At 66.5% G+C, this 56,860-nt stretch carries 57 protein-coding genes and 1 pseudogene (2 of these 58 running past the window's edge); 20 read left to right on the top strand and 38 right to left on the bottom strand.

Annotated elements, in window-relative coordinates; all coding sequences use genetic code 11:
• The 3 genes in view from MPARV_RS0115455 to MPARV_RS0115445 are tightly spaced (at most 48 nt apart) and all read right to left on the bottom strand, a layout consistent with a single transcriptional unit that may run on beyond the window.
• Positions 1–366, bottom strand: the 5' portion of a protein-coding gene (locus MPARV_RS0115455; protein WP_157789667.1) for a [protein-PII] uridylyltransferase. It extends 2,010 nt beyond the left edge of the window; 366 of the gene's 2,376 nt are visible here — the first part of the coding sequence; it begins with the start codon at positions 364–366; its stop codon lies beyond the left edge, outside the window.
• Positions 356–694 carry a P-II family nitrogen regulator gene (locus MPARV_RS0115450; protein ID WP_012224972.1) on the bottom strand — a complete coding sequence of 113 codons (339 nt, stop codon included), beginning with the start codon at positions 692–694 and terminating at the stop codon, positions 356–358. The genes MPARV_RS0115455 and MPARV_RS0115450 overlap by 11 nt, the downstream gene beginning before the upstream one ends.
• A 48-nt stretch (positions 695–742) precedes the next feature.
• Positions 743–2,002 (bottom strand): ammonium transporter, encoded by a 1,260-nt coding sequence (locus tag MPARV_RS0115445; RefSeq protein WP_020378923.1) that lies wholly within the window; start codon positions 2,000–2,002, stop codon positions 743–745.
• 286 nt (positions 2,003–2,288) lie between these two features.
• Between MPARV_RS0115445 and MPARV_RS21545 the strand changes: the two genes are divergently transcribed.
• Entirely contained in the window at positions 2,289–3,671 is a 1,383-nt protein-coding gene (locus MPARV_RS21545; RefSeq protein ID WP_012224967.1) for an ABC transporter substrate-binding protein, read from the top strand.
• 155 nt (positions 3,672–3,826) lie between these two features.
• Here the strand turns inward: MPARV_RS21545 and MPARV_RS0115435 are convergent, their stop codons facing one another.
• From MPARV_RS0115435 to MPARV_RS0115415, 5 genes are all read right to left on the bottom strand, one after another.
• Positions 3,827–4,726 (bottom strand): ABC transporter ATP-binding protein, encoded by a 900-nt coding sequence (locus tag MPARV_RS0115435; RefSeq protein ID WP_012224965.1) that lies wholly within the window; start codon positions 4,724–4,726, stop codon positions 3,827–3,829.
• Positions 4,726–5,775 carry an ABC transporter ATP-binding protein gene (locus tag MPARV_RS21540; RefSeq protein WP_012224963.1) on the bottom strand — a complete coding sequence of 350 codons (1,050 nt, stop codon included), beginning with the start codon at positions 5,773–5,775 and terminating at the stop codon, positions 4,726–4,728. The genes MPARV_RS0115435 and MPARV_RS21540 overlap by 1 nt, the downstream gene beginning before the upstream one ends.
• Positions 5,765–6,760, bottom strand: coding sequence for a branched-chain amino acid ABC transporter permease (locus MPARV_RS0115425; RefSeq protein WP_012224961.1), 996 nt, complete (start codon positions 6,758–6,760; stop codon positions 5,765–5,767). Before MPARV_RS0115425 ends, MPARV_RS21540 begins: the two co-directional genes overlap by 11 nt.
• On the bottom strand, positions 6,760–8,082 hold the full coding sequence (locus tag MPARV_RS0115420; protein WP_157789666.1) for a branched-chain amino acid ABC transporter permease: 1,323 nt from the start codon (positions 8,080–8,082) through the stop codon (positions 6,760–6,762). Before MPARV_RS0115420 ends, MPARV_RS0115425 begins: the two co-directional genes overlap by 1 nt.
• A 121-nt stretch (positions 8,083–8,203) precedes the next feature.
• Positions 8,204–8,887, bottom strand: coding sequence for a chlorite dismutase family protein (locus MPARV_RS0115415; protein ID WP_012224957.1), 684 nt, complete (start codon positions 8,885–8,887; stop codon positions 8,204–8,206).
• 52 nt (positions 8,888–8,939) lie between these two features.
• Between MPARV_RS0115415 and MPARV_RS0115410 the strand changes: the two genes are divergently transcribed.
• Positions 8,940–11,366, top strand: a complete 2,427-nt coding sequence (locus tag MPARV_RS0115410; RefSeq protein ID WP_031278815.1) for a flippase-like domain-containing protein — start codon at positions 8,940–8,942, stop codon at positions 11,364–11,366.
• Positions 11,367–11,438: 72 nt separating this feature from the next.
• Here the strand turns inward: MPARV_RS0115410 and groL are convergent, their stop codons facing one another.
• Positions 11,439–13,028, bottom strand: a complete 1,590-nt coding sequence (gene groL, locus MPARV_RS0115405; protein WP_012224954.1) for a chaperonin GroEL — start codon at positions 13,026–13,028, stop codon at positions 11,439–11,441.
• A gap of 82 nt (positions 13,029–13,110) precedes the next feature.
• Positions 13,111–13,386, bottom strand: coding sequence for a ubiquitin-like small modifier protein 1 (locus MPARV_RS0115400; protein WP_012224946.1), 276 nt, complete (start codon positions 13,384–13,386; stop codon positions 13,111–13,113).
• Positions 13,387–13,661: 275 nt separating this feature from the next.
• Here MPARV_RS0115400 and MPARV_RS0115395 point away from each other — a divergent pair, with 275 nt between their 5' ends.
• Positions 13,662–14,621 carry a glucosyl-3-phosphoglycerate synthase gene (locus tag MPARV_RS0115395; protein ID WP_081582340.1) on the top strand — a complete coding sequence of 320 codons (960 nt, stop codon included), beginning with the start codon at positions 13,662–13,664 and terminating at the stop codon, positions 14,619–14,621.
• Here the strand turns inward: MPARV_RS0115395 and MPARV_RS0115390 are convergent.
• The 4 genes from MPARV_RS0115390 to ispF form a co-directional block, all read right to left on the bottom strand.
• On the bottom strand, positions 14,584–15,627 hold the full coding sequence (locus MPARV_RS0115390) for a glycerate kinase family protein (protein WP_012224935.1): 1,044 nt from the start codon (positions 15,625–15,627) through the stop codon (positions 14,584–14,586). The two genes, MPARV_RS0115395 and MPARV_RS0115390, sit on opposite strands and share 38 nt — an antisense overlap.
• Before the next feature lie 28 nt (positions 15,628–15,655).
• Complete coding sequence (locus MPARV_RS0115385) at positions 15,656–16,240, bottom strand: LytR C-terminal domain-containing protein (protein WP_020378918.1); 585 nt, start codon at positions 16,238–16,240, stop codon at positions 15,656–15,658.
• Between the two features lie 113 nt (positions 16,241–16,353).
• Positions 16,354–17,130, bottom strand: a complete 777-nt coding sequence (gene rlmB, locus MPARV_RS0115380; protein ID WP_012224932.1) for a 23S rRNA (guanosine(2251)-2'-O)-methyltransferase RlmB — start codon at positions 17,128–17,130, stop codon at positions 16,354–16,356.
• 305 nt (positions 17,131–17,435) lie between these two features.
• Positions 17,436–18,737, bottom strand: coding sequence for a 2-C-methyl-D-erythritol 2,4-cyclodiphosphate synthase (ispF, locus tag MPARV_RS0115375; RefSeq protein ID WP_081582338.1), 1,302 nt, complete (start codon positions 18,735–18,737; stop codon positions 17,436–17,438).
• Between the two features lie 114 nt (positions 18,738–18,851).
• On the opposite strand from ispF, the gene MPARV_RS0115370 reads away from it, so the two are divergent.
• Both MPARV_RS0115370 and MPARV_RS0115365 read left to right on the top strand, forming a co-directional pair.
• Complete coding sequence (locus tag MPARV_RS0115370; RefSeq protein ID WP_012224916.1) at positions 18,852–19,508, top strand: Crp/Fnr family transcriptional regulator; 657 nt, start codon at positions 18,852–18,854, stop codon at positions 19,506–19,508.
• A 15-nt stretch (positions 19,509–19,523) separates the two neighbouring features.
• A complete protein-coding gene (locus tag MPARV_RS0115365) occupies positions 19,524–19,769 on the top strand; it encodes a hypothetical protein (RefSeq protein ID WP_020378916.1) in 246 nt (81 codons plus the stop codon).
• Here MPARV_RS0115365 and MPARV_RS26155 read toward each other — a convergent pair.
• The 11 genes and pseudogenes from MPARV_RS26155 to MPARV_RS0115315 form a co-directional block, all read right to left on the bottom strand.
• Positions 19,758–20,474: a nitrobindin family protein gene (locus tag MPARV_RS26155; protein ID WP_420886281.1), complete on the bottom strand. Its 717-nt coding sequence runs from the start codon at positions 20,472–20,474 to the stop codon at positions 19,758–19,760. The genes MPARV_RS0115365 and MPARV_RS26155 overlap by 12 nt on opposite strands.
• 6 nt (positions 20,475–20,480) lie before the next feature.
• Positions 20,481–20,834: pseudogene (locus tag MPARV_RS26150) on the bottom strand (DUF480 domain-containing protein); the annotation flags it as partial.
• A 109-nt stretch (positions 20,835–20,943) separates the two neighbouring features.
• The gene (locus MPARV_RS0115355) at positions 20,944–21,627 is read right to left on the bottom strand and encodes a dienelactone hydrolase family protein (RefSeq protein WP_020378914.1); all 684 of its coding nucleotides are present in this window, start codon (positions 21,625–21,627) and stop codon (positions 20,944–20,946) included.
• A 10-nt stretch (positions 21,628–21,637) separates the two neighbouring features.
• Complete coding sequence (gene disA, locus MPARV_RS0115350; protein WP_202948849.1) at positions 21,638–22,711, bottom strand: DNA integrity scanning diadenylate cyclase DisA; 1,074 nt, start codon at positions 22,709–22,711, stop codon at positions 21,638–21,640.
• 289 nt (positions 22,712–23,000) lie between these two features.
• Complete coding sequence (locus tag MPARV_RS0115345; protein WP_012224904.1) at positions 23,001–23,870, bottom strand: alpha/beta hydrolase; 870 nt, start codon at positions 23,868–23,870, stop codon at positions 23,001–23,003.
• Between the two features lie 374 nt (positions 23,871–24,244).
• A complete protein-coding gene (gene radA / locus MPARV_RS0115340; RefSeq protein ID WP_020378912.1) occupies positions 24,245–25,657 on the bottom strand; it encodes a DNA repair protein RadA in 1,413 nt (470 codons plus the stop codon).
• A 147-nt stretch (positions 25,658–25,804) separates the two neighbouring features.
• Positions 25,805–26,185, bottom strand: a complete 381-nt coding sequence (locus MPARV_RS0115335) for a RidA family protein (RefSeq protein ID WP_012224892.1) — start codon at positions 26,183–26,185, stop codon at positions 25,805–25,807.
• Between the two features lie 47 nt (positions 26,186–26,232).
• A complete protein-coding gene (locus MPARV_RS0115330) occupies positions 26,233–27,114 on the bottom strand; it encodes a hypothetical protein (protein ID WP_020378911.1) in 882 nt (293 codons plus the stop codon).
• Between the two features lie 56 nt (positions 27,115–27,170).
• On the bottom strand, positions 27,171–27,962 hold the full coding sequence (locus MPARV_RS0115325; RefSeq protein WP_012224889.1) for a hypothetical protein: 792 nt from the start codon (positions 27,960–27,962) through the stop codon (positions 27,171–27,173).
• A 129-nt stretch (positions 27,963–28,091) separates the two neighbouring features.
• Complete coding sequence (locus MPARV_RS0115320; protein ID WP_012224888.1) at positions 28,092–30,650, bottom strand: ATP-dependent Clp protease ATP-binding subunit; 2,559 nt, start codon at positions 30,648–30,650, stop codon at positions 28,092–28,094.
• 108 nt (positions 30,651–30,758) lie between these two features.
• Complete coding sequence (locus MPARV_RS0115315) at positions 30,759–31,280, bottom strand: hypothetical protein (protein WP_012224884.1); 522 nt, start codon at positions 31,278–31,280, stop codon at positions 30,759–30,761.
• A gap of 102 nt (positions 31,281–31,382) precedes the next feature.
• Here MPARV_RS0115315 and MPARV_RS0115310 point away from each other — a divergent pair, with 102 nt between their 5' ends.
• Both MPARV_RS0115310 and MPARV_RS22950 read left to right on the top strand, forming a co-directional pair.
• The gene (locus tag MPARV_RS0115310; RefSeq protein ID WP_012224883.1) at positions 31,383–32,321 is read left to right on the top strand and encodes a pseudouridine-5'-phosphate glycosidase; all 939 of its coding nucleotides are present in this window, start codon (positions 31,383–31,385) and stop codon (positions 32,319–32,321) included.
• Complete coding sequence (locus MPARV_RS22950; RefSeq protein WP_051012015.1) at positions 32,318–33,487, top strand: sensor histidine kinase; 1,170 nt, start codon at positions 32,318–32,320, stop codon at positions 33,485–33,487. Before MPARV_RS0115310 ends, MPARV_RS22950 begins: the two co-directional genes overlap by 4 nt.
• Before the next feature lie 53 nt (positions 33,488–33,540).
• Here the strand turns inward: MPARV_RS22950 and MPARV_RS0115300 are convergent, their stop codons facing one another.
• Genes MPARV_RS0115300 through MPARV_RS0115290 form a run of 3 tightly spaced genes read right to left on the bottom strand, consistent with a single transcriptional unit; the run spans position 33,541 to position 35,332 of the window.
• The gene (locus MPARV_RS0115300; RefSeq protein ID WP_020378910.1) at positions 33,541–34,257 is read right to left on the bottom strand and encodes an ABC transporter ATP-binding protein; all 717 of its coding nucleotides are present in this window, start codon (positions 34,255–34,257) and stop codon (positions 33,541–33,543) included.
• Positions 34,254–35,030 carry an ABC transporter ATP-binding protein gene (locus tag MPARV_RS0115295; protein WP_012224878.1) on the bottom strand — a complete coding sequence of 259 codons (777 nt, stop codon included), beginning with the start codon at positions 35,028–35,030 and terminating at the stop codon, positions 34,254–34,256. Before MPARV_RS0115295 ends, MPARV_RS0115300 begins: the two co-directional genes overlap by 4 nt.
• Positions 35,027–35,332: a hypothetical protein gene (locus MPARV_RS0115290; protein ID WP_020378909.1), complete on the bottom strand. Its 306-nt coding sequence runs from the start codon at positions 35,330–35,332 to the stop codon at positions 35,027–35,029. The genes MPARV_RS0115295 and MPARV_RS0115290 overlap by 4 nt, the downstream gene beginning before the upstream one ends.
• Positions 35,333–35,469: 137 nt before the next feature.
• On the opposite strand from MPARV_RS0115290, the gene MPARV_RS0115285 reads away from it, so the two are divergent.
• The 3 genes from MPARV_RS0115285 to MPARV_RS0115275 all read left to right on the top strand — a co-directional run bounded on the left by MPARV_RS0115285 (position 35,470) and on the right by MPARV_RS0115275 (position 39,134).
• A complete protein-coding gene (locus MPARV_RS0115285; protein WP_012224876.1) occupies positions 35,470–37,449 on the top strand; it encodes a protein meaA in 1,980 nt (659 codons plus the stop codon).
• A gap of 175 nt (positions 37,450–37,624) precedes the next feature.
• Positions 37,625–38,083: a diguanylate cyclase domain-containing protein gene (locus MPARV_RS0115280; RefSeq protein WP_157789665.1), complete on the top strand. Its 459-nt coding sequence runs from the start codon at positions 37,625–37,627 to the stop codon at positions 38,081–38,083.
• Positions 38,084–38,171: 88 nt separating this feature from the next.
• The gene (locus MPARV_RS0115275; protein ID WP_020378907.1) at positions 38,172–39,134 is read left to right on the top strand and encodes a hypothetical protein; all 963 of its coding nucleotides are present in this window, start codon (positions 38,172–38,174) and stop codon (positions 39,132–39,134) included.
• Here MPARV_RS0115275 and MPARV_RS0115270 read toward each other — a convergent pair.
• From MPARV_RS0115270 to MPARV_RS0115255, 4 genes are read right to left on the bottom strand one after another with little or no spacing between them, the layout of a single operon-like run.
• Positions 39,128–40,309, bottom strand: coding sequence for a CaiB/BaiF CoA transferase family protein (locus tag MPARV_RS0115270; protein WP_012224869.1), 1,182 nt, complete (start codon positions 40,307–40,309; stop codon positions 39,128–39,130). The genes MPARV_RS0115275 and MPARV_RS0115270 overlap by 7 nt on opposite strands.
• A complete protein-coding gene (locus MPARV_RS0115265; RefSeq protein WP_012224867.1) occupies positions 40,296–41,294 on the bottom strand; it encodes a metallophosphoesterase family protein in 999 nt (332 codons plus the stop codon). Before MPARV_RS0115265 ends, MPARV_RS0115270 begins: the two co-directional genes overlap by 14 nt.
• A 25-nt stretch (positions 41,295–41,319) precedes the next feature.
• Entirely contained in the window at positions 41,320–41,520 is a 201-nt protein-coding gene (locus tag MPARV_RS24920; protein WP_012224864.1) for a hypothetical protein, read from the bottom strand.
• A gap of 11 nt (positions 41,521–41,531) precedes the next feature.
• Complete coding sequence (locus tag MPARV_RS0115255; RefSeq protein ID WP_100221347.1) at positions 41,532–43,073, bottom strand: acyl-CoA carboxylase subunit beta; 1,542 nt, start codon at positions 43,071–43,073, stop codon at positions 41,532–41,534.
• A 154-nt stretch (positions 43,074–43,227) separates the two neighbouring features.
• Here MPARV_RS0115255 and MPARV_RS0115250 point away from each other — a divergent pair, with 154 nt between their 5' ends.
• Complete coding sequence (locus tag MPARV_RS0115250) at positions 43,228–44,337, top strand: ATP-dependent DNA ligase (protein WP_020378906.1); 1,110 nt, start codon at positions 43,228–43,230, stop codon at positions 44,335–44,337.
• 108 nt (positions 44,338–44,445) lie between these two features.
• Here MPARV_RS0115250 and MPARV_RS0115245 read toward each other — a convergent pair whose 3' ends face one another.
• The 3 genes from MPARV_RS0115245 to gpmA are packed head-to-tail and all read right to left on the bottom strand — an operon-like array spanning position 44,446 to position 46,918.
• Entirely contained in the window at positions 44,446–45,045 is a 600-nt protein-coding gene (locus tag MPARV_RS0115245) for a lysophospholipid acyltransferase family protein (protein ID WP_012224858.1), read from the bottom strand.
• A 57-nt stretch (positions 45,046–45,102) separates the two neighbouring features.
• Positions 45,103–46,125, bottom strand: coding sequence for a PHP domain-containing protein (locus MPARV_RS0115240; RefSeq protein WP_020378905.1), 1,023 nt, complete (start codon positions 46,123–46,125; stop codon positions 45,103–45,105).
• A 40-nt stretch (positions 46,126–46,165) separates the two neighbouring features.
• Positions 46,166–46,918, bottom strand: a complete 753-nt coding sequence (gene gpmA / locus MPARV_RS0115235; RefSeq protein WP_012224855.1) for a 2,3-diphosphoglycerate-dependent phosphoglycerate mutase — start codon at positions 46,916–46,918, stop codon at positions 46,166–46,168.
• A 225-nt stretch (positions 46,919–47,143) separates the two neighbouring features.
• On the opposite strand from gpmA, the gene dnaK reads away from it, so the two are divergent.
• From dnaK to MPARV_RS0115185, 8 genes are all read left to right on the top strand, one after another.
• Entirely contained in the window at positions 47,144–48,973 is a 1,830-nt protein-coding gene (gene dnaK / locus MPARV_RS0115230; RefSeq protein ID WP_012224851.1) for a molecular chaperone DnaK, read from the top strand.
• Positions 48,970–49,611 carry a nucleotide exchange factor GrpE gene (locus tag MPARV_RS0115225; RefSeq protein WP_012224850.1) on the top strand — a complete coding sequence of 214 codons (642 nt, stop codon included), beginning with the start codon at positions 48,970–48,972 and terminating at the stop codon, positions 49,609–49,611. Before dnaK ends, MPARV_RS0115225 begins: the two co-directional genes overlap by 4 nt.
• 50 nt (positions 49,612–49,661) lie before the next feature.
• Positions 49,662–50,789 carry a molecular chaperone DnaJ gene (dnaJ, locus tag MPARV_RS0115220; RefSeq protein ID WP_020378903.1) on the top strand — a complete coding sequence of 376 codons (1,128 nt, stop codon included), beginning with the start codon at positions 49,662–49,664 and terminating at the stop codon, positions 50,787–50,789.
• A 23-nt stretch (positions 50,790–50,812) separates the two neighbouring features.
• Positions 50,813–51,220, top strand: coding sequence for a heat shock protein transcriptional repressor HspR (locus MPARV_RS0115215; protein WP_012224844.1), 408 nt, complete (start codon positions 50,813–50,815; stop codon positions 51,218–51,220).
• Between the two features lie 421 nt (positions 51,221–51,641).
• The gene (locus MPARV_RS24915; protein ID WP_012224842.1) at positions 51,642–51,956 is read left to right on the top strand and encodes a hypothetical protein; all 315 of its coding nucleotides are present in this window, start codon (positions 51,642–51,644) and stop codon (positions 51,954–51,956) included.
• Positions 51,957–52,159: 203 nt separating this feature from the next.
• A complete protein-coding gene (locus MPARV_RS0115195; protein ID WP_031278791.1) occupies positions 52,160–52,372 on the top strand; it encodes a hypothetical protein in 213 nt (70 codons plus the stop codon).
• Between the two features lie 24 nt (positions 52,373–52,396).
• Positions 52,397–53,671 carry a glycosyltransferase gene (locus tag MPARV_RS0115190; protein ID WP_020378900.1) on the top strand — a complete coding sequence of 425 codons (1,275 nt, stop codon included), beginning with the start codon at positions 52,397–52,399 and terminating at the stop codon, positions 53,669–53,671.
• A gap of 342 nt (positions 53,672–54,013) precedes the next feature.
• Positions 54,014–54,277 carry a hypothetical protein gene (locus tag MPARV_RS0115185; RefSeq protein ID WP_020378899.1) on the top strand — a complete coding sequence of 88 codons (264 nt, stop codon included), beginning with the start codon at positions 54,014–54,016 and terminating at the stop codon, positions 54,275–54,277.
• Positions 54,278–54,289: 12 nt separating this feature from the next.
• On the opposite strand, the gene MPARV_RS0115180 is transcribed toward MPARV_RS0115185, so the two are convergent.
• From MPARV_RS0115180 to ccrA, 3 genes are all read right to left on the bottom strand, one after another.
• The gene (locus MPARV_RS0115180) at positions 54,290–54,679 is read right to left on the bottom strand and encodes a hypothetical protein (RefSeq protein WP_012224831.1); all 390 of its coding nucleotides are present in this window, start codon (positions 54,677–54,679) and stop codon (positions 54,290–54,292) included.
• Positions 54,680–54,752: 73 nt separating this feature from the next.
• Positions 54,753–55,154: a methylmalonyl-CoA epimerase gene (mce, locus tag MPARV_RS0115175; RefSeq protein WP_012224830.1), complete on the bottom strand. Its 402-nt coding sequence runs from the start codon at positions 55,152–55,154 to the stop codon at positions 54,753–54,755.
• Between the two features lie 47 nt (positions 55,155–55,201).
• Entirely contained in the window at positions 55,202–56,551 is a 1,350-nt protein-coding gene (gene ccrA / locus MPARV_RS0115170) for a crotonyl-CoA carboxylase/reductase (RefSeq protein ID WP_012224829.1), read from the bottom strand.
• A 142-nt stretch (positions 56,552–56,693) separates the two neighbouring features.
• Between ccrA and MPARV_RS0115165 the strand changes: the two genes are divergently transcribed.
• Positions 56,694–56,860, top strand: the 5' portion of a protein-coding gene (locus tag MPARV_RS0115165) for a CBS domain-containing protein (protein ID WP_012224827.1). It continues 307 nt past the right edge of the window; only the first 167 of its 474 coding nucleotides appear in the window; its start codon is at positions 56,694–56,696; its stop codon lies beyond the right edge, outside the window.

Raw genomic sequence — 56,860 nt, 5'->3', positions numbered from 1 at the left:
GATGCCCGAGTCCCAGATGGTGTACCAAAGAGCTTCGAGCATCTCAGCCGGGGGGGCACAGGTCGCCTCGGCGTCGAACACGACCACCAGGTCGAGGTCGCTGCCGGGCGCCCGGTCACCCCGGCCGGTGCCGCCGACACCAACCAACGAGACACCGCGGTGCCCATCGGGGCCGCCATCGTCGCCCCGCCCGCCAGGAAGCAGCCGGGCGGCGTCAGCCCAGAGCGCGCGCAGCCATCCGACCGTGGCGTCGTCCAAGGAACGCCGCAGGGCCGCCCCCGTCAGGTCGGTCCTGCCGCTGACCCAGTCCAGGGATCGAGCAGCACCCGGCCGGGCATTCCTGCTGGACGGCGAGCTAGACAGCATCAGCTCCTCGCTCACCCGTGCGGATGCGGACCAGGTCCTCCACCGGGCTGACCCACACCTTCCCGTCACCGATCTTGCCGGTGGCCGCAGCGTTGACGACGGCGTCGACGACGGAAGGTGCCACCGCGTCGTCGACGATCACGTCGATACGCAGCTTGGGCACGAAATCCACCTGGTATTCGGCGCCCCGGTAGGTCTCGGTGTGCCCACCCTGGCGTCCCACCCCCTGGACCTCGGTGACGGTCAGCCCCGAGATGCCGACCTCCTTCAGGGCGTTTCGTACGTCCTCCAATTTGAACGGTTTGATGATGGCGGTAATCGCTTTCATGGGTGTTCCCTTCTGTAATCAGCGGTGGGGTGGTTGAACGGTTTCAGCTCAGGTCCGGGAGCCGAGGGCAAGCCCGGCCTGGTGGTAGGCCGTCTCGCCGTGATCGGTCGCGTCGAGGCCCACGGCCTCGGTGTCCTCATCGACGCGCAGGCCGATCGTGACCGAGATCAAGTACAGGATGGCGGCCGTCATCAGGCCGGAAAAGACAATGGTGACCACGTTGGCCAGCACCTGCTCGCCCAGCAGCCCGGGTCCCCCGCCAAACAACAGGCCGGGTTCGGCCAGCCCCGGGCCTCGGCCCGGTTTCCAACCGGTGGCACCCGGGTTGGAGAGAAAGCCGATCAGGAGCGAGCCGATGAGGCCACCCACAAAGTGCACGCCGACCACATCGAGGGAGTCGTCGAAACCAAACCGACGCTTGAGTGACACCGCCTGTGAGCAGACGACACCGGCGATCAGCCCGATGGCGATCGCGCCCATCGGATCGACGTAGGCACAGGCCGGGGTAATGGCCACCAGCCCTGCGACAACGCCCGAGGCGGCGCCAAGCGTGGTGAACGCCCCATCCCGAAATCGTTCGGTGAGCACCCAACCAAGCCCTCCGGCAGACGAGGCCATGAAGGTGGCCATCAGCGCCGCCAGAGCGTGGCCATCGGCCGCGCCGGCCGAACCGGCATTGAAACCGAACCAGCCCAGCCACAGAATGCCGGTGCCAATGAGCACCAACGGCATCGAGTGGGGCAGGAACCCTTCCGACGGCCAACCACGTCGCCTCCCAAGCATCACAGCCGCCACCAGCGCGGCGATTCCGGCGTTGACGTGAATGGAGGTACCTCCCGCGAAGTCCAGCGAACCTCGCACCTTCAGCCAACCCTCGGGGTTGGCCACCCAATAGGTCACCGGCACATAGACCAGCAGCGACCAGATGGGCACGAAGATCGCCCAGGCCGAGAATTTCATGCGGTCGGCCACCGCACCGGAGATGAGGGCCGGGGTGATTGCGGCAAAAGTTCCGAGGAAGGCCACGAATGCCAGTTCGGGGACTCCGACATCCTCAAATGCGGAGATGCCCTTGAGCCCAAATGCGCTGAGGTCGCCGAGCAGGGGGCCTGAGCTGCGAAACGCCAGCGAATAGCCCACGACGGCCCACAGCAGCGGCACGACGAGAACACACCACAGGCTCATCATCATCATGTTGAGCGTGCTCTTGGTGCGTGTGAGCCCGCCGTAAAACAATGCCAGGCCAGGGGTCATGAACAGCACCAGCGCCGTACACACCATGATCCACGTGAGCGATCCCGAATCCACAGGACTCCTTTCGGTTACCGATCGCGCGACGGGTGCCCGCCGAGACGTCGAAATGGGAGGACGTGGATGAACGTAAACAGCCACTGTTTCCAAACTGTTTCGAGCGGATGAACGGAACCGAACGACACCCGAACATCCTCACGACAGGCGATCGCCCTTGTGACCGGCGTTACCCGTCATGTGACCAGCGTTACAGGCTAGGGTTGCGTTCAGTGCCGGGGGGAAACTTCCTCGCGGTTGACGGGGCCTTTGGTCCCGACGAGGGACAACCACAGGAGGGTAAAGCATGTTCAAACAGCGAAAGTACGGTCGCCTTGCGGCCGGAGTTTTGGCGATGAGCCTGGTCGTAGCCGCATGCGGCGACGACGGCGACAGCGCCAGCGACACCACCGCCAAAACGGATTCGGAGGGCGCCGCGGACGCCAACAGCCTGATCGGCATGAGGGGCACCACCCCCATGGTCGACCTGGGCGACGAGTTCAAGGCCCGCCTGATGGAAATCGATCCCAAGCTGGTCGACTTCAACTATGCGGGTGAAAGCTACGACGCCGCCATCATCATCGGCCTTGCCGTGACCCAGGCCAAGACCGACGGCAGCGCCTTCGCCGAAAAGATCAACGGCATCACTCGGGGCGGCGAGAAGTGCACCACCTTCGAAGCGTGCAAGAAGATCATCGATGCCGGTGGCGATCCCGACTACGACGGACAGTCCGGCCCGCTGGAGTTCTCCGGCAATGGTGAGCCGACCGAGGCGTCTTACGGCGTGCTCGAGTTCGGCACCAACTGCGACAAGCTCAACGCAACTCGCAAGAAGGAAGACCAGGCTGCGCTCAAGGAGTGCATCGACGACGACACCACCGAGTTTGTGAAGGCTTCGGCGCCCAAGGATGCCGACGTGGCCGAGGTTCCCGTTGTTGGTGACCGCAAGGGCAACGGACAGCTCGAGATCGGGTCGCTGCTGCCCAAGACGGGTTCGCTCGCCTTCCTCGGCCCACCGGAGTTCGCCGGTGTCGACCTGGCCGTGCAGGAGATGAACGAAGCCGGCGGAGTGCTCGGCAAGGACGTCATCCACATTGAGGGTGACTCCGGCGACACCGAGAACGGTGTTGCGCCCAAGACGGTCAGCACCCTGCTCGCCAAGGACGTCGACGCCATTATCGGCGCCGCCTCGTCATCGGTGAGCCTCTCGGTGATCGACACCATCGTCAACGCCGGAGTGGTCATGTTCTCCCCGGCCAACACGTCCAAGAAGTTCTCGGACTACAACGACAAGGGCCTCTACTTCCGAAACGCCCCGTCCGACATCCTTCAGGGCAGCGTCCTCGCCGACACGATTCTTGCGGACAACCACAAGAACGTGTTCATCCTGGCGCTGAACGACGACTATGGCACCGGCCTGGCAGACGACCTCACCAAGTCGCTTGAGGCAGCCGGCGGAAAGGTGGTCGGCAAGGAGATCTACGACCCCAAGGCGACCGACTTCGCCGACGTCGTGGGCTCCGCCAAGAATGCCGACCCGGACGCCATTGCTTTGATCGGCTTTGACGAGAGTTCCAAGGTGCTCTCGACGATGATCGAGCAGGGCATCGGCCCGGCCAACGTGCCGGTCTACGGAGTGGACGGCAACATGGGTAACGCACTGGCCGAGAACTTCGAGGCCGGCAAGTAGTACCCACCTCGGGTCGCTGAGGCGGCACTGAACTCGGAGGGCCCGGTCCGGAAGGACCGGGCCCTTGCGCGTCCGGCGTCGGGCGCTAGCCGCCAAGAGCTCAGCGCTGCCCGAGTGGTATCCCCGACCGGCTCATCCGGCCACCGCCTGGAACTTCAGTCCAGGTTGCGGTTCTTGGCCAGAGTGCCGAGGTAGAGCTCGATCACCTTCGGGTCATGCAGCAACTCGGAGCCGGTGCCGGCAATGGCGTTCTTGCCCTGGTCCAGCACAAAGGCCCGGTCGCACACCTGCAGACAGCGGCGCGCGTTCTGTTCCACCATGAGGATTGACACGCCGGTGGCGTTGATCCGACGGCAGTTGATGAACACCTCATCCTGAAAGGCGGGCGACAAACCTGCGGAAGGCTCATCGAGCAGCAGAACCGATGGCTCCATCATGAGCGCTCGACCCATCGCAACCATCTGGCGCTCACCGCCCGACAATGAGCCGGCCTGCTGCGACGCTCGCTCACCCAAGCGGGGGAAGAGGTCGGCCACGTGCTCGAAGCGCTCCTTGACCACCGATGGCCTCAGGAACGCACCCATCTCCATGTTCTCGCGAACCGTCAGCGCAGCGAACACGTTTTCGGTTTGGGGGACGAACCCGACACCGCGACTCACCAGCTGGTGGGCCTTCATCGAGGTGATGTTCTCGCCACGCAGGCTGACAACGCCGGAGGTGATGTTGATCAGGCCGAACATCGCTTTGAGCAGTGTCGACTTGCCGGCGCCGTTCGGGCCGATGATGCCTACCATTTCGCCGCGCTTGAGCACGGCCGAGCATCCGTTCAGGATGTTGACTCCCGGCACGTAACCGGCGATGAGATCGTCGGCCACCAAGATGGGTTCGCCGGGTTGAGGATCGGTCGACAGGTGAACGGGAGCCTGATGGTCGGCCGCCGCACCACTGCCCTTCTCCGCGTCGGTGATTGCCTCATCGGCCAATTCCCGGGCCGCACTCTGACCGCCAAGAACCTCCGTGGGGGACACGTCATTCACTTCGTCGGGTCCGTCCATCAGGGCGCCTCCTCGACTCCGGCCGCAGGATCGGGCCCCGTTGCCGGGCTGCCTTCGGGGTTTGTCAGCATGTCGGGCCGCAGGTCCAGATCGTGATGACTGCCGAGGTACGCATCGATCACAGCGTCGTTGGCGCTGATGTCCGAAGGTGTCCCCTCAGCAATCAGGCGGCCTTCGGCCATGACGGTCACCCAGTCGGAGATCTCCTGCACCATGTCCATGTCGTGTTCCACGAAGATCACGGTGCGACCCTCGTCACGAAGCGACAGGATGTGACCCAGCAACGACTGCTTCAATGCCGGGTTCACCCCGGCCATCGGCTCGTCCAGCATGATCAGATCGGGCTCTGCCATGAGGGCACGGGCCATCTCCAGCAGCTTGCGCTGGCCACCCGATAACGATCCGGCGAACTCCTCGCGCATGTGGGCCAGTCGGAATCGTTCCAGCAGCGCGTCGGCCCGCTCGGTGATCTCCTGTTCCTGGGCCCTCCACAACGGCGGGAAGACCGCAGCCAGAAAGCTCTCGCCGCGTTGGTTGGTGGCACCCAACATCATGTTCTGGATGACGGTGAGTTTCGAGAGCGATTTGGTGAGCTGGAACGTGCGAATCATGCCCAGCCGCGCCACCTTGTGTGGCGCCATGCCGGTCATGCGACGGTCGTTGTAGGTCCAGGACCCTGCGGTGGCCTTATCGAAATTGGTCAGCAGATTGAAGAAGGTGGTTTTGCCGGCTCCGTTGGGGCCGATGAGTGCCGAGATTGCCCCACGTTGAAACTCAACGTGGTCGACGTTGACGGCGGTGACGCCGCCGAAGCGACGGACCACCCCATCGGCGGTGAGAATGCTGTCCGGCTTGGGAGCACCCGGCTCACGGGGCACGTCCGCCAACTGTTCGGCCTCGAAGGCGCGTTCCCGCTTCACCGCCTCGGGAGACGGGGCGGTGGCTCGGTCGGGGTGAATCGTGCTGCTTTGCCCCAAGTCACCGGGCTCGCTGGATGGAGCGTTGGGTTTGGGTGCGTCGGCGGGCACGGTGGCGTCGTCAGCGGGCATCGACCTCAAGTTCCTTTCGGTCTCCGAAGATCCCTTGCGGTCGGAACACCATCAGCACCATGAGGGCGATACCGAGGAAGATGAACGGTATGACACCGGCTTGCACGTCGGTCATCACCGAGTTGGGAATCACGTTGGCCTTGGCCGCCTGATCGGCGGTGACCGACACGAAGGTGAAGATCGACCAGAACATCATTCCGCCGATGACCGGACCGAGCGTGGTGGCTGCCCCACCAAGAATGAGGGCGGTGTAGGCGATGAAGGTGGCTTTAGTGGCGAAGTCGTCCGGACCGGCGAAGTTCTTGGCCAAGGCCAGGATGATGCCGCCGCAGGCACCCATGACGCCACCCAGGATGAGCGACTGCATTTTGTAGGCGTAGACGTTTTTGCCCAGCGAGCGAACGGCATCCTCGTTCTCGCGCACCGACTTGAGGACACGGCCCCACGGGCTGCGCATCAGCAGGTAGGTCAGCAGCGCAAAGAACGCCACCAAGAGCCAGCCCCACAGCATCACCCACAACTCCTGACCGCGGAACGACAGCGGACCCAACTCATAGCGCCCACTGTTGGAGAAGAAATTGGCGTCATAAAAACCTGTGGCGAACTCGTTGATGCCCGAGTTGCCGCCGGTGACGCTCTCAACCGCTTCCGACCGAATGGTCAGGCGGATGATCTCCGAGGCTGCAATGGTGACGATGGCCAGGTAGTCACCTCGCAGGCGCAGGGTCGGCAGACCAAGCAGTATCCCCAAGACCACCGATGCGAGGATGCCAAACAGCAGCGACGCCCACAGGGGCCATCCCCAGACGGTGTAGCTGATGGCCGTGCCGTACGCACCGGCAGCCATGAACCCGGCCTGGCCGAAGTTCAGCAGCCCCGTGTAGCCGAAGTGGATGTTCAGCCCCTGGGCGCCCAGGATGTAGAACAGCGCCAGCGGCGTAAACAACGCCGTCAAGGTCTGCGAAATGATGAAAGACCAGTCCATCAGCCCACTCGCTCCCGTCGTCCGAAGATGCCCTGCGGAGCAAACATCAACACCACGATCAGCACCGCCAACGCTCCGACGTTTCGCAGTGACGTTGGGATGTACAGCGTGGACATCTGAATCGCCAGGCCCAGCACGAAGCAGCCGGCCGCTGCACCAAAGGAGGTGCCGAGCCCGCCCAGGGTGATACCGGCGAACATCAGCAGCAACAGTTGCTGGCCTTCCATGAAGTTGACCTGGAAGCTGGTGGAGTACAACACGCCTCCCAGCGCGGCCAGGCCTGCGCCCATCACCCACACCATCAACACCACACGATCGACATCGATGCCCGACGAGGAGGCAAGCGGTGGGTTGTCGGCCACTGCCCGCATTGCCTTGCCGAAGCGGGCGGTCCGCAGGAACGCTGCGACCGCGCCCAACACGACCACGGCGATGATGATGGTGATGATGGTGCGAGCCGGGATCACGCGGGAGCCCAACTCCCAACCACCGCCCCCCACCGTGCCGGTGTAGGGCTTGTTGCGTGCACCAAAGACGTACTGAAACACGTTGATCGCCAGGAGCGACAGACCGAAGCTGACGGTCATCAGCCCGAACAGGCTGATCTTTCGGCGCCGCAGCGGACGCCACAAACCGAGTTCGAGACCGGCGCCCGATGCGGCGCCGATGATCACGCCCAGGATCCCTGCGACGGGGAGGGACAGCCCAACGCTCTGGTTGAGGTACCAGGTGACGATGGCCCCAAAGGTCACCATCTCGCCATGGCTGAAGTTGGTCAGCTGGATGGTGCCATAGATGAGGGACAATCCAATGGCACACATGGCGAGAATCAGGCCCAACTGAACCCCATCGACAAGCTTGCCGGGGATCTCGTCCAGCTTGGTGGCGGCCTGGCGGGTGCTCTCCCCGAAGGAGTACAGCAGCGGGCGGGGCCGGTCGGCCTGAATCGGCACCGTCCGAACGGTGTCGCCCTTGTCGGTCAGGGCCACGCCCTTCGGGAGCGAATCGACCTGCAGGGTGGCCGTGTAGGTACCGGGCTCGTCGAGTGCCAAGGAGAACGTGCCGTCGGCTCCCGAGACGATGGTGTCCACCACCTCGCCGTCCAACGACATCTCGATCTTGGCACCAACGATGGCCGAGCAGTCACCGGCGACCAGCGAACCGAACACGCCCGGAGCCTCGGGCTTCTCAGCCCTCGGTGTCTTGCAGTTCTCCTGGCGTTGCTCCGAGGCACCAGCCGAAGGACCCACGGCCGCAACCCCCAGGGCGACGGATGTTGCCAGCGCAAGCAGTACCCAACGGCGCCACAGTGGTCGACTCACTCGCATCCGTCGGCGTGGATCATGCGCTTCCCCCTCACAGAGCGGCGAGCGTAGCGGACGGAGCGCGGCCAGGGACGAATGTCACACAACCGTAGCGATTTCTCAACGGGTGCAGCCGAGCTCAGGTGAGGCCGACGGCATCCAGGACCGCTGCCGGCTCGTCCAGCATGCCGACCCAGAACTGCCCGAACTCGGCGTAACGGGCCGACGCCTCGTCGAAGCGCATGGTGTACACCACCTCTTTGAGATCGTCGGGGTGTTGCGCAAACAGCGTGACGCCCCACTCGAACTCATCGAGACCCGTCGATCCGGTGATCAACTGGGTCACTCGCCCGGCGAACTTCCTGCCGGAGCCACCGTGCTCATACATCAGGGCCTTGCGCTGCTCGTACGGCAGGGTGAACCAGTTGGAGCCCGGCCCCCGCCGCTTCGACATGGGGTAGAAGCAAAACGCGGGCTTACCCTCGGGTGGCAACGTGGGAAAAAGGCGTTCTTGCAACCGGGACTCGGGCATACCCTTGGCATACTCGGACACCTCGGTCAGCGACACGTAGCTGTCTTCCAGGCGCAGGCCGGCCGCCACCAGGTCGGTCTGCAAAGCCCGCAGGCGCCACTGGTCGGAGGCCAGCGCCATCACGCCCAGATCGGCTTTGTGCCCCAAGAGGGCCGCACAGATCGCCTGGTCGTCGCCATCATTTCCTCGCTTCATGGCCGACTCCACGGCGGCGCGGTCGGCGGTGGCGGGAACGCTGAAGAACAGGTGCACTACGGCCTGCCCCTCTTTGGGCTCAGATGGCGTGGTCATGGCCCGAGCCTACGACCCGGCACGGGGCGGCCGACCAGTAGGGTCCGATGCCATGGCCCAGGCCACCCCCCGTATGATCACCGGAGGCGCCGACGCTCCGGACTGCGAACTGCAGGGCCACGCGTCCCCCGCCACGGTACGGGCCCCCACCTACGTGGCCCGGCTGCTGCTCGGCGCAGCCGCATTGCTGGTCGGCCTGATCATCGCGGTGCTCTACGAGGACGCCATCGCAGGCCTGGCCTACAACCAGCGTCTGTTGTTGGATGCCTTTCCAGACGTTTTGCAGACACTGATCAGCTCGCTGGGCGTCTACGTGCTGGCGGCGGTGGTGCTGATCACCAACGGCAGGCTGATCCGACAACGCAGGCCACGGACGGCCGTCCTGCTCGACCTTGCTGCGGCGGCCGGGGCCGTCGCGAGCTACGGAGCCGGCACGGTGCTCGAACGCCTGTCGTCGTCGAGCACCCTGGACGGTTTCCTCGCCGAACGTCTCAGCGGTCAGTCGATCCCCACCATTTCCACCTCACCCATCCTGGGCGCCACCGTGGCCGCACTCGTGTTGGGGGGCCCCTGGCTGAGCACGCGGTGGCGCAGCGCATGGTGGTGGACCACGGTTGCCTACATCGCAGCGGTCTCCGTGCTGTCCACCTCGGGCTTTCTCGGGGTGTTGGTGGATCTCGGCGTGGGTACCGTCGCCGGCGCGCTGGTGGGCATCGCATTTGCCACGCCCAACCAGGATCCCACGGGACCCGAAGTGGTCGACTCGTTGCGACGGCTCGGTTTGATGCCGGTCAGCCTCACACCCACGACGGCGAGCAGCCCGACCTCGGTGCGATGGCGGAGCCGCCTGGCCGACGGCTCCGATCTGGCCATCAAGGTGCGGGGCCCCAACCGTCATGCGGCCGAGTTGCTGTCACGTCTGTGGCGGCGCCTCCGCCTGAAGGCGCCGCGCGGCGAGCGCAGCCTCGGCACCCTTCGGGGTGAGGCCAACCACGAGGCGCTGGCATCGCTACAAGCTCACAACCTGGGTGTTCGCACACCGCGCGTCCTGGCCTTTGGGGCCACCGGCGCCAACGGCATGATGCTGGCCACTGAGTTCGTGGAGTCAACCGACCTCAGCGAGGTCTCCAACGACCGCCTGGCCAGCCTACTGAACGGCGTTTGGTCGCAGGTGGCCACGCTGCACCGCGCGGGTATCGCTCACCGTCACCTTCGGCTGGACAACCTGATGGTCGACGACAACGACCAGGTGTGGATGGTGGACTTCGCCGGGGCCGAGGTTGTTGCCGACGAGGTTCAACTGACCGACGACGTGATCGAGTTGTTGGCCTCCACAGCCGCCGTCGTGGGCCCGGAGATCGCCGTCGATGCGGCGCTGGGCCAATTGGGCCGCCGGCCGCTGGTGGACGCCTTGTCTCGACTCCAGCCGTTGGCCGTCACCCCATCCACCCGTGAGGAGTTGAGCAAGGACGGTTTCAAGAAGCTGCGGAGCGAGGTCGCCACGCGCACCTCCATCGACGAAGTACCGGACACCGAAGAACTCGCCCGGTTTAACAGCAGGCGGATCCTCACCATCTCAATGCTGGGCGGGGCCGCGTATTTCCTGGTGCCACAGTTGGCGTCCGCCGGCAACCTGTGGTCGGAGACCCAGGCGGCCAACTGGGGCTGGGCGTTGGTTGCCGTCGGGTTCTCGGCCCTGTCCTACGTGGGCTCGGGGCTGGCCCTGGTAGGCGGGGTACCCAACCGGGTGCCGTTCCTTCAGGCCCTGCTGGCCCAGGTGGCCGCTGCGTTCTCCGACACGATCACTCCAGCAAAGGTCGGAGGCATGGCGCTCAACATCCGATTCCTCACGAAGCAGGGCGTCGATGCGGCGGTCTCTGCGGCCGGCGTCGGCATGTCGGTCGTCGCCGGATTTCTGGTTCACATTCTGTTGGTCGCCAGCTTCATCACCGCCGCCGGCCGGTCCCGCGGGACCCAGGGCCTGTCGCTCCCCTCGCTGACCACCGTCCTCGGCATTGGCGCCGCCATCCTGGCCGTATCCGGCGTGGTGATGGTGACCCCCTGGGGCCGTCGGGTCTTTCTCAACAACCTGATCCAGGCGCTCGCCCGTGCCCGCGACGGCGTGGTTGGTATCGCCACCCGACCGGGCAAGGTGGCGGCTCTCTTCGGGGGCTCGGCAATGACCACGCTGTCCTACCTGATGGCACTGTACGTGTCCGTGTTGGCCTTCGGTGGCGGCGCCGGGTTCGTCCAGATCGGCGTCGTGTACCTGACCGGCGCGTTCGTGGAGGCGGCGGCGCCCACCCCTGGGGGGCTGGGCGCCTCCGAAGCCGCCTACATCGCGGGGCTGACCGCAATCGGCCTCAGTTCGGCCGTTGCCGTACCGGCGGTGTTCCTGTTTCGCCTGGCCACCTTCTGGATGCCGGTAGCACCCGGTTGGGCGGCGATCACCTACATGCGCAACCGGGACGACCTGTAGCCACAACGACGACCGGGACGCCCAAGTCGGGGTTCAAACAACATCCCGCCTGCGCCGGGGCGCAGCAACGACTCAGCCCTCGTCAGCCTCGACGGCGTCGGTGATGACCACCTCGGTGGTCAGGAACAGACCTGCGATCGACGACGCGTTCTGCAGCGCCGAGCGGGTCACCTTGGCGGCATCGATGATGCCAGCATCCACCAGGTTCTCATACTCGCCGGTGCGGGCGTTCAGGCCCTCGTGGCCGGTGAGCTCGCGCACCGCCGCGACAACGACACCGCCTTCGAGACCGGCGTTCTCGGCGATCTGGGCCAGCGGGCCCTGCAACGAACGAGCCACGATTTTGGCGCCCACCGCCTCGTCCGCATCCAGCCCATCCACCATGGCCAGCACGGCCTCCTGTGTTCGCAGCAACGTCACGCCGCCACCGGCGACGACGCCTTCCTCGATGGCCGCTTTGGTGGTCGACACGGCGTCCTCGATGCGGTGCTTCTTTTCCTTCAGCTCAACCTCGGTGGCGGCGCCCACCTGAAGCACCGCCACGCCACCGGACAGCTTGGCCAGACGCTCCTGGAGCTTCTCGCGGTCGTAGTCGCTGTCGGTGTTGTCGATTTCCGCCTGGATCTGGGCGATTCGTCCTTGCAGGTCCTCGGCCGAACCGGCTCCACTGACGATGGTGGTTTCGTCCTTGGTCACCACCACCTTCTCGGCCCGACCCAGCAGGCCGAGCTCGACGCTCTCCAGCTTCAGACCGATCTCGTCCGAGATCACCTGACCGCCGGTGAGGATGGCCATGTCGGCCAGCATCGCCTTTCGACGGTCTCCAAAGCCGGGGGCCTTCACGGCCACCGAGTTGAAGGTACCCCGCACCTTGTTGACGACCAGCGCCGCCAACGCCTCCCCGTCAACGTCCTCGGCGATGACCACCAGCGGCTTGGAGGTTTGCATCACCTTTTCGAGCAGCGGCAACAGGTCGGCGACCGCCGAGACTTTGGAGCTGACGAAAAGAATGTAGGGGTCGTCGAGTACCGCCTCCATGCTGTCCGGGTCGGTCACCATGTAGGGCGACACATAGCCCTTGTCGAAGCGCATGCCCTCGGTGAGCTCCATGGTGATGCCGAAGGTGTTGGCCTCCTCCACGGTGATCACGCCGTCTTTGCCCACCTTGTCGATTGCCTCGGCGATCGCCTCACCGATCTCGACGTCGGCGGCGGAGATGCCCGCGACCTGCGCGATCTGCTCCTTCGAGTCGACGTCGATCGCCAACTCGGCGATCCTGGCCACGGCGGCGTCGGTGGCCGCCGCCATGCCACGCTTCACCGACATGGGGTTGGCACCCGCCGCCAGGTTGCGAAGCCCTTCTCGCACCATCGTCCACGCCAGCACCGTGGCGGTGGTCGTGCCGTCACCGGCGACGTCGTCGGTCTTTTTCGCCACCTCCTTCACCAGGTTGGCCCCAATGGCCTCGTTGGGATCCTCCAGGTCGATCTCCCGAGCGATCGAGACACCATCGTTGGTGATGGTCGGGGCACCCCAGGACTTGGCCAGCACGACGTTGCGACCCTTGGGCCCGAGCGTTGCCCGAACGGCGTCGGCCAACTGATTCATGCCGGCTTCCAGAGCGTGGCGTGCCTCGTCGTGGTAGGTGATCTGCTTGGCCATGGTTCCTCCTCGGGCACGCCACCTGGCGGCCCACGAGCGATGTCATTGGAACCCGTGTTTTAGCACTCGACACACACGACTGCTAACCGCCCGCCACCGCCGGGACGATCGCCACCGTCTCACCGTCGGGTACCGGCGTGGACAAGCCGTCAAGGTAGCGCACGTCCTCGTCGCTGACGAACACGTTGACGAAGCGTCGAAGCTCGCCGTCGTCGCCAAAAATTCGCTCTCGGAAACCAGGGTGGGCCTCTTCGAGCGCTGCCAACACCTCACCCACGTTGGTGCCCGCAACCTCGACCGACGAGGTACCGCCAGTCAGGGTGCGGAGGGTGGTGGGAATGCGTACGGTCACGGCCATCGTGGTTGCTCCTTAGGCGGGTTGAGAATCCACTCGCCTTGCGGGAGGGATGAATCCAGGTGGGTGCGATCGTAGTGAACACAGCCACATGGCAGGAACCCGCAGCGACCCCCGATTGTTCCCTTACCGCCCGACGGGTCCTCGATCGACGCCACGCCGTAGGCTCGTTCCGCTCGGAAGGTCATGACCGCAGCCCGGCGGTTCTCCTCCTTTCCACGATTGCCCAATCGTTCCTCCCGTCCCCCTGCTCCCTCACCCCCACCCGAGCACCTCCCATGACCCCGTCCCCCATCACACCGCCCACGCTGCCCCCGCCCTCGGGCCCAGCCGTCGCTCCGCCCTTGGACGGCCCGCTCCGCAGCGTGTGCCATCGCGACTACGACGTCGCCCGGCTTGCCGCTCACCGAACCGACAGGGTCACCGTGGCCCTGCCCGCCCGCAACGAGGAGAACACGGTGGGCGACATCGTCAACGCCCTCCACCATGACCTGGTGATCGGCGGCCTGGTGGACGAGCTGATCGTGATGGACGACCACTCCACCGATGCCACCGCACGAGAGGCAAGAACGGCTGGAGCAACCGTGGTGACGTCGTCGGACCTGCTGGCCGACTTCGGAGCGGGCCACGGCAAGGGCGAGGTGTTGTGGAAGTCGCTGTGCGCGGGCAGTGGCGACGTCATCGTGTGGTGTGACGCCGACATCACCGATTTCTCAAGTCACTTCATCACCGGCCTGCTGGGGCCCCTGCTCAGCGACAACGACGTGCAGTTCACCAAGGGCCACTATCACCGCCCCGGCGAGGACGGCACCGGCGGTGGCCGCGTGACCGAGTTGGTGGCGCGGCCGCTCCTGTCGATGTTCTTTCCACACCTGGCACAGGTGGCCCAGCCCCTTTCGGGCGAGTTCGCAGGTCGACGAACGGTGCTCGAACGGCTCAGCTTTGTGCGGGGCTATGGGGTGGACGTCGGGCTGTTGATCGACGTCGCCGCCATGGTGGGCCTCGGAGCGATCGCCCAGGTGGACTTGGAGCTTCGGGTGCACCGCAACCGGCCACTGTCGCAGTTGGGGCCCCAGGCTGCCGCCGTTGCCGCAGCCATCCTGCGCCGGGTCGATCCGTCGTTGATCACCGAGTCCATGACCCTGGAACGTCCCGACATCCCACCCGTGGACGTCGATTTGGGCGAGTTGCCACCGATGGTCAACGTCGACGAATACGTCCGACGGCACCGTCTCTGAGCTCACGGCCCTCCAGCCACCGGCCCAAGACCGCATCGGTGGCGGCGGTGACCGATACTGCCGCATGACCAAACGACTCCTCAGGACCCACCTCGTCGAGCAGGGAGACCACCGGCAGCCCTTCCGGTAGGGACACCGCCGGGTCCAACTCGCCAACCACCGCCACCACCGGCGTCTCCAACGAGCTCGACAGCTCGGCAACCCCACCAACCACCTTGCCATCGAACGACGCTGTGTCACAGAGCCCCTCGCCGGTGACCACCAGGTCGGCCTCCTCGATGAGTGACTCCAGGCCCAAGTGGTCGGCCACCACTTCAAAGCCCTCACACAGGTTGGCCCCCAAGGCAGCCAACCCGCCCGCCAGGCCACCCGCGGCCCCAGAGCCCACCAGTTCCGAAACGTCCACGCCATAGGTCTCCACGTAGAGCTCCACCAAGGCGTCCAAACGCCTGGACAACAGCTGCACCTGGGCGGGTGACGCCCCCTTCTGGCCTGCGAAACGCGAGGCCGCCTCGACGAAACGGAAACGCACGTCGCAGGCCACCTCCATGCGCACTCCGGCCAGCCGGGGTACCGGGCCCAGGGCCCGCAGCGCACCAAGGCCGCCGTCGGTGGTTGCCGATCCCCCCATCCCGATCGTGATCGACCGCGCCCCCGCATCCAGCGCAGCCCCGATCAACTCGCCCACACCCGTGGTGTCGGCCGACAGCGGATCGTTTGCCTCCGCACCACCTGCGATCTCCAAACCGGCGGCCTCGGCCATTTCCAACACGGCCCGACGGCGGACAAACCGCCACTTGGCCTCAACGGGGTCTCCCAGCGGCCCGGTGACCGTCGTGGTGCGGTTGGGGCCACCCAGCACGTGAAGGAATCCTTCGCCGCCATCACTCATGGGCACGCGCACCGCATCCCAACCCCGACGCTCGACCGCAACCGCCATCGCATCGGCCGCCTGGGCTGCGCTCAACGAGCCGCGGAACTTGTCCGGGGCGAGGACCACGCGCACCAGGTCAGGCTCAGCCGGGCATTTCGACTCAGCCGGCCACCGTGGTTGCGGCCCCGCCTGCGCCGGCACCCGGGTTGTCGGGCGTGAACCCGTCGCCGAGCACCACGATCACCTGTGCGTTCTTCCCTTCATCCTCGATCGCCACTTCCGGGGGACGGGGCTCGACCGTGGTGGCGGGCAGACCGATGACCTTGGCCACCGCCTTGGCATCCGCCTCAAACTTGCCTTCGTAGAACACCTTCGTCGGTTGATTCTTGTCACCGTCGAGCGCCGCCACCTTGGCGTAACCGGCACCCTTCAGCTTTTCGGTGATCGTCCCGGCTGCACCCGGCACCCCGGAGGCATTGGCCACCGTGACCTGCAGGTCTGCGGCTGGAACGGCGGTGGTCGGAGCCGCCGCCGTCGTTGTGGTCGCCGCCTTCTGGCCACCTCCAGCGGCCGCAGTGGTGGTTGTCGCCGAATGCAGGTCGGGCGATGCGGTCACCTGCCCGGTTCCGGGGTTCTTCCAGATCAGCAGCGCGCCGATGATCACCGCGACCGCCACCAAGGTGATGCCCCGGGCAGCATTGGCCTGCGGGGGTCGGGGGGATCGTGATCGTGTTGGTTCGGTCATGGTGTGGTTCCGCAGTCGACCCGAAAAGAACTCTCCGGGTTATTCCGCACACGTTGGTGAGACGGATCGTTGATCAGGACAGTAGCGGCCCTCGCGACCCAAGTTGGTGACCCTTACCCGCCGGCGGTGGAGCCACCCTCCGCGATGGATCGACGTCGGGTGATCTCGTAGACGGCGACCGCCACGGCAGCCCCCACATTCAACGAGTCGAGGCTGCCCCGCAATGGGAGCGACACCACCTCATCGCAGCGACGGGCCACCAGCCTGGAGAGCCCCTTGCCCTCGGCACCGGCAACCAGACAAATCGGCTGGGTGGCGACGGTGAGGTCGTAGATCGAGGTGGGCCCCGCGCCGTCCAGGCCCACCACCCACACTCCCGAAGATCGCAACGACTCGAGCGCGGCGGGCAGGCCACCGACCAACGCCATCGGCAAATGTTCGATGGCACCGGCAGCGGTCTTTGATACCGAAGCGGTGACATGCGCCGCCCGGTGGCGGGGCAGAATCACGCCGTCCACACCTGCGCACTCTGCGGTGCGCAACATCGCGCCCAGGTTGCGCGGGTCGGTCACCGAATCCAACGCCAACAAAAACGGGGTACCGGCGCCGATGCCGGTGGCGCCCCCACGGCCACCCAAGGCCAGCAACTCCTCCAACTCCAACGGTTTCAGCTCGGCAGCCAGGGCCACCACGCCCTGGCTCGACTCGGTGAAGCTGCGCCGATCGAGCGCCTTGCGCCCGAGTTCGGTCACGGTCACCCGCTGTTCCCGAGCGAGCTGTCGGATGTCGTCGATGACCGGCGCCGGATCGAGGTCCTCCGCCAGGAGCACCTCGCGAACCTTCCGGGTACCGGCCAGCAGCAGTTCGCGGACCGCCTGGCGACCCTCCACCTGATCGCCGCCCAGTCCATAACGGGAACCCGCCGAACTGGTGCGACCCCGACGGTCGCTCGGGCCTCCCGGGCCCGCTGATCCTCTCGGCCCGGCCGGCGCCCGACCAGGCGCAGCGCGCCGAGAGGACGGTGCGGCACCGCGGGGCGCCTTACCTCGAGCACCTTTGCCGCGTGAATCCTGACCACCGCGTTCCGGCGGTCCCGAGCCGCGGCCCGACGTCCGGCCGCGCGCTCCGGCACCACCCTTTGGTACGCCCTTCCCGCGGGGCCGGCCGCCGCTGTTGCCCTTGTATCCGCCCCTACTCATCGGCGCGCAACCAGTGCACTCGCCAGGGCCACGATCGCCTCGCCGGAGCCCAACGCCCCGACACCTTCCGCCCGGCGCCCCTTCACCGATACCGGGGCACCCACCACCTCGCTCAGCCGAGCCACCATCTCGTCCCGGTGTGGCGCCAGCTTGGGTCGCTCAGCAATCACCGAACAGTCGACATTGACCGCACTCCAACCTGCATCGGCCAGCTTGCCCACCACCTCGGCCAGCAACACCATCGAGTCTGCATTCGCGTGACTTGGGTCGGTGTCGGGGAAGTGCGAGCCCAGGTCCCCCAACCCGACTGCGCCCAAGAGCGCTTCGGCGACGGCATGGGCAACCGGGTCGCCATCGCTGTGGGCCACCAGGCCGGGCGTGTCGGGGATCCTCACTCCGCCCAGCACGCAGTGGCGATCGGGATCGTCGGAGAACCGGTGGATGTCAAAACCATTGCCCACCCGCAGATCGGGCACCGGTGTGCGTTCTTCATCGGCCATGACACCATCCTCGCCGGTGTGGTCCCCGCTGCGTTCATTGGGGTCGGTCCGGCGCCGTTCGGCGAGCTGCGCCTTGGCCACCCACAGGTCCGAAGGATCGGTCACCTTGAGGTTGGTCGGATCGCCGTCCACGACAACCACCCGGTGTCCGGCCGCCTCGATCAACGAAGCGTCGTCGGTGGCCTCCGGCGACGAGGCATGCACGCTGCGCAACAGGTTGGCCTGGAATCCCTGAGGTGTTTGGACGGCCACCAACCCGGCACGGTCAACGGGGGCCCCGTCGATCGATCGCAGCGTGTCGGTGACCGCCACGCCCGGCAAGGCGCCGGCGGCCCCGTCCGGCCTTGACACCGCATCGATCACCCGACGCACCAGTTGCATGTCGGCCAACGGCCGGGCTCCGTCGTGCACCAGGATCACCTCAGCGGAGGCGGGCAAGGCGGCGAGGCCGGCCCGAACCGACTCGGACCGTGTCGCTCCCCCGGCCACCACCCGGTCTACATCGGGAAGCGGTGGAAGGTCGGCGAGCCGCTCGGCCGGCACCACCACCACCACACCATTGCTCAGCTGGGCCACCGAGTCGACGGCCCAGGCCAGCAGCGGCCGACCCATCAGCTCGGCAAACTGTTTGGCTCCGCCAAAGCGACGGCCCGAGCCGGCCGCCACCACAATCGACCACACTTCAGGTGACCGCACTTCAGGTGGCTCCGCCTCGGGCGGCGCCACGCCGGGGGTCGAAACCCCTGTGCCCCCACCCTGTGGGCCATGTGCGTCGCTGCCCTTCAGGTCCGGCCTCACGTCGCGGCTCGACCGCGAACAGTTGGGTGCATTGGCCCACGGTACCGCCCCCCAAAAATTGCCTGCCCTTCAACACCGGTGTGACCATCGGCATCCCAGGGTTAGGATACCGAGGTGGAACGTTCCAAGCTTTCCGAAGTCACCCTGTTTGCGGCACTGACCGACGCCGAGCTCGATCGGGTGATCGAGGCCTCATCAGATCTCGACCTGGTACGCGGCGACGTGTTGTTCAAGGAGGACGAGGCAGCAGACGCACTGTTCGTTGTTGAGTCCGGCCGGGTTGCCATCGGCAACCGCTCCATCGACGGCCGCGAGTCGATGGTCGCCCTCATGGAGTCCGGCGACCTGTTTGGCGAAATGAGCCTGTTCGACGGCACCGGCCGCTCCGCCGACGCCCGTGCGCTCGAACCCTCGATGGTGCTCTCAGTTCCCTTTCAACCGCTGCGGGACATCCTCGACGACCGTCCCGCATTGCTGTGGGAGGTGGTCAAGATGCTCAGCGGGCGTCTCCGCCACATGGACGCTGCGCTGGCCGACGCCTTCTTCTTGGACGTCACCGGCCGCACCGCCAAGCGCCTGCTGGAACTCGCCGGTGACGCCGACGACTTCGAGATCCCCATCACCCAGGAGGAACTGGCCGGGTTGATCGGCGCCAGCCGGGAACGGGTCAACAAGGCAATCTCGGCGTTCATGCGCCTTGGGTGGATCGAACAGCACGACCGGAGCTACGCCATCCTCAAACGGCGTGAGTTGGAGATCCGAGCCCGCTGAGCGGAGCGTCCCAGTATGAGCGATGACCCAAACCAGATCCGAGCCAAACTTGAGAGCGAATACGCCAAGGTCCGCAAGGATCTGGGCGAACTGCACGTGGCCTACGAGGCGCTGATGGCAGCCGGTCCCGAGGACGACATCTCCGAGCTGCTGAAGGACCTCGAAGACGAGGTCAAGGAGGCGCGCGACGGCGGCCTCACAAAGTCGGGGGCCAACGGCCACAAGCGGGCCCTGGCCAAGTGGCGGGCGCTACAGGGCTGACGCCGCGCCCACCCGCTTGAGCTCGGCGGTGAGGTGATGCGTCATCGGGTGGCCGACCGCCGCCATCGCTATGTCATATTCAAGCCGACCGCCCGTCACCAGGTAGCACCGTTCGGTTGCGGTCACCTCCTTGGCGGTTGTCGTGCCACTGACGATCGTGGAATCGATGACCAGCCGGACCGCATGTCGATCATCGGCACCGCCCGGGTGGGTGGCGATGCCTGAGCCGGCCTCGATCAGCCCCGGAGCCTGGGCCACCACCAGCTCCAACTTCGACTCCCCGAGCACCCTCAGGTAACCGGTCTCGGCATGGAGCGGGCGGCCATCGTCAGCGTGCCTGGTGGTTGAGGTGTACTGGATCACCGGCTTGTCCGCCAAGGATGCAAAGGTGATCGTCTCGGTGTAGGCGAAGTCGTCAATGGTGGGATACTCCCCCACGCCGTCGCCCTCCCAGCGACCCAGCATCGATCGAAACGGTTCGAGTGCCGGAGACATCGGCGGCGCAGCGGCGCCGACCGTGTGGGGTCCCGGGGTCGATACCGCAGGCGCGCCCACGTGGCGCTCGACGGACGGCCGCCCATCGCCAAGCTGCGGGTCGGCGGGCTGGACGCCGAGGTTCTCGCCCAGCAGATGGGCCCAGCGATTCTCACGTCGTCCAGGCTGGCGTGGCAGTTCGACAACCAGTGGTGTGCTGCGACCGGCCAACTCGCCCAGGGCGTCGGTCAGCTCGGTCGGCTCCCCGAATTCGTGGAGGCGGACGGCCCGGTTGCGCAGTTCGCTCGGGGTCTGCGGCCCTCGCAACATCAAAAGGGTCAGCACGGCACGACGCCCACCGGCCAGCTCCAGAACCTCGTCGGCCACCTGACGAAACTTCTCCCGCCGCTCGCCCGAGCGGGGATAGACCCGGCGGATCAGCGATCGCTCGCGCAGGCGGTCGAGCGCACCACTCACCTCGTCCTCACCCAGCGACATGATCGGGTTGCGACTGGAACTCTGGTTGGCGGCCGTCACCAACGACTTGAGTGTGAGCGGATAAGTGGAGGGAACGGTCAGTTCCTTTTCCATCAGGCACCCCAACACCCGGAGCTCCACGTCACTCAACGGGTCGTGCGCCTGCTGCGCGCCGGTCGATGCCTGCTCGGTCACGCTGCTGCCCCCTCTGAAGATGTCGCCATCAAGCGATGACCTCCGTGCTCTTGCCACGGCTACGAAGAAACGTCAACGCCCTGGCCCACGCATCAGCGGCATCCTCGGCTCGGTAATGGGCACCGTCCGGATCCTGGGCAAACGCGTGGTCGGCGCCGGGGTAACGAACCACGCAGGCCACCTCGGCCAGCTCATCAAGCTCAGCGTGGGGCAGCCACTTGTCGTTCGTGCCGCACAGCGCCAGCACCGGGCACGCGCCTGGCGCCGTCACCGAGTCGATCGCATCGGCCTGATGGGGCGCACGCCACGCCCTGGGCATACGAATCATCCCGTAGAAGCTCACCGCAGCGTCGAATCGACCCGACGACGAGGCCTTCATTGCATACATGCCACCCATGCAAAAGCCCATGACACCAACGGTCTCGCAGTCGGTGGCAGCGGCCGCCGCCAGAAGATCGGCCAACTTGTCATCGTCACGCAATTCGTTGACCGAGGCCAGACGCTTGGTCACGTTCAGCTGCTCGCGTCCAGGCCACATCTCGGGCACGACCACCACCCAACCCTCGGCGTCGGCCACCCGCTGAGCATGCTCGTCGAACAGTGGCCGCAGGCCGTGGATATCGCTCATCATCACCAGCCCTCGGGTGGGGGTGAGGTCACCGTCGGGTCGGGCGATCTCGGCGGGGGTCCCGGTGGGCAGGGTGATACGCACTGCGGCCTCGCTACTGGTAGCGGTTGAGGATCGACGACTGCGCCTGCTGGCTCAGGCCATCGCGAATCACCGACGCCAACTGCTCGCTGACCTCGGCCAGTTGAGCCAACTCCGTGGTGGAGGCCCGCATCAGCTTGTCGAAGCGGCCGCACTTGCGCACCACCGCGTCGATCACGGGTTCGGGCAGGCGGGGCAGGATCCGGGCGAGAATGCGGTAGCCACGTGGCTGCATCGGCTGGGCGAGATCCACCGAGTTGCCGTCACCAAGCTCGAGCACGTCACCCACGTCGTCCGGGTCGGTGATCTCGCCCGGGTCGAGCGCACGCAGCCGCTCCAGCGCATCGCCGGGCTCGATCCCATCCGGCGCATAATCCCGAATCAGGTTGGTGCGCTCGTCGCCCACCCCTGCCATGAGATCCCGCAGTTGCAGCCTCACCAGGCGGCCGTCGGCACCCAACTCGATCAGGTGGTGGCGCAGTTCCTCGGCAATGCGGCTGACCATCTCGGAGCGCTGGAGCACAACGATCACGTCGCGCAGGGTCACCAGACCCTCCACCTCGTGGGCGGTCAGGCTGGCAAGCTCCTCGTTGAGACGACTCTTGTACCGCTCCAATGTCTGCAGTGCCTGGTCGCAACGGTTGAGGATGTTGGGAATCGATTCCAGCTGGTACTTCTCGTCACCGCGGTACACGGTGAGCACGGCCATGTCCTCGGACACGGTGGCAACCGGCACCGCAACCGACCGCGCCACCCGTTCGGCGGTGCGATGCCGAGTGCCGGTCTCGGTGGTGGGCACATTTGGGTTGGGCACCATGTGCACGTTGGCCCTGGCGATTCGAGACGAGTCGGACGACAAGATGATGGCGCCGTCCATCTTGGCCAGCTCGCTCAGCCGTTGCGGCGTGAAGGCTGCATCCAGCAGAAACCCGCCGGAGCACACGTTGAGCACCTCCGGTCCGTCGCCCACCACGATAAGTGCACCCATTCGAGCCTTGGAGATGCGGTCGAGCCCCTCGCGCAACGGCATGCCCGGCGAAACGGCAGCGAGCGCATCCCACAATTCCTGTTTGCGCTTGGCGATCACGCCCTGATGGTAGCGGCACCGGCAGCCAACCGAGACGTGAGCACTGCGGCGGCGAAAACCGTCCGGAAATCGCGCGGTGTTCTCCTCATGTTCGCCCGGCACCCCGGGAGATGCGGAGCCGCCGGCCATGCGGGGCAGGGAATGGGCCACAACCACCTCGCCCCGATTCGCGTGGCCGATGGGGGCGTGTCATCTGGTGCCCCACGCCCGCCCCCGCGACGGGGTCGAACAACGCTCGACGCCGGTTCGGAGCACAAGTGCCTGGCCTGCTGACGGCAACCATCGGCGCTCAGACCAGAACGGTGTCAAGCCACGCGATGAGATCGGCGGTGACCTCGCCGCGGTTGGTCTCGTTGAGGATCTCGTGACGCGCCTCGGGGTAACGGGCAACGGTGACGTCGGTGACCCCGGCCTCCCGGTACCGCGTCGCCACCAACTCGATCAGTTCCCCGCCACCCGCCAACGGGTCGGCGTCGCCGGACATGAGGTGGATTGGAAGGTCGCTGCGGATCCTGGCGATCGCTTCCGGATCGGCGGTGGTCGCTGTCCCTTCGAGCATCCCGCGGGCGGCCGTTGCATTCAGGCCGAAACCGCAGTCCTCATCGGCGACGTAGGCGTCGACCTCGGCACGGTCCCGGCTGAGCCATTCGTACTCGGTCGGCGCCGGCTCGAATGGTGCATTGAAGGCGCTGAGGTCGACCTCCGCGTCGGGGTCGATGCCGGCACCGATCACGTCGAGCGCCGAAGTGCCCGACAGGACGGCGGCGTCGACGTCACCGGAGTGTTCGATCAAGAACTGTTGGACGGCGAAGGACCCCATCGAATGACCAAACAGCACCAGCGGGATGTCGGGATGCTCCTCACGTGCCCGTCGTCCGAGGGTGCCCAGGTCGGCGACGAGGCCCGCCCAGCCGGCCTCTCCGAGGTCGCCGTGACGCTCAGCGCCTCCGGCGGTCCGTCCGTGACCGCGATGGTCGTTGGCATACACCACACATCCGGCGTCGACGAGCGCCTCCGCAAACCTGCGGTAGCGGGCGGCGTGCTCGCCCATGCCGTGCGCCACCTGGACGATGGCCCGCGGGGTTCCGTCGCCGCTCCAGCGGTACGTGTGGATCGGGAGCCCGTCGCTCCCGGCGAAGGTGAAGATGTGCTCGTTCATCAGACGATCCTGCCAGGTTGCGCCAGCGGCTGGAGGCCAAACGCGCCGTTGACCAAGGTTTGGCATCGGTTCGGAGCACTCGCGTCAGACCAGCCAACGACAGACGACCCACGACCCCGAGTCAAATGCGTTGGGGCATCGGTTGGTTCACGATCGGCTGCGCTGGTGGGCCACGCCGGTTCGCATCGCAGCCACCCCCGCATTGATGCTGATTGTATTCGTGTCGATCGCCTTGTCGGCAGCCGTGTCCGGGCTGCTCCCGGGCCCCGGCCGGCTCAGCTCCGGCCGGGTGGACCTGGCGGTCGGGTTGACGTTCCCGGCCGTGGTGATCGCCGCTGCCCGGTGTACATGTCGCCGCCTCCAACGGCAGGCCGCTACACCGCCCGGAGGCCAGCGTCCTGCAGCGACATGGCATGCATTGCCTCGCCCAACGTGGCCACCTGCTGAAGGCGGGCCGAGCGTGCCCATTCCACCTCGCCTCCAGCGGGGCGGACGCTTCGGTCGCGCGGCGCCACGATGCGGCTAAACCCCAGGCGGGCCGCCTCGGAGATGCGTCGGATGGGCTCGGGCACCGACCGCAGTTCCCCGGTGAGGCCAACCTCGCCCAACATCATCACGTCGCCCGGGACGGCACGCAGCGTTGCCGACGAGACCACCGCCGCAGCGATCGCCAAATCCGCTGCCGGTTCGCGCACGGTCAGCCCGCCCGCCACCGAGACGAACACGTCGGCCGAGCTCAGATCCAACTGAGCGCGCTGGGCGAGCACCGCCAAGATGAGATCGATGCGTCGAGGCACCAACCCGGTGACGGTGCGGGTCCCAAACCCGCCGGAACCGGCCGGGCGCGGGCTGACCAGCGCCTGCACCTCAACCAGCACCGGGCGGTGCCCTTCGAGCACCGCGACCACCGCCGAGCCGGGAACCCCCGCCTGCCTGTCGGCCAGCAACAGCCCCGACGGATCGTCCAGCGACTCGATGCCGTGCTTGGTCATGCGGAACATGCCGACCCGGTCGGTGGCGCCAAACCGGTGCTTGATCACCCGCAACAGGCGCAGAGCCCCGTCGCGGTCGCCCTCGAAGTGCATCACCGTGTCGACCGTATGCTCCAGCACGCGAGGGCCGGCCAAGCCACCGTCCTTGGTGACGTGTCCCACGAGGACAACCGCAGCGCCGCTGCGCCGGGCGGCAGCCACAAGCGCGTTGGTGGCTTCGCGCACCTGGGTGACCGAGCCCGGCACCCCGCTGACCCGGTCGTCGAACAGGGTATGTACCGAGTCGACCACGACGAGGGCCGGGGTGGTTTCTGCCAGGCGGGCCAGCACCACCTCCAGCCGCGTCTCCGCCAGCACGAACAGGTCGTCGCAGATCGCATCGAGACGCTGGGCCCGACGTTTCAACTGATTGGCCGACTCTTCTGCCGTGACGTACAGCACGGTGCGGCCACTCCGGGCCACGCCTGCGGCAGCCTGCAACAACAACGTGCTCTTACCCACTCCGGGCTCGCCGCCGATCAGGCTGACCGAGGCACCCGTGAAGCCGCCTCCCAGGGTGCGGTCCAGCTCGCCGATGCCGGTGGTCAGCTGCGGGTCGCTCACCTCGGGCACGTCGCCAATGGCCCGCACCGTGCCCGGCACATGCGGGATCGGATGGTTGTCCAGCGGCGCCGACAGCTCCTCGGTCAGCGAGTTCCAATCACCGCAACCCCCGCACCGCCCGGTCCACTTGTGCGCCTCGTGCCCGCAGGCCAGGCAGCGAAAGACTGGAGAGGATGACGGTTTGGAAGCCACGGTGCCACGCTACGGACGACCTGTGACAACGAACGGCTCCCACTCGGAAAGCGCCTTCCCGGTCGCGTCAACCAAATGCAGCGGTCCTCCGTCCGTCTCGGTTCGATGGGCGACCATCCCACCACTCGGCAAGGCAAAATCCGTAGCTCAGCCCCGCTGAGCGATCAGCTCGATCTCGATGTTGGAGCCGAGCGGCAGCGATGCCACGCCAATGGTGCTGCGCGCCGGAAACGGCTCTGCGAAACGGGCGGCATACACACGGTTCATCGCATCGAAGTCGTCCATGTCGGTAAGGAACACGTTGACCTTCACTACGTGCTCGGGGCCAAGACCGGCCGCTTCAAGCACTCCGAACAGGTTGTCGAAACACTGCCCGGTTCGTTTGGCGACGTCACCGACGACGAGCGAACCGGTGGCTGGATCCACCGGTGTCTGCCCAGAGCAGTAGACGATGCCGTTGGCCTCGATGCCGTGGCTGTAGGGGCCGACGGCGGAGGCGGTGGGGCTGGTGATGGGTCGGCGGGTCATCGGCTCATCCTCGCACCCTCCGAACCCCGGCGATCGCGCGTGGTCGCTCACGACCGTTCGCAAGCAACCTCGCCGGGAAGCAGAGCCCGAACAACCACCTGAAGTTCGGCGCCACGATCGTCGACGAAGGGCCGACCCGCATCCAGCGCGGCGGCATAGGCCTTGGCCGCGTCGTCGCCGGAGAGTTCGGCACAGCGAGGCCCGTCGATGGTTGCGCCAGGCTTGACCGTGCCGAAGACGTCGATGAACGGGGGCCCCGGCCACTCGGCAGCGTCCCCCGAGGGTGCACCTTCAGGAACGGCCAGATCGATTGCCTCCACCCGGTCGGGCACCCACTCCTTGGTAGCTCCGGTCAGAGTGCGCGAGTGCTCGATCAGGTCCCGGAGCTTGCGACGCGACGCCTGCTGTGAGCCGGTGAGCCCCGTATCGAAGTCAGCCATCAGGGCGTAGACGTCGACCTCGGCCGGCTGTCCAGCGCCATGAAGACGGACGTTGGTACTCGGCAGATCGGTGACCTGAGGATCGCCGTAGTCGACCGATTCGTCGAGTGCCCCGGATGCGGACACGTCGTCGAGGAAGTCCCGCAGCTTGGTCTGTGGCACCTTCCCCTGCACCAACCGAACCGCAGTCGGCACCGTCCCAGCCGACCCGCCATCGGTCTCAGCGGGGACGGGGAGAAACACCCTTCCGTCCCCGTAGATGGTCACCTCGGGCACGTCGTTGGCGACGAAGGCGTGAGGCACCAACCCTCCGCCGGTGTCCACCTGCCACACCACCCGATCGGCCGGGAGCCGGGTGCCGTCCGTGCTGGTAGGAACGCCGGAGGTGACGTCGTGACCGGACCCACAGGCAGCGGCTGTCAGGGCCACCAGGATGCCGAGCGCGAGCCCCGCCGTGTGTCGGTGCAGTGATTGCCGTTCGAATCCCATATCTACTTCGACGACGACCAGGGCCCTCGAGTTCCCGGCCGATGCGCCACGGCGCCTTACCCGTGGTTCAGCCGACGACCTGCAATGAGGCCGTAGGCCAGCACGAGCCCCGCCAAGCCAATGAGCACCGCGCCGGCAATCACGAACTTGCCGGCGTTGCCGGAGCGTTCCTCCGACGTGGTGGTCAGGTCGACGTCAGCCGACTCGGCGGTGAGGTCGGCGTTCCAACTCACCGTCGCACCGTCGACCGTGGGTGTCTTCTCCTGCTTGCCGGTGGTGTCGACCAACTCACCGGGGAGCATCGCCCGAACCACGATGGTGAGGCTGCCCGGGTTGGTCTTCAGTTCCGCCGCCAGTTGCTCGTCGGTTCGGCCCAGCGGCAGGCCGTCGAGCACCTCGGCCACCTGAGCATCGGAGAACCGGGCCAGATCGCCCTTGGTGATCAGCCGCCCGTCCAGCCGGTAGCCGATGGACCCAAACCGATCGAGCACCGACAGGTTCAACTCCTGCAGCGGCCCATCGGGACCGGCAATCTCATTGAGCGTTGGCTGCAAGGCGCTCGGCGAACCGAAGGCCTTGGTGGCCCGTAGACGCACCAGACCGTCTGGTTTCAGCATCGGCTCGGCGACCTCCCAGCCCGCCTCGGTCAGGTCTCCGGTGTCGATGGCTTTGAGGCCCCCGACCCGCCCAACCGCCTCCCCGTCGAGTGCAACCTCCACCGTCACCGTGCCCGACCCATTCTCCTTGACGTCGATGTCCACCTGGGCGGTCGCCTCGCAGGCCGAGAGGCCAACGAGCACCAGCAGGGCAAAAATGGCCGCTCTCGCGCGGCGACGGATTGGATTCACAGCCCAGAAGGGTAGACGGCCACAGAACCACCGAGAGACCCCTTCGCCCCGACGGCGGCGACGAAGGCGCCTCGGCCCGACCCCACCGGGGCCGGGCCGAGCACGCAACACTGGTACTTGCCGCGCAGATCAGACGCCGTCGGGGGCGTCACCCGCCACATCGCCGGCCACAATCTCGGCCGGGGAGTCCGGCGGGACAAAGCCCTCAACCGCACGGAACGAGGTGATCTGCTGGTCTGCATTCTCCGGGTCGGGTTCCACGTCCACGACGATGATCTGACCGGCGGAGAACTCCTTGTGCAGCAGCTTCTCCGACAGAGGGTCCTCCACCTGGCGCTGGATCGCCCGACGAAGCGGCCTGGCACCCAGTGTGGGGTCGTAGCCGGTGTCGGCCAGGTGCTGCTTGGCCGCGTCGGTGATCTCCAAACCCATGCCCAGCCCGGCCAGCTGTTCGGCCACCCGTGCCGTCATCAGGTCGACGATCTGGATGACCTCGGCCTTGCTGAGCTCGTGGAACACGATGACATCGTCGATGCGGTTGAGGAACTCGGGCCGGAAGTGCGCCTTGAGCGCCTCGTTGACCTTCGCCTTCATCTTCTCGTAGCTGACGGCCTCGTCGTTGCGCGAGAAGCCAACGTTGGCCTTGCGCAGGTCGGCGGTTCCCAGGTTGGACGTCATGATCAGCACGGTGTTGCGGAAGTCGACCGAGCGGCCCTGACTGTCGGTCAGGCGCCCCTCCTCGAGGATCTGCAACAGCGTGTTGAACACGTCGGGGTGGGCTTTTTCGATCTCGTCGAAGAGCACCACCGAGAACGGCTTGCGCCGGACAGCCTCGGTGAGCTGGCCACCCTCCTCGTAGCCCACATAGCCGGGGGGCGAACCCACCAGGCGGCTGACCGTGTGCTTCTCCATGTACTCCGACATGTCGAGGCTGATCATGGAACCTTCGTCACCGAAGAGAAACTGCGCCAGTGTCTTGGCCAGCTCGGTCTTACCCACACCCGATGGGCCCAGGAAGATGAACGATCCGGAGGGACGCTTCGGGTCCTTCAGGCCTGCCCGCGTGCGGCGGATGGCCTGGCTGACCGACTTGATGGCCTGCTCCTGGCCGATGACCCGCTCGTGGAGTTCGTCCTCCATGCGCAGCAGCTTGGTGGTTTCCTCCTCGGTCAGCTTGTAGACGGGAATGCCCGTCCACATGGCCAACACCTCGGCGATCGACTCCTCGTCAACCTCATCGAACAGGTCCTCACCTGACGCCTTCAACTCGGCCTCGGTGCTCACCTTGCGCTCGAGCAGTTCCTTCTCGCGATCGCGCATGCGCCCGGCCTCTTCGAAGTCCTGACTCTCGACCGCCTCCTTCTTCTGGCGGCTCACCTCGGCCAGTTCCACCTCGAGTTCGCGGAACTCCTCGGGTGCGGCCATGCGGCGAATACGCAGGCGGCTGCCTGCCTCGTCGATCAGGTCGATCGCCTTGTCGGGCAGGAAACGGTCCGAGATGTAACGGTCGGCCAGGTTGCCCGCCGCCACCAACGCCTGATCGGTGATCGTCACCCGGTGGTGCTCTTCGTAACGCTCCCGCAGGCCCTTGAGGATCTCGATCGTGTGGGCCACCGATGGTTCGTCGACGACCACCTTCTGGAAGCGACGTTCGAGCGCGGCGTCCTTCTCGAGGTGCTTGCGGTACTCGTCCAGCGTGGTGGCACCGATGGTCTGCAACTCGCCCCGGGCCAGCATGGGCTTGAGGATGGATGCTGCGTCGATGGCCCCCTCGGCAGCTCCGGCACCGACCAGCGTGTGAATCTCGTCGATGAACAAGATGATGTCGCCGCGGGTCTTGATTTCCTTCAGCACCTTCTTGAGCCGCTCCTCGAAGTCGCCGCGGTAGCGCGACCCGGCGACCAATGCGCCCAGGTCGAGGGTGTAGAGCTGCTTTCCGGCCAACGTGTCCGGCACGTCGCCGTCGGCAATCGCCTGAGCCAGGCCCTCGACGATGGCGGTCTTACCCACGCCGGGCTCGCCTACCAGCACCGGGTTGTTCTTCGTGCGGCGACTGAGCACCTGCATCATGCGTTCGGTCTCTTTGGCGCGACCGATGACCGGGTCCAGCTTGTGCTCCTTGGCCAACTGGGTGAAGTTTCGTCCGAACTGGTCGAGCACGGGCGACCCGCTCTGGCCGCCCTCCCCGCTGGAGCCACCGGTGCCGGCTGAAGCCTTCTCACCGCCCTGGCCACTGGCGCCCTGGGGGCCCGAGTAGCCGGAGAGCAGCTGGATGACCTGCTGGCGCACACGCGAGAGGTCTGCGCCCAACTTGACCAGGACCTGAGCGGCGACGCCCTCGCCCTCGCGGATGAGGCCGAGCAGGATGTGCTCGGTGCCGATGTAGTTGTGGCCAAGCTGCAGCGCCTCGCGCAGCGACAGTTCCAGAACCTTCTTGGCCCGCGGCGTAAACGGGATGTGCCCGGACGGCGACGAGCCGCCCTGACCGATGATTTCCTCTACCTGGCTGCGCACCGCCTCGAGGGAGATGCCGAGGGACTCAAGGGCCTTGGCGGCCACGCCCTCGCCCTCGTGGATGAGGCCGAGCAGGATGTGTTCGGTGCCGATGTAGTTATGGTTGAGAAGCCGCGCTTCTTCCTGGGCCAAAACGACGACCCGGCGAGCCCGATCTGTAAAGCGTTCAAACACGAGAGATTGCCTCCATGCGGGGGCCGTGTGGCCCGAGACGAGTGATGCCAAGTGTAACCGCAGCCACCATCGATTCGTTCCCGCGACCCGCTGTTGACTTCCTCAGCGTTAGACGCGCACTGCTGCAACCCACCCTGTTGCGGCGGTACCGAGGTCGCCGGCCGAAGACGTCAGGTCGCCAAGGCGACCGACCAGAAGTACCAGGAGCACCACGAGAACCAGCGCTCCGACCAGGCGGGCGCGGGGGTCTCGACTCAAATCCATCAGGCCGGTCTGTCCCCGCCGATGGGTTCGACCGGCGACCACGTGCCCATTGACCGTGGCTGGGACGAGTGGGTGGAGCACTCCCAACGCGCCCTGCTCAGACCCCTGGTCGGCGGAGGCCTCGACAGGGCCGGGCATGGCCACATCCCCGTGGGAGGTCGGGTTTGGGCGTGGTGGCCCCAGCACGCCGGGAACGACGTCCGGGTCCACCCACGACCTCAAGCGGGGATCCACCGACGGATTGGGGATCACCGTGGCACCCGGCGTGGTCCAACTGGAGCGGGGCTCGGCCCCGACGGTGGAGAAGACACCGGTGGGCTGACCGGTGTGTCGATGATCTGTGGGCTGGCTGCCATTGCCGCGCATGAGCACCCCTTCAGGGAGATCCGCCGCCCGGCTTCGGCACCTTACCGGACCAGGTGTGCCGATCCGGCGATACCCACTCGGACGGCGTGGGACACTCGTGCCATGGCCCCAGGTTTGTTCTCGGTACGGCTCAGCGAGGAGGTGTCAACCGCGCTGGCCGATCATCGGCCGGTGGTGGCGCTGGAATCCACCATCTTCTCTCGGCTGGGCCTGCCCTCGCCTCACAACGAGGAGGCGTTGGACAGATGTCTCAATGCTGTGCGGTCAGGCGGGGCAGTGCCCGCCATCACGGCGGTGATCGATGGAGTCGCAAGGGTTGGCCTGGGACCGGACGAACATGACCGCATCCTCGGCGCCGACGCCAAAACCTCCAGCCGAGACCTGGGCGTGGCGGTCGGAGCCGCCTGGCCCGTGGGGGTCACCACCGTGGCGGCCTCGCTGCGGCTGGCGTCCCTGGCCGGAATCACCGTTTTTGCAACCGGGGGAATCGGCGGCGTACACCGAGGGGCGGCCAACAGCGGCGACGTGTCGGCCGACCTGGGGGCACTGGCCACCGAGCCGGTGGTGTGTGTCTCTGCCGGTGCCAAGGCATTTCTCGACCTGGGGGGCACCCTCGAACGTCTCGACACCTTGGGAGTGCCGGTGCTGGGCTGGCAAACCGAGGCATTTCCGGCCTTCTATTCACGCGACTCAGGACATCGGGTGCCCCACAGGGTGGACGATGCGGGCGCACTGGCGGACATCGTGACCGCCACCTGGGCGCTCGGCCACAGGGGCGGGGTGCTGGTGGCCAACCCGATACCCGCCGATGCAGAGATCCCCTACGAGGAGATCCGCCCACACATCGACGAGGCGCTCGCCTCGGCGAGGGTGCTGGGGGTTACCGGCCCGGGCGTGACCCCCTGGGTGCTGGAGGCCATCACCGAGGCCACCGCCGGGCGCTCCATCCCGGCCAACCTGGCCCTGGCCGAGCACAACGCCACTCTGGCCGCCGAGCTGGCAGCCGAGTTGGCCGGCGCGTCGGGCGCTGAGCACGGGTGACCCCGATCGGCGACCAAGGGCACACCGAACGTCTGCCCGAGTTGGAGGCATCGCTGTTGCGCGGCCTTTCCTTGGCGCGACTGGCCGTATTCGCATGGATGGTTGTGGTCGTGGTGGTTGCTCGCAACGGCATCGCCAGCCCGGCGGTGGCATGGGGCGGCCTGGCCGTGATCGGGGCGTGGTCGGGCTGGGAGTTCGCCCGGGTTCGGTCCCCGCTCTCCGAACGAACCGCCGGGATGATCACCGCCATGGAGGCCGTGCTGGCCGCCGCCCTGCTGGTGGCCGACCCATGGGTTTGGGAGTCGTCGGTCGGCCAGCGATTCGCATCGGCCTGGCCGTTGATGCCGGTACTGGGCGCCGCCATCATCTGGGGACGTCGTGGTGGCCTGATCTGCGCGCTGGCGCTGGGGGCGGTCAATGCGGTGGCGCTAGCGGGTCGAGCCGTGGTGGGAGAGCTTGCGCAGTTGTCCGCCGCCGGCGGCCAGTCGCTGTCGATCGCCTCCACGGTGGCGTTGTGGTTGGTGGCGGGCATCGCAGCCGGCGCCGTGGTGGAGCGCCTGAGAAGTGCCGAGCGACGGGTCGCTCAGGCCGAGGCTCGGGAGGAGATCGCCCGGGAACTACACGACGGCGTGCTGCAAACCTTGGCGGTGGTGCAGCGACGCAGCACCGATGAGGAACTGTCGCAACTGGCACGAGACCAGGAGCTCGACCTGCGGTCATGGCTCTTTGGCGACCACGCCGCCCACGAGGCCGACCTCACCCTGGGCGCCGCCCTTCGCCAGGCAGCACACCGGGCCGAACGCACGCACCGGCTGCGGGTACAGGTGGTGGGTGTGGGCCTCGACGACCTGGCGACACCGGTGAGCAGCGACCCCGTGCCCCCGGAGATCATCGCTGCGCTGGCGGGGGCGGCGGGCGAGGCGATGACCAACGCCGCCAAGCACGGCGACGCCACCACCGTGACGATGTACGTGGAGGTGGGCGACGAGGAGGTGTTCGTCTCGATCAAGGACAACGGGGCTGGATTCGATGTGGCCGCCGCCATTCCAGGCATCGGCATGACGCAGTCGATCACCGGGCGCCTCAGTGCCGTCGGCGGAAGCGCCGAGTGGCGGAGCAACCCGGGGCACGGCGCTGAGGTCACCCTCACCGTCCCCAGCTCGTAAGAGCTGCGGCACGGGACGACGACGGTTTCCTCGGCTCAGCCCAGGTGGCCGGCTCAGCCCAGGTAGGCGGCCTCCAGCGCACCTCGATCAGCCAACAACGCCGCCGCCGGTTCGTCGCGCGTGACCCGACCCTCGCTCAGCACCAAACCCCGGTCGGCCACCGCCAACACCGCATCGACAAACTGCTCGACCACAACCACCGCCGTCTCGCCGGCATCGGCCAGCGCCCGAAGACCCGCGAGCAACTCGGCGGCCACTTGCGGCGCCAGCCCCATGGAGAGTTCGTCCACCATCAGCACCTTGGGACGGCGCACCATGCCCAACCCAACGGCCACTTGTTGCTGCTCGCCGCCGGAACACGCCCCCACCCGTCGACCGGCCAAGCCGGCCAGCGCAGGAAACGTCTCGGCGGCCTCATCAACCGACGATCCAACCAGCGAGAAGTGCTCGGCGACCGACAGGCTGGGGAACAACCCCCGGTCGTCGGGCACCGACACGAGGCCCGCCCCCACCCGCGCACCAGGGGAGGCCCTGGTCAGGTCGGCGCCACCAACCCTGACAGTGCCCGAATCGGTGGGAACCAGCCCGGCGATCGCCATCAGCGCCGTGGTCTTACCGGCGCCGTTTCGTCCCAGCACGGCCACCATTTCGCCCGGCGCCACCTGCAAGGAAAGGTCGCTCAGAACCTTCGCGTCGCCGTATCCGGCGCACAGGCCCTCGGCTGCGAGGCCCTGCGCAATGTCGCCGGCGGCGGCCCCTCCAGCGCTCACGATTGTGTTCCCAGGTAGGCGGCGATCACTTCCGGATCGTCGCGAACCTCGTCCGGTGCTCCAACGGTGAGTACCCGTCCGCCCACCAGAACCATCACCCGGGCACACAACCGGAACACCAGCGAGGTGTCGTGCTCGATCAGCACAACGCCCAGCCCGTCATCGGCCAGCGATCGCACCACGTCGGCCAGCGCGGTTGTCTCAGCCGGATCCAGTCCGGCGGCCGGTTCATCCAGCAACACGACGGCCGCGTCGGCCACCACCGCCCGAGCCACTCCGGCCAGCTTGCGATGACCCAACGACAGCATGGCCGGTTGGGACCCGCCCTCGCCGCCAAGACCCACCCGCTTCAACGTCGCCTCGATGTGGTCGGTCGACGCACGCGGGGCGGCGACCGACAGGTTCTGTGCGATGGTCAGGTCGTCGATCAGTTCCACCGACTGCCACGTTCGGGCCAGGCCCGCCCGCGCTCGGCGGTGGGGGCGCCACCCGGTGACGTCGCGGCCGGCCACCTCCACCCTGCCGTCGTGGGGAACGAATCCACACCAGGCGTCAACCAGCGTCGTTTTGCCTGCACCGTTGGGACCGATCAGCCCCACGATCTCGCCCCGTCCCACGGTGAGCGACACCTCATCGGTGGCCCGCACGCCCCCGTAGCTGACCCCGATACCCGTGCTCACCATGGCCGGATGATCGGCATCGGTGGCGTCCGGTCCGTGCGACCCGGCCCCACCCGTGGCCGAGGTTGCGGCGGAGGTTGCGGCGGCCGTCATCCCCCGACCAACGAGGCCAGGCCCCACAACGCGGCCACCAGGCCGACCACGATCATGACGATGCTGCGCCCGAGCGGGGGACGGTCGGGGCGCGGCCCCGAGGCGCCCGCGCCGCCTTTCGACCTGACGGCTCCACCCTTCGACCTGGGCTTGGCCCCGCCACCCAGATGGTCCGGCGGCCGCACCAACGCTGCGACGTTACCCACCACCAGCGCCGCGCCGAAGGCCAACACCAGCCAGGCAAGCAGGTCCTTGCCCAGGAACAGCTGGGGGTTCTGCGCCAGCAGCGCGCCCATCATCACCGACCCATTGTTGCCGCTCGGCCCGGCCCGCGCCCGATCGCCGGGCAGGGAGCCCCGGGCAGGGCGCGGCGGGCAGGGCGCGGCGGGCAGGGCGCGGCGGGCGTGACACCCGCCGCCTCAACCGAAAGAATGACCCCATGGTCAACCCAGCGCCGCACTCCCCGTCCCCACGTCGGGCCCCCGACCGTCCGTGGATGATGCGAACCTATTCGGGTCACTCCACCGCCAAGGCGTCCAACGAGCTGTACCGCACCAACCTGGCCAAGGGGCAAACGGGGCTGTCGATCGCCTTCGATCTACCCACCCAGACCGGGTACGACCCCGACGACTTCCACAGCCACGGCGAGGTGGGCAAGGTGGGCGTGCCCGTGGCACACCTCGGCCACATGGCCACGCTGCTGGAGGGCATCCCCCAGGGCGAAATGAACACCTCGATGACGATCAACGCGCCCGCCGCATGGATGCTGGGCCTGTATGTCGCCAACGCTTCGGCCAACGGCGTCGATTCGACCGCACTGCGAGGCACCACCCAGAACGACATCGTCAAGGAGTACCTGTCGCGGGGCACCTACATCTTCGGCCCCGAACACTCACGGCGGCTCATCGTGGACATGTTTGCGTTCTGCAACACCAACGTGCCCAAGTGGAACCCGATGAACGTGTGCAGCTACCACCTGCAGGAGGCGGGTGCCACACCCACCCAGGAGATCGCCTATGCGCTGGCCACCGCCATCGGCGTGCTCGACGCAGTCCGCGAATCGGGCCAGGTTTCCGATGACAGGCTGCCCGAGGTGGTCGCCTCGATCTCGTTCTTCGTCAACGCCGGGATCCGCTTTGTCGAGGAGACAGCGAAGATGCGGGCGTTCACCCAGATGTGGGATCGCATCACCGAGGAACGCTACGGGGTTTCCGACCCCAAGGCTCGACGCTTCCGCTATGGCGTGCAGGTCAACAGCCTGGGACTCACCGAGGCTCAGCCGGAGAACAACGTGCAGCGCATCGTGCTGGAGGCGCTCGGTGTGACGCTGTCACGAAACGCCCGTGCCCGCTCGCTGCAGTTGCCCGCCTGGAACGAGGCGCTGGGCCTTCCCCGTCCGTGGGATCAGCAGTGGTCGCTGCGTATCCAGCAGGTGCTGGCCCAAGAGACCGACCTGTTGGAGTACGACGACCTCTTCGAGGGCAGCCACGTGATGGAGGCGCTCACCAAGAACCTGGTTGACGAGGCCCAGGCCGAACTCGACGAGGTGCTGGACCTTGGCGGTGCCTTCGAGGCGATCGACGAGCTGAAGGGCCGCCTGGTGCGCAGCCACACCGAACGGATGCGGCGCATCGAAGCCGGAGACCTTCCGGTGGTCGGCGTCAATTGTTTCACCGGAACCGCCGAATCGCCCCTGGGCGGCAACGAGTCGATCATGAAGGTGGATCCCGCCGTGGCAGCCGAGACGATCGCCGACGTCAAAGCCTGGCGTGAGGCGCGCAACCAGTCCCACGTCGACGCCGCACTGGGCGAACTCGAGCGGGTTGCCCGCAGCGACGAGAACATCATGGCCTCCACCATCGCCCTGGCCGAGGCCGGCGGCACCACCGGCGAGTGGGCCGGCGTACTGCGTGAGGTGTTCGGCGAATACCGTGCACCCACGGGGGTGGGTTCCGCAGCGGGCACCGGACCCGGTAACGACGGCCTCGCGGCGGTCGCCCGACGCGTGCGGGCGCTGCCCGGCGGGCCGGTGCGGTTGCTCGTGGGCAAGCCGGGCCTCGATGGGCACTCCAACGGCGCCGAACAGATTGCGGTGGCCGCACGCGACGCCGGCATGGAGGTGATCTATGCGGGCATCCGCCTCACCCCGGAACAGATTGCCGCTGCCGCTCGGGACGAGGACGTGGAGGTCGTTGGCCTCTCGATCCTGTCCGGCTCACACCTGGAGCTGGTCCCCGAAGTGGTGCGATTACTGGAGGAAGACGGGGTCGAGGTGCCGGTGGTGGTCGGGGGCATCATCCCCCCGGAGGACGAGGCCAACCTGCTGTCAGCCGGCGTCACCGCCGTCTATACGCCGAAGGACTACGAGTTGGCCACGATCATGGGCGACATCGCCACGCTTGCCATCGCCCGCCGCTGAAGTCGCTCGGTGACCCGGTCGGGTTACCGACGCAGCATCGGGCCAAAGGAGACACCTGTATGAATCAAAAAGGATTCGTGGCCGCCGCATCGGGCCTGATCGCGCTGGTCTGCGGGGGGACCTCGGTATCGGACGGCACCAGTCGGAACGAATTGGGGAGCGGTTTGGAGCCGTGTTGACCGACCCAGAGACCGGGTTGCTCTCCGAGGCGTACTTTCAGATCGCGCTGGACGCCCGCATCGCCTCGGCCCGGCGCCACCTTCGCCCGGTGGCCGTGGCGCTGCTGGAGGTCGTCCAGGACGTGGGCTGCCTCTTGGTCAGGCCCACCGATCCACCCGCTGTCGCCGCTGTGGTGCGGGAGACACTCCGCGACGCCGACACCGTCTGTCGACTCAAGGATGGTTCGTTTGCGCTGATCTTGGAGGACACACCGGAGCTTGGGGCGGTCCGGGCGATGGAACGGGTCCGATGTGCCCTGGTCGGCCGGTTCTCCAGCAGCACCATGTGGGCCGGCGTCGCCTGCTACCCGGCCCATGCTTTCAGCACCGAGGAGGTTCTGACGCAGGGCCGATTGGCCCTCCTTGCCGCCGAGGAATGGAATCAGGACCGCATCGAGATCGCCACGGCGGGGTGAGGCCCACACACCGAGACAACCGGTGACCCCGGGTCAAGACGTCCACTGGGTATGGTCGTCGGTCCGGACGCCCGCAAGGAGACAGCACATGATGCGACGTTCGCGAGGTCTGAGTGCCGCCGTCGTGCTGCTTGCAGCCGGGTGCAGCTTCACCGAAAGCAACGAGATCTCGACCCCCAAGACCGATGACCCGGTGACGAACAGCTCGGCGACCACCACCACGGTCAAGCCCAGCGGGGCCCCAACGCTGGTCAAGTTGGCCGATGGAGAGGTGCCAACACCGACCAAGGGCGTCAGGGTGGCCAACGCCGACCAGCTCATCAAACAACTCACCTCGCTCAAGACCGCTTCCGATCTTCCCAACATCGACGGCCGTTACGATCTGACCCGCCGGGTGATCGTGGCTCAACCGGACCTGATCGACCTGTTCGTCGGATGGGGCAGGCTCCCAGGAGCAGTCACCACCGATCTGACGTTCACTGCCGCCGGCACCAACGATCCGGCTTCCCCACAGGGAATCAAACGCGACGTTCATCGCAAGAAGTCCCGGGATGGCGCATCGGTTGGCTCCATGGTGATCCCCGACTCCGGCCCAATCCGCCTGGTCGTCGCCGATGCCTCATGCTGTTCATTCGTGCTGGTTCGCCGAGGGGATGCCTTTTCGGTCGAGGTGACGCGCTCCGCTCAGACCCCGAAGACGCTGCACATCGTGGCCGTGCCGGGGGTCAACCCCATCACCAAGCAGGCCAAGAACAAGAAGTATGTGCCGCCGGCCGCCACCGCAGTGCCGATCGGCGATGTCGCCATTCCCGACATGACCATGCCGACGCCCAAAACCCCACGGCCACCAGACATCACCGACCCGCCCTCCTCGCCCGAAAAGTTGGCATCCGTCCAGTTGCCTCCGCCCGTGCCGGCGGGCAGTTGGTGCGGCTATTTGGCCTCTCGCGGTGTGCCCTTTGATCAGGTCGTCGAAATTTGGAATGGTCTGGGCCGACCCGCCCACATGGACGCCGACGCCAACGGCATCCCCTGCGAGACCCGCTACTGAGGCTGCGTCCGGTCAGCGGAGCCGTCCCGGCCGGCCCAGCGAACCCGACCGGGTGTTTGGGAGAAGCGGGCCAGCATGCCCGGCATACCGATGCCGTCAACGGTCACCGTCGACTCCCGCTCGGCGAAGTGCGGGTCGGCGGCCACGTCCGCCATCGAGTAGATCGGTGCGATCGCAGCATCAGCGTCGCGGAAGGCCAGCAACACCTCATCTCGGGTTCTGAGGGCGATGAAGGCGGCCACGGCCGCATCGAGATCATCACGATGTTCGACCCGACCGGCAAAGGTGCTCAGGCGCTCGTCGTCACCCACGCCCACCAACGCAGCCACTCGCGCCGCCACCGTGTCGGCCGAGGCCGACAATGCCAGCCAGTGGCCATCGGCACTTTCATAGACGTTGCGAGGCACCGAGTACGGCAACTGGGAGCCCATTCGGGGCTGCTGGGTACCGTCGGCCACGTACGCCGCCCAGTTGTGCCCCATGAACGAGAACAGGCTGTCGAGCAGGCTCACATCCACCACCTGCCCCACGCCGGCATGCACGGCCGCCATGGTGGCGTAGGCGGCGACCACGGCCGTCAACTCGTCGGTCAGCGCGATCGGTGGCAGGATCGGCGGTCCGTCCGGGGCCCCGTTGATGTCCGCAAAGCCGGACATGGCCTCGGCGATCGTGGCGAACCCCGGACGGCCGGCGTAGGGGCCATGCTGGCCAAACCCCGTCACGCGGGTGACCACCAGCGTGGGGTTGTCCTCCCACAGCACCTCGGGGGCCAGACCGAGACGCTCCAACGTGCCCGGCCTGAAATTCTCGATCAGCACGTCGGCCTCGGCGGCCCAAGCCCGGACCTCGGCCAAGCCCTCGCCCGTCTTCAGGTCGGCCGTGCGGAGCACCTTGTTGCGGGACGTGATGCGCCACAACAACGACGTTCCGCCATCGGGCGCCGGGAATCCCATCGCTCGGGTGGGATCGAGCCGGTGCGGGTGCTCCACTTTGACCACGTCAGCGCCAAGGTCGGCCAGCAGGCGTCCTGCGCCCGGACCCGCCAGCACGGTGGCCAGCTCGAGGACCCGCAGACCCACCAGCGGCCCGGCGGCCGGTGGGTCATCCGGCGCCGCCTTGGGCCAACGCCCTGGTGATTGGCGGCCGGTGACGGCATCAGGATCACCGTGACTCAAGGTCGACCTCGAAGCATCGATCACCGAGTTCGCCGAAGGAGTACGCCGGATAGAGACCCCCGAACATGCCGCGGGTGCGATCGGTCCATGCCAACGCCCGTGGCGACGACACCCTGCGCATGATCTGTACCAGCGTCCCCTCGTGGATGCGGTATTCGGCCCAGGCGCCGGGAAAGTCCTTGACGCTGGCGACCTCCACGTAGGGCACGTCGCCGGAGATCGGCACCGACCGGCGGCGATTTCGGTGGGTATGACCGGCGAAGTAGCCACGGACGTTGCGGCGCCGGGCGATCAGCGCCTGCAGCGCCTCGGAGGCGCCGGGCAGAATGCCGAAGAACCGGTCGGTCCGGGCGTCCTCGCCAGGGAGCCAGATGTGGTGATGTCCAAAGATCACCACCGGAACATCGCTGTCGACGGCCTCGTCGTCGAGCCGCTCCAGCTGCTGCGCCGTGAGGTCACCGTTCGGATGGCCGTCCCGCGAGGTGTCCACCATGATCGCCAACAGGCCCGGTAGCTCCACCCGCTCGTAGCTGGACCCAACGTGTACCTGGTGAAAGCTCTCGTGATTTCCCCGGATGAAGTGCAGCCGATCACCGAAGGCCGCCCGGTAGAGCGCCTCGAATTCGCCAACCTGTTGGGGAGATCCGTCGGTGGTCAGGTCGCCCTTCACCAGCACGGCCAGCGGGTCCAGGTCGGCCATCTCGCCGACGGCGTCGGTGTTCATCAGCGTCGGATAGGGCGTGGTTCCCGCAGGAACCGAGAAACCCTCGCCCGCTCCGTCGATCAGGCCGGCCACGGTCTCGCCGAAGTGCACGTCGTTGACGGTGGCGAACGTGCCCAGCAGATCGCCCCGGGGAGCGGGCAGCGTCGTGGCCGTCAGCCCATCAAACTCATAGGTCGTGGCGGGGCTCAGCCCCCGGTGGCGGTGGACGGTTGGTCCGTCGTGGATGACCACCTCGTCGGGTGCGACGGTCGTGAGTTCCATCGCCTATCAAGATACCGCTGCGGGGTCAGTTGCCCCAGGGGCGGCGGCGACGCATCGGGGCCGGTTTGGTCCACCAGCGGCCGGAGAAACGCCAGCGTGCCGGCGTGGTTCTCGGGTCGACTCCGCCGTAACGCGGGGTGGCCACCACGATGGCGGCCACGATCGCCGCCACCTCGTCATCGGCGGGTGCAGGGCTGATCGACGGCGCTGGCGAAATCGAAGGCAATCCTCGACCATTCACAGCGGCATGTTGCCGTGCTTGCGGGCGGGCAGTTCCTCGCGCTTGGAGCGCAGCATCTCCAGCCCGGCGGCCAGCTTCCGGCGGGTCTCCGCCGGGTCGATCACGTCGTCGATGTAGCCCCGGTCGGCGGCCTCCCACGGGTTGAGGTGGTTCTCCTCGTAGGCGGCCACCAGCTCGGCTCGCTTCGCCACCGGGTCCTCGGCGGCGGCAAGGTCTCTCCGGTTGACGATCTCGACCGCGCCCTGAGCGCCCATCACCGCCAATTCGGCCGAGGGCCAGGCGAAGGCCAGGTCGGCGCCAATGCTCTTGGAGTTCATCACCACATACGCCCCGCCGTACGCCTTCCGGGTGATCACCTGGATGCGTGGAACGGTGGCCTCGCAATAGGCGTACAGCAGCTTTGCCCCGTGGCGGATGATGCCGTTGTGCTCCTGGTCGACGCCGGGCAGAAACCCGGGCACGTCCACGAACGTCACGAGCGGCACGTTGAACGCGTCGCAGGTGCGTACGAATCGAGCGGCCTTCTCGGAGGACTCGATGTCAAGCACGCCCGCGTACATCGACGGCTGATTTCCGACGATGCCCACCGACTGGCCACCGATGCGTGCGTAACCGCAGGTGATCGATCCGGCCCAGCGGGGCGCATACTCGAAGTACTCGCCATCGTCGGCGATCGCCCGAATCACCTCGGTCATGTCGTAGGGCATGTTGGAGTTCGCCGGGATCATGTCGGACAACTCGGGCACCAGCCGGTCTGCGGGGTCGGCGGACGGGAGAAAAGGCGGCTCCTCCAGGTTGTTCGCAGGCAGGAAGCTCAGAAGGAACTTCACGTCGTCGAGCACCGACTTCTCGTCGGGTCCGGCAAACTGCGCCACACCCGACTTCGACGAGTGCGCACCGGCGCCACCCAACTCCTCCAGGGTCACCTCCTCGCCGGTCACCGTCTTCACCACGTCGGGGCCGGTGATGAACATGTGTGAGGTCTCGTCCACCATGAAGATGAAGTCGGTCATCGCCGGGCTGTACACCGCACCACCGGCACAGGGGCCCATGATCACCGAGATCTGCGGAGTGACACCCGAGGCCTTCACGTTGCGGTGGAAGATGCCGCCATAGCTGGCCAGGCTGACCACGCCCTCCTGGATACGGGCGCCGGCGCCGTCGTTCAGGCCCACCAGGGGTGCACCCGCCTTGAGCGCCAGGTCCATCACCTTGTGGATTTTCTCGGCGAACACCTCTCCCAGGGCACCGCCAAACACGGTGAAGTCCTGGCTGAAGACGAACACCTTCCGGCCATCGACCGTGCCCCAACCGGTGATCACTCCGTCGCCGTAGGGGCGGCTGCCTTCGGCCAGCGAGTTGGACCGACTGCGGGCCAACTGATCGAGCTCGTTGAACGACCCCTCGTCGAGCAGATATTCCAGCCGCTCGCGAGCCAGCATCTTGCCGCCGGAACGTTGGCGCTCCACCAGCCGTTCGGACCCGGCGTGCAGCGACTCCTCCCGCCGCCGATTCAGGTCCTCGATCCGCTCGCTCATGCTGTGTTCCATCAGGAGGCCAACGCTAGGGCCGACCGGCACAGGTACACCAATGAGCGCTTGCGGTGTCACCAGATGGTGGGCTCGGAGCGCACCCTGAGCCCGGCCTGGGCTGCCCGCTACGGTTCTGATGTCGATCTGGGGAGGACCGCACATGCAGCTGCCGGTGATGCCACCGATCAAGCCGATGCTGGCCAAGGCCACCTCGACCGTGCCCGAGGCCGAGGGGCTGCTGTACGAGCCCAAGTGGGACGGCTACCGCTGCCTGGTGTTTCGAGACGGCGATGAGGTGGAGTTGGCATCGAGAGGGCAGAAGTCGCTGACCCGTTACTTCCCAGAGCTGATCGATCCGATCCTGGCCCAACTGCCGAAGCGATGCGTCGTCGACTGCGAGCTGGTCGTGTTCACCCTCGACGGTTTGGACTTCGATGTGCTGGGCAACCGGATCCACCCGGCGGAAAGCCGCATCAAACGGCTGTCGACGGAGACACCGGCCTCGTTGGTGGCCTTCGACCTGCTGGCACTCGACCAACTCGACCTGCGCACCATGGCGTTTTCTGAGCGGCGGGGCGCACTGGAGGCCCTGCTCGATGGCGCCGCCCCGCCCGTGCACCTATCGCCGATCACCGACGACCCGGAGGTTGCCCGCGACTGGTTCGCCCGGTTTGAGGGGGCTGGGTTTGACGGGGTGATGGCCAAGCCGTCCGCAGGTACCTACCAGGAGGACAAGCGCAGCCTCATCAAGGTGAAACATCGGCACTCGGTGGACGTGGTGGTGGCCGGATATCGGGTTCACAAGTCGGGCGACGGGGTGGGCTCGATGATGTTGGGTCTCTACGACGCCCCGGAAGACGGCTCACATGCGTCGTTGCAACACGTCGGCGTGGCGTCCGCATTCAAGGCCACCCAGCGCATCGAGTTGGCCGGGTTGTTGGAGCCCTACCGACTGGAGGAGGACCAGCCCCACCCCTGGACCGAGTGGGCCGACCCGGAACGCCACGCCGACGGCGAGATCCGCATGCCTGGCGCCCCCAACCGCTGGTCGGCCAAGCGGGACCACGGTTGGGTGCCCCTGCGGCCCGAACTGGTGGCCGAGGTGGTGGTCGAGCAGCTCACCAAAGGCCGCTTTCGTCATCCGGCACGGTTTCAGCGCTGGCGGCCCGACCGGAGCCCCCGGTCCTGCACCTACGACCAGGTGGACATCGCCGCACCGGCTGAACTCTTCGAGCTCTTCCCGCAACGCGTCGCCGAGTCGACCGACTGAGCGCCGGTGCCCGCACGCGCCGGTAGGTGCGCGTCGCCGGCCCGGCCGGCCGGTGCCCCCACCCTCGCCGCTGGACACGGGGCCGTTTCGTTCGACTTGAGCGGTCCGTTACCGGTCGTCGTACGTGTCGTCGCCTTCGTCGAGTGACCGATCTTCCTCTCGCAACCGAGGCGACGTCTGGCCCTGGGGGCGGATACCCGTGATGTTGTCGTAGAGGTCACGGATGCGTTCCATGTCCGCATGCACGTCGCCGGTCAGCTTGAACGTCGGCCCGAAGCCACCGGTGCGGTTGGGCCAGTCGATGTAGCCCAGCACGATCGGTACGTCGGCGGCGCGGGCGATGCGGTAGAAGCCCGACTTCCAGTAGTCGCGTTTGCCCCTGGTGCCTTCCGGGGTGATCACCAGGCCCATGCGCGGCCCGTCGCGAAACCTCTCGGCCATCTGTTCCACCAGACCTCCGGGATGATCACGGTCCACGGCGATACCGCCGGTCGCCCGCATGATCGGGCCCATCGGCCCCTTGAAGAGTTCTTCCTTGCCAAGCCATCTGAGCGGCACATCGGTCACCCACGCGTAGGAAAGCATGAACAAGAAGTCCCAGTTACTGGTGTGCGGCCCGGCCACGAGCACACACGACTCCTTTGGTGGCTCGCCGACAAACGTCAGTCGGGACAGCCAGAGGAAGAACCTTGCCAACACCTTCTTCATGTCCCGAGAATAACCATGGGCAGGCGTTGGCGATGCGGTGGGTGCGTCCCCAATCCGTCAGTGCGAGGTGCCGCACCAGTCGAGCAGGCGATCAACATCCCACGTGGTCAGGATTCGATCGGGGTCGACCCCCCGCCGCCCAAGGCGTTCATAGCCGTGGGCGACCCATTCCAGTTGGCCCGGCGCGTGGGCATCGGAATCGACGGCGATGAGGCAGTCCCACTCCAGGGCCAGGTCGAGCAACTCGTCGGGTGGGTCCTGGCGTTCCGGGCGGCAGTTCACCTCGACCGCCGTGCCGAACTGTGCGCAGGCCGCAAAGACCAGTTCGGCGTCGAAGGTTGACTGGGGCCGACCCCGTCCGACCAGCTTGCGGCCGGTGCAGTGGCCGAGGATGTCCACGTGCGGGTTGGCGACGGCCCGCACCATGCGCTCGGTCATCGGCCGTTCGGGCATCGACAGCTTGGAGTGGGCCGAAGCAACCACCACGTCCAGGTTGGACAGGATCTCGTCGGGCAGATCGAGCGACCCGTCGGCGAGGATGTCCACCTCGCACCCCGTGAGGATTCGAAACGGCGCCAGTTCCTCGTTGAGCGCGGCCACCTCCACCAACTGGTCCGCCAACCGTTCGGGTGTCAGTCCATGAGCGATGGTGAGCCGCGGCGAATGGTCGGTGAGCGCCAGATGCGTCCGCCCCAGGGCCCGGGCGGTCATGGCCATGGTTCGGACTGAAGCCCCGCCATCGGACCAGGTGGAGTGGCTGTGCAGATCGCTGCGGCAGGCCTCCGACAGCTTGGCCCCGGCACCCAAGGCCAGGCGCGTCCGTGCCTCCAATTTGTTGAGGTACTCCGGGGTGCGTTCCAGCACGGCGGCGGCGATCACCGACGCCGTCGACGGCCCCACACCGTCGAGGTCGGTCAGCGTGCCCGCTTGGGAACGGCGGGTCAGTTCGTCGTCGCTCACACCTGCCACCGCCTCGGCCGCCTTGCTAAACGCCTTACCCTTGGCCGCAGGTTCGAACCCGCGGTCCAGGTAGTAGACGGCCAGGTGCAGCGCCGCCACGGCCCGTGAGGTCGCTGTCATCGTGGGGATGCCATGACCTTCGGGACCGGCCTTGGCTGCTCTAGCGGCCCTGGCTGGCGACCGCCTCGGCGGCTGCGGCGATCGCATCCGGATCGCCCAGATAACGGTCCTCGATGGGCATCGTGGTTCGGGGGCGATAGTCGCCGCCCAACTCGTAGCGCATCGGCACGCCGGTGGGAATGTTCAGCTCGGCGATGTCCGCATCGCTGATGCCCTCGAGATGCTTCACCAGTGCCCGCAGCGAGTTGCCGTGGGCCGAGACCAGCACGGTGCGTCCAGCGTGGAGGTCGCGGCAGATCTGATCGAACCAGTAGGGCAACACCCGATCCAGCACCATCGACAGGCTCTCCGATGCCGGCAGCAATTCGCTGGGCACGTCGGAGTACCGAGGGTCGTTCACCGGGTGGTATTCGGAGTCGTAGTCCACCGGCGGTGGCGGCACGAGAAAACTCCGGCGCCACTCGTGGTACTGCTCGGCCGACACCTCGCTGCTCACCTCGGCCTTGTTTCGACCCTGTAGCGCGCCGTAGTGGCGCTCGTTGAGCCGCCAGTGACGGCGCACCGGGACCCACTGGCGGTCCATGGCCCGCAGCGACTCCTCGGCGGTGCGGATGGCCCGCTTCTGCAGTGAGGTGTGCACCACGTCGGGGATCACCTCCGCCTCGGCCATGAGGCCGCCGGCCTCGACCGCCTCCACCATGCCCACGTCGGAGAGGTCCACATCGGCCCATCCCGTGAAGATGTTTTCTGCGTTCCATTCGCTTTGTCCATGACGGAGCAGCACCAGTTCCATGGGCACATGCTGGCAGGTGCGCCGGGTCCGCTGCCTATCCGGAGCCACCAACCGGCGTGACGAACGCCACGAAGTTGACCCCCCCACGCGACTTGATAATGGGGCACTCAAGTTTTATCCTGCCTTCCGTTACCAGGAGGTTGTTGTCGCCGACACCGGCGGGCATGCTTCCTGGGAGACGAACCCCCCAGCCCCACAGACAGCAACGAACAAGGAGCCCCCGCCATGCCAAAAGCCGTAGGAATCGACCTCGGAACCACCAACTCGGTCGTCAGCGTGCTGGAGGCCGGCGAACCCATCGTGATCCCCAACTCCGAGGGTGGCCGCACCACCCCGTCGGTGGTCGCATTCGCCAAGGACGGCGAAGTGCTGATGGGCGAGGTCGCCAAGCGCCAGGCGATCACCAACCCCGACCGCACCATCCGCTCGGTGAAGCGCCACATGGGCACCAACTGGTCGGTGGACATCGACGGCAAGGCGTACAACTCCCAGGAGATTTCGGCCCGCACCCTGCAGAAGCTCAAGCGGGACGCCGAGAGCTACCTCGGCGACACGGTCACCCAGGCCGTCATCACCGTGCCCGCCTACTTCGATGACGCCCAGCGCACCGCCACCAAGGAGGCCGGCGCAGTGGCCGGGCTCGAGGTCCTGCGCATCATCAACGAGCCCACCGCCGCCGCGCTGGCCTACGGGCTCGACAAGGACGGCGCCGACCAGACCGTGCTGGTCTTCGACCTGGGCGGCGGCACCTTCGACGTCTCGATCCTGGAGATCGGCGACGGTGTCTTCGAGGTGAAGGCCACCAACGGCGACACCTCCCTGGGCGGCGACGATTGGGACGAGACGGTCATCGATTGGCTGGTGGCGACGTTCAAGGGCGCCCACGGCATCGACCTGAGCAAGGACAACATGGCCATGCAGCGCCTCAAGGAGGCTGCTGAAAAGGCCAAGATCGAGCTGTCCCAGGTTCAGCAGACCCAGATCAACCTGCCGTTCATCACGGCCAACGAAAACGGCCCGCTGCACCTCGATGAGAGCCTGACCCGCGCCAAGTTCCAAGAGCTGACCTCCGACCTGCTGCAGCGATGCAAGGTGCCCTTCGAGCGGGCGATCACCGACGCCGGAATGTCCAAGAACGACATCGAGCACATCATCCTGGTGGGCGGCTCAACCCGCATGCCCGCCGTTGCCGACATGGTGCACGACCTGCTGGGCAAGGACGCCCACAAGGGCGTCAACCCCGACGAGGTGGTGGCCATGGGCGCCGCCATCCAGGCCGGCGTCCTCAAGGGCGAGGTCAAGGACGTGCTCCTGCTGGACGTCACGCCGCTGTCCCTCGGCATCGAGACCAAGGGTGGCGTCATGACCAAGCTCATCGAGCGAAACACCACCATTCCCACCCGACGCACCGAGGTGTTCACCACCGCCGAGGACAACCAGCCATCGGTTGAGATCCACGTGCTGCAGGGCGAGCGGGAGATGTCCAGCTACAACAAGACGCTGGGCAAGTTCCAACTGGTCGACCTGCCACCCGCCCCACGTGGTGTGCCGCAGGTGGAGGTCACCTTCGACATCGACGCCAACGGCATCGTCAACGTGGCGGCCAAGGACCGCGCCACCAACAAGGAACAGTCGATCACCATCACCGGGCAGTCCTCGCTGAGCAAGGACCAGATCGACCAGATGATGCGCGACGCCGAGAGCCACGCCGACGAAGACAAGGCCCGCAAGGAGGAGGCCGAAGCCCGCAACCAGGCCGACACCCTCGTGTATCAGACCGAAAAGCTGCTGCGTGAGCACAGCGAGAAGATCTCCGACGAGGACCGCAAGGGAACCGACGACGCCCTCGCCTCACTGAAAGAGGCCTTGGCGGGCGACGACCTGGAGCTCATCAAGTCCTCAACCGAAGGTCTGATGACCGCCAGCCAGCGCTTCAGCCAGCAGATCTACGAGGCGGCAGCCCAGGCCGGCGACACCTCTGGTGACACCACCGACGCAGCGGGCGACGACGACGTTGTCGACGCCGAAATCGTCGAGGACGAGGACGAGTCATGAGCAACGACGGCTCGGCGTCCGAGGCCGAACCCGACCTCCCGGCCGCCGACAGCCGGGCGGCCGATGGCTCACCGGTTGAGCGTCCCGATTCCGGTGGGAGCAACGACGGTTTCGTCACTCCCACCGAGAGCGGGGATGGTGAGGACGGAGCCACCGGTGACAGGGTGGCCACCACCTCGTTTGCCGGCGACACCGTCGAGCAACAACTGGACGAGTGCGCCGAGCTGGTGGAGACCATCTCGGCCGAACGCGACGAGATGAGGTCGCTCGCACAGCGGATCCAGGCCGACTTCGAGAACTACAAGCGACGCGTGGAGGCACAGCGGTCCGAGCAACAGGATCGGGCGGCGGAGGACCTCGTTCGCTCGCTGTTGGAGGTGCTCGATGACTGCGACCTGGCGGCCTCCCACGGAGCCGACGACGTGGCGCCCATCGCCACGAAGTTGTTGACCATCCTCGAGCGTCAGGGCCTGGCCCCCGTGAACGACGTCGAAGTTCTGTTCGACCCCAACCTTCACGAGGCCGTGCTGTCCGAGGAGGGTGACGAGGAGGACCCCATGGTGGCCGCCATCATGCGCACCGGTTACCTGTGGCGTCAGCGGCTGCTCCGCCCGGCCATGGTGAAGGTGCGTTCGTAGGTATCAACGACGACTCCCTCGCCCCGAACACATGCTGAAGGAGGTACCCGGTGGCACCACAACGTGAATGGTTTGAGAAGGACTACTACGACGCGCTGGGCGTCTCCCCCACAGCGACGGCAAAAGAGATCACCAGCGCCTACCGCAAGCTGGCGCGCCGAAATCACCCCGACGCCAACCCGGACGACCCCAAGGCCGAGGAGCGCTTCAAAAAGATCTCCGCCGCCTACGACGTGGTGGGCGATGAGTCCAAGCGAACCGAATACGACGAGGTTCGCAAGCTGGCCGCCACCGGCGCGGGGCCCGACGGGTTCGGAGGCGGAGGCTTCGGTGGGTTCTCCCCCGGCGGCATGGGCTTCGACGGCGCCCAGGCAGGTGACCTTGGTGATTTGTTTGGCGGACTGTTCAACCGGGGGGCACCCGGAGGCGGACGTCGAACGCGACCTGCCAAGGGCGCCGACCTGCTCACCGACGTCCATCTCAGCTTCGAGGACGCCGTCCGGGGGCTGACCACCGGGGTTCAACTTGGCACCGACGCCCCCTGCCCCGATTGCAAGGGAACCGGGGCTGCTCAAGGCACCACCCCGCGCATCTGCCCCGAGTGCAACGGTCAGGGCGTCACCCAGGAGAATCAGGGGTTCTTCGGCTTCAGTCGCCCCTGCGCAAAATGCAACGGGTCGAAACAACTGATCGACAATCCCTGTGCGCGCTGTCGAGGAAGCCGCAAGGTACGTCAACCTCGCGAAGTTCGTATCCGTATCCCCGGCGGCGTCAACGACGGCGCCACCATTCGGGTCGCAGGCAAGGGTGCCTCCGGCCCGGGCGGACCGGGCGACCTGATGGTGCGGGTGCACGTGGCGGCTCACCCCCGTTTCACCCGCGACGGCCTCAACCTAAAACTCGGCGTGCCCATCTCCATCACCGAGGCGGCGCTCGGCACCAAGCTGCGCGTCACCACGCTGGACGGAACCGGTGTCACGCTTCGCATCCCAGAAGGCACTCCCACTCACAAGACCTTCAGGGTGAAGGGCCGCGGCGTGGAGACCCAAAAGGGCACCGGCGACCTGTTGGTGACCGTCGAGATCGCCACCCCAACAAACCTCACCACCGAACAACGAGCCCTTCTGGAACAACTCGAAGAGATCATCCCGTCGCCACGGAGCGCCGACGATGCTTGATCACCTGAGGAGGTGACCCCGTCATGCACGATCAGAACCGAGCCGTCTACGTGATCTCGGTGGCCGCCGAGTTGGCGGGAGTACATCCCCAGACGTTGCGCATCTACGAGCGCAAGGGCCTGGTGGATCCCGCCCGCACCGGCGGCGGCAGCCGTCGTTACAGCCAGTCCGATATCGATCTGCTCCGCCGTATTCAGGAGTTGACCAACGAGGGCCTGAACCTGATGGGAGTGCAACGGGTACTGGAACTCGAAACCGAACTCATGGCGGCCCGGGCAGAGACCGAAGCGCTCCGCGAACAGGCCAATCGGGCCCTCGCTGACACCCGTGCAGCGGCGGCGGAACAGCTCCGCGCCCAGCGGCGCGACCTGGTTCCGCTGCGCCAGGACGTGGTGCTCTACCGAGACAACCGGCCCGGCCGGACCCGCTGACACAGGTTGGCGCCGCAGCGACGACAACCCGCGCGCGAAACCAGGACCGCTCCGCCGTCCTGTGGGTGGGAGAGCCCGGTGATCGTGTCGAGACGGCGATCGTGAAGATCACGGCCTCGACATCGATGCATCCGGCTCACGCTTTGGACGGGGAATCGATCCCGATCTCGGCGCCATCAGAGCAGCTTGTGCCCCCCTCGATGACTTCTTGGGACCGGCTGACCGGTCCGACGATCACCCCGTAGGGCATCGCCCACTTCCCAGGATGAACGGATCGGCCGCAGGTGTCAACGTCCACTTTCTGACGAACCGTCAGCTGGTTGAGCCTTCTGGCGGTACGCGACACGCGAGCCGTGGTCCACCTCCTATGGTGGGGAGTGCCGTGGCCGGGGGGTCATGGCCAAACACGAGGAGGAAGCGGATGTCCCAACGGCATCAGAAGTCTCAGACCTCAGTCATTCCCGAGGCCCGAGAGGACCGTAAGCGGGAACATCGACGGTTGCGTCAGAAGGTCCGTCAGGACCTCCACGTCGCCGTCGAAGAGGGTGACGTGGAGGAGGTGGTGCTCGATCGGCCACACCCGACGCACGGCTACCGCGAGGACCACGAGATGCCAACCTCCAATGCGGTGCCGGCACCACCAAATCGCACCAAGCACTGGAAGCAGTCGTTCTGGAAGCGACGTAAGAACGAGCGTCGCCGCCGCGCCGCCGAGTTCAACGCCGCCGCCAACTGAGCGACCAGGCTCAGCGGTTTGAAAGATCACGAGGGGTCCGGAGTCGAAAGGTCGGCTCCGGACCTTTCGCTTGGCGGGCAGCTTCTGTAAGGTGAAACCTGAACCTAGAACAAGGTATGGATTTGCCCGTTGGCGACGTTCAACACTGCCAGGACCTTCCGGAGCGCCACCAACTACTGACGCCGCCAACGTGGGATTCGATCATGGACGAAGACTTTGAACCACCGGAGGTCGCCTACTCCGAAGAGCGGCCCCTGACGTCCAATCTTCCGGACGACGTCATCACCCCGATGGGCCAGGTGGACGCGTACGGCGCATTCGCCCGGGGCCTCGGCCGTGACACGCTGATCAAGATCATGATTGCAGCGTTCGTGCTGATCCTGATCGCGGTTACGATCGGCGCAATCTCTTCCTGAACACCGATCGGAAAGGCCTTGCCCATGGCCAAAATCGTGGTGTACTCGATGGCGTACCGGGGTGATGTGTTCCCGTACGTTCCGATTGCGTCCGGCCTCGCTCGAGCGGGCCACGACGTGGTCTTCGTCGTGCCGGAGGAGTACCACCCTCTCTTTGCAGCCGAGCCGTTCCGGTGTGCGTCATCGGGGACGGACTACGGCCCAAAGCTGCTCGACCAGCACGCACCGTACGTAGCTCGGTGGGGCAAACGCTTCGGTGGCGGCCTGATGTTGCACCTCTACTTCGGTGAACTCACCATCCCGTACCTACCGCAGCTACACGCGGCGCTGGAAGCAGAGGTGGCGGACGCCGATCTGCTGTTCTCGCATCCCGCGGCCGCAGTGAGCGGGTCGATGGCCGCCGAGCTCCATGACGTGCCGTTGGTTGTCGGGGACCTGTTCCCAATGATCATGTTGTCCGAGTACGACCCGATCAGCTCGCTGCCCTACCCGGGCCGCCGCGTCAACCGCATGCTGATTCGTGGAATGCGGTCTCGGCTGATGGACCCCATGTTCAGCGCCAAGGGTTTCCGGGCGTTCCGCCGGCAGCTTGGGCTGAGCAACGACGGCTGGAACGTGATGGACGCCCGGCTGTCCCCGTTGGCCAACCTGGCTCTGGTCCCGTCGGCCTACTACCCGCCCCGGCCCGATTGGCCCGACAACTACACGATGGTCGGGTTCACCCCCTGGGAAGGGCCCGATGGTGGACGGCTCGACAGCGAGGTGACCGAATTCCTCGACGCAGGTGACGCACCCGTCGTGGTGACCCTGGGCACCAGCGCCGCATCGGCGCAGCCACAGGTCTTCGACCAGGCCCTTGCCGCCCTGGATGCCCACCGGGAACGAGCCGTGGTCCTCGCATCCAACGACGACCTCGCAGCAGATCTTGCCCAACGCGTCGGCGCCCAACACCTCGTCCGCCCGTTCATCCCGCTCGCCCCGCTACTCCGCCGGTCCAAGGCCATCGTTCACTCCGGGGCTCACGGAACGAACAGCCTCGCGCTCCTCGCCGGTGTCCCGTCGGTGATCGCCCCCTGCCTCTTCGACCAGGTCGCACACGGCCGTCGCCAACAGGAGCTCGGCACAGGCGCCTGGGTTCGGAGGAAACGCGATCTACCCAAGGCCGTGGCTACGATCCTCAACCCCGCCAACGGCTACACCGAGCGAGCACAGGCGTTCTCCGAACAGATCTCCCAGGAGGACGGCACCGCCCGAACGATCACCGAGTTGGAACGCATCCTGGACTCGACGAGTTCCTGACAGGAACACCTCAAGAGACCACGAGGGACCTCAACCCGACCAAGCAGGTCGACGCCTCCTCACGCTGGAGGTCTCCTTGGTCTCATGGGGCCACAAGCCGTGCCGAGTTGCCGATCTGAGCATGCTTCGCCAGTCCCCTCGACGGTCGAGGCAACATCGGACATGACGGATCATGACCACCTCCGTGTGTCCAGGTTCAGCGTTGGGAAATGGCGATGCAACAGATGAGCATGCTCAAGTCGTTATGAGGGAGAACAGGTTGCCGGGATCGAGCCTTCCAGGAGGAAGCATGGCGGCCTATCGGGCTGCTGACACGCCGACCGGGCGGGGTGAGGTCAGGTGATGCGCCGTGAGGGTGCCTATCAGTCGTTGGTGTGGCGGTGGGGCCAACAGATCGACGCCGGCACGTTGGGCACCAAACGTCCCGGCCCTAAAGCGACAGGGAAGGACAAGGCGAAGATCCGGGTGCGGGAACTCGAAGCGCAGCTCGAACGGGCCAAAGACCGGATCCGCACCCTCGAGGAGCTGGTGATGACCCAGGGAACATGCTTGGCGCTGCACGTCGACGTGAGTGTCCACGGCGGCGCCACCTCCCCGAAGATCTAACGGGGCTCCCCGTTAGCTGTAGACCAGGGTGGCCACCCCGGAGGCACCTCGAAGTTCGTAGTGCTGGAGAGGGCCCGGCACCAAGGCGGCCCCGCCAATGCTCGTGCGCGTCGTCAGCAGCACCGCGTAACCGTTGAAGCTCACCGCCTCACCCTCAAGGTTCACCTGAGGAAGCACGACCTGCACCGTCTCCACCGAAAGGTCGGGTATGGCGACAAGTTCCGCATCAAGATGCCACCCGCCGGGGCCCTGCCTGATGGACACCATCCGTCCTTCGACACCGTCCACCGTGACCGACCCCAACGGTTGTCCGTCTATCGAGTTGGTGTCCAACATGCCTGAGAGTCCTTCACCGCTGAACTCAAAGTGGTTGGCCTGCTCAAATCGCTGCAGCTTTGTCATCGTGCCCCCCGAAATTCTGTCAACTCGAAGGGTAGATGGGAATCAGCGGATCCGAAAGGTGTTTTGTTGGTCGCTACTCCTGGACGAGCTCGATGAGGGTGCCGAAGCTGCCCTTGGGGTGCACGAAGGCCACCGTGGTGCCACGGGACCCTGGGCGGGGCTCCTTGTCGATCGCCGTGGCGCCGGCGGCAACCATCGAGGCCAAGGCCTCAGCGCAGTTGTCCACGCGGTAGCCGATGTGGTGCAGACCCTCGCCGCGCTTCTCGATCGACTTGGCGATCGGCGAATCGGGGCGGGTTGCGGCGGTCAACTGGATGTAGCTCTCGGCCACCTTCACCAGCGCCTCCTCGACCCCGTCGGACTCGACGATCTCCCGGTGTGCCACCTCGGCACCAAAGGCTTCGGCGTAGTAGGCGATCGCCGCGTCCAGGTCGCGAACAGCGATGGCGACGTGATCGATTTCGGTCAGCAACATGTGGGGGTCCTCTCGGTCGTGACGGGTGGCGGTGGCGGACGGGCCGCTCAGGCCTTTGAAGCGGCCATCCGTCGAAACAGGTTGATGCGGTCTTCGCCGACCGACTCGCGCTTCGCCCGGTCGGTGATGCCCAGGCCCTCCTCGGGCGCCAGGCACAACACACCCAGCTTGCCCTCGGCCTCGTTGCGGTGAACCTTCAGGGCGGCGTCGCCAACGTGATCCAACGCGAACACGTCCGACATCACCGGCACGATGGCACCGGTTCCAAGCAGCCGGTTCATCTCCCAGGCCTCCTGGTAGTTGGCGAAGTGCGACGAGATGATGCTCTTCAGCTTCATCCACAGGTGGCGGTTGTCGTACTCGATCATGTAGCCGCTGGTGGCGGCACAGGTGACGATCTTGCCGCCGCGCTTGGTGATGAACACCGACGCACCCATGGTGGAACGGCCCGGATGTTCGAAGACGATGTCCGGATCGTCGCCCAGCATGCCGCGCACCTGTTTGCCCAGGCGGCGCCACTCACGCTCGTCCTGGGTGTGCTCGTCGGACCAGAACCGGTAACCCTCGGCCTTGCGGTCGACGACGAACTCGCAACCCATTGCGTTGAGGAGCTCGGCCCGCTCAGGCGACGAAACCACACCCACCGGAGTGCCACCACCGTTGAGCACCAACTGGGTGGCGTAGGCGCCGATGCCGCCGGTGGCGCCCCAAATGAACACGTTGTCACCCTGCTTCATGCGAGCGGCGTTGTCACCCACCAGCATTCGGTAGGACGTGGACGCACACAGTGCATTGACCGCCGACTCCTCCCAACTGAGGTGGGTGGGCTTGGGCATCAGCTGATTGGCCTTCACGATCGACAGGTCGGCCAGACCACCGAAGTTGGTTTCAAAGCCCCAGATTCGCTGGTTGGCCGCCTGCATCGAATCGTTGTGTGCCGAATGGTCTTGATCATCCACGTGGTTGCAGTGCACCGTCACCCGGTCGCCGGGCTTCCAGTTGCGCACGGCCGACCCCACCTTCACCACCACGCCGGAGGCATCCGAGCCGACCACGTGGTAATCGAGGGCGTGACGCTTGCCCCACACCGACTCCTTGCCCAAACGGTCGAGGAACGCAAAGGTCGGGAGCGGCTCAAAGATCGACGTCCACACCGTGTTGAAGTTGATCGAGCTGGCCATGACCGCCAGGTACACCTCGTCGGGGGCCAGCTCGGGTGTGGCCACCTCGTCGACGTGCAGGGTTTCGCGGGGGTCCTTATCGGCCGACTCGTAACCGTCCCACATCGCCTGCTCCTCGCGCAGCACGTGTGCCGCCCGGTAGCTCTCGGGAATGGCCAGGTTGGCGATGTCCTCGCCGGAGGCGTCGGACTGGATGGCGTCGAGAATCTCCTGCATTCGTGCAAGGTTACTGGTCGGTAGCTTCGACCATCGAACTCCGACCTCACCTCGCGGGCACAAAAGTCGCGTTGAAGTCGTCGTGGTTCACCACAACGCACGTGATCGACACGGGGGGTAGGTTGGGCACAAGGGGGAAGCCATGAACGTCAACGACGTACTCAAGGGCAAAACAGCAGTTGCGGGAAACTCGGGCCCGGTCGCCACGGTCAAGCCGGACGACACCGTGGCCGACGCGGTAGCGGCGCTGCGTGAGCACAACATCGGCGCGCTGGTGGTCACCTCCGACGGGTCGAGCATCGTTGGCGT

The sequence above is a fragment of the Candidatus Microthrix parvicella Bio17-1 genome (assembly GCF_000299415.1).
GTDB classification, from domain to species: Bacteria; Actinomycetota; Acidimicrobiia; order Acidimicrobiales; family Microtrichaceae; genus Microthrix; species Microthrix parvicella.
This window is presented reverse-complemented; position numbering and strand designations above follow the sequence as displayed.

Bases quoted from the DNA above. Each gene is read 5' to 3' on its own strand.
- MPARV_RS0115400 (WP_012224946.1), bottom strand. From the start codon at position 13,386: ATGGCCGTGACCGTACGCATTCCCACCACCCTCCGCACCCTGACTGGC.
- MPARV_RS0115245 (WP_012224858.1), bottom strand. From the start codon at position 45,045: ATGAAGAAGGTGTTGGCAAGGTTCTTCCTCTGGCTGTCCCGACTGACG.
- MPARV_RS0115275 (WP_020378907.1), top strand. From the start codon at position 38,172: ATGATGCGACGTTCGCGAGGTCTGAGTGCCGCCGTCGTGCTGCTTGCA.
- MPARV_RS0115310 (WP_012224883.1), top strand. From the start codon at position 31,383: ATGGCCCCAGGTTTGTTCTCGGTACGGCTCAGCGAGGAGGTGTCAACC.
- MPARV_RS0115250 (WP_020378906.1), top strand. From the start codon at position 43,228: ATGCAGCTGCCGGTGATGCCACCGATCAAGCCGATGCTGGCCAAGGCC.
- MPARV_RS0115425 (WP_012224961.1), bottom strand. From the start codon at position 6,760: ATGGACTGGTCTTTCATCATTTCGCAGACCTTGACGGCGTTGTTTACG.
- MPARV_RS0115285 (WP_012224876.1), top strand. From the start codon at position 35,470: ATGGTCAACCCAGCGCCGCACTCCCCGTCCCCACGTCGGGCCCCCGAC.
- MPARV_RS0115295 (WP_012224878.1), bottom strand. From the start codon at position 35,030: ATGACGGCCGCCGCAACCTCCGCCGCAACCTCGGCCACGGGTGGGGCC.
- MPARV_RS0115240 (WP_020378905.1), bottom strand. From the start codon at position 46,125: ATGACAGCGACCTCACGGGCCGTGGCGGCGCTGCACCTGGCCGTCTAC.
- dnaK (WP_012224851.1), top strand. From the start codon at position 47,144: ATGCCAAAAGCCGTAGGAATCGACCTCGGAACCACCAACTCGGTCGTC.
- MPARV_RS24915 (WP_012224842.1), top strand. From the start codon at position 51,642: ATGTCCCAACGGCATCAGAAGTCTCAGACCTCAGTCATTCCCGAGGCC.
- MPARV_RS21540 (WP_012224963.1), bottom strand. From the start codon at position 5,775: ATGCCCGCTGACGACGCCACCGTGCCCGCCGACGCACCCAAACCCAAC.
- MPARV_RS0115385 (WP_020378918.1), bottom strand. From the start codon at position 16,240: ATGACCGAACCAACACGATCACGATCCCCCCGACCCCCGCAGGCCAAT.
- MPARV_RS0115185 (WP_020378899.1), top strand. From the start codon at position 54,014: ATGCGCCGTGAGGGTGCCTATCAGTCGTTGGTGTGGCGGTGGGGCCAA.
- MPARV_RS0115365 (WP_020378916.1), top strand. From the start codon at position 19,524: ATGAGCGATGACCCAAACCAGATCCGAGCCAAACTTGAGAGCGAATAC.
- MPARV_RS0115330 (WP_020378911.1), bottom strand. From the start codon at position 27,114: ATGGGATTCGAACGGCAATCACTGCACCGACACACGGCGGGGCTCGCG.
- MPARV_RS0115450 (WP_012224972.1), bottom strand. From the start codon at position 694: ATGAAAGCGATTACCGCCATCATCAAACCGTTCAAATTGGAGGACGTA.
- gpmA (WP_012224855.1), bottom strand. From the start codon at position 46,918: ATGGAACTGGTGCTGCTCCGTCATGGACAAAGCGAATGGAACGCAGAA.
- MPARV_RS0115345 (WP_012224904.1), bottom strand. From the start codon at position 23,870: ATGAACGAGCACATCTTCACCTTCGCCGGGAGCGACGGGCTCCCGATC.
- MPARV_RS0115435 (WP_012224965.1), bottom strand. From the start codon at position 4,726: ATGGACGGACCCGACGAAGTGAATGACGTGTCCCCCACGGAGGTTCTT.
- MPARV_RS0115215 (WP_012224844.1), top strand. From the start codon at position 50,813: ATGCACGATCAGAACCGAGCCGTCTACGTGATCTCGGTGGCCGCCGAG.
- MPARV_RS0115190 (WP_020378900.1), top strand. From the start codon at position 52,397: ATGGCCAAAATCGTGGTGTACTCGATGGCGTACCGGGGTGATGTGTTC.
- mce (WP_012224830.1), bottom strand. From the start codon at position 55,154: ATGTTGCTGACCGAAATCGATCACGTCGCCATCGCTGTTCGCGACCTG.
- MPARV_RS0115410 (WP_031278815.1), top strand. From the start codon at position 8,940: ATGGCCCAGGCCACCCCCCGTATGATCACCGGAGGCGCCGACGCTCCG.
- MPARV_RS0115225 (WP_012224850.1), top strand. From the start codon at position 48,970: ATGAGCAACGACGGCTCGGCGTCCGAGGCCGAACCCGACCTCCCGGCC.
- groL (WP_012224954.1), bottom strand. From the start codon at position 13,028: ATGGCCAAGCAGATCACCTACCACGACGAGGCACGCCACGCTCTGGAA.
- MPARV_RS21545 (WP_012224967.1), top strand. From the start codon at position 2,289: ATGTTCAAACAGCGAAAGTACGGTCGCCTTGCGGCCGGAGTTTTGGCG.
- MPARV_RS0115195 (WP_031278791.1), top strand. From the start codon at position 52,160: ATGGACGAAGACTTTGAACCACCGGAGGTCGCCTACTCCGAAGAGCGG.
- MPARV_RS0115395 (WP_081582340.1), top strand. From the start codon at position 13,662: ATGACCCCGTCCCCCATCACACCGCCCACGCTGCCCCCGCCCTCGGGC.
- ccrA (WP_012224829.1), bottom strand. From the start codon at position 56,551: ATGCAGGAGATTCTCGACGCCATCCAGTCCGACGCCTCCGGCGAGGAC.
- MPARV_RS0115315 (WP_012224884.1), bottom strand. From the start codon at position 31,280: ATGCGCGGCAATGGCAGCCAGCCCACAGATCATCGACACACCGGTCAG.
- MPARV_RS0115265 (WP_012224867.1), bottom strand. From the start codon at position 41,294: ATGGAACTCACGACCGTCGCACCCGACGAGGTGGTCATCCACGACGGA.
- MPARV_RS0115180 (WP_012224831.1), bottom strand. From the start codon at position 54,679: ATGACAAAGCTGCAGCGATTTGAGCAGGCCAACCACTTTGAGTTCAGC.
- MPARV_RS0115335 (WP_012224892.1), bottom strand. From the start codon at position 26,185: ATGACCCGCCGACCCATCACCAGCCCCACCGCCTCCGCCGTCGGCCCC.
- MPARV_RS0115255 (WP_100221347.1), bottom strand. From the start codon at position 43,073: ATGAGCGAGCGGATCGAGGACCTGAATCGGCGGCGGGAGGAGTCGCTG.
- MPARV_RS0115415 (WP_012224957.1), bottom strand. From the start codon at position 8,887: ATGACCACGCCATCTGAGCCCAAAGAGGGGCAGGCCGTAGTGCACCTG.